Origin of the sequence: Arthrobacter zhaoxinii (genome assembly GCF_024385505.1) — a bacterium.
Taxonomy (GTDB): Bacteria; Actinomycetota; Actinomycetes; order Actinomycetales; family Micrococcaceae; genus Arthrobacter_B; species Arthrobacter_B zhaoxinii.
The window spans coordinates 683089-740228 of the sequence record NZ_JANFLT010000001.1 but is presented as its reverse complement, the minus strand read 5'-3'; the positions used below and the strand labels follow the sequence as shown (position 1 = coordinate 740228).

Here is a 57140-nt window from a genome sequence, read left to right as displayed (position 1 = left end):
TTCGGTGTGCAGGGACAGACCCACGACCTGCGGATCAAGGTGATTGTGCCCTGCATCGACGCCGACGGCACCTCCCTGCCGCTCCCGGACCTGTCCACGCTCGACGCCGGCTGGTACCAGGACTGGCTGAAACTGGACCCGGCCACGCGCGGCTGCATGCGCACCTATACCGTCCGCGGTGCCCGCTGCTCCGGACCGGAACCCGAAATCGACGTCGACTTCGTCCTCCACTTCGACGAGGACGGCAAGGGCGGGCCGGCCTCCAGCTGGGCCGCCGCAGCGGTGCCGGGGGACCGGGTCTGCGTCATCGGCCCCAACGTTGCCCAGTGCGTCACCGCCGAATCCTACGGCGGCATCGAATGGCGTCCCGGCATGGCCCGGCACGTGCTGCTCGCCGGGGATGAAACGGCTGTTCCGGCGATCACCGCGATCCTGGAATCACTGCCGGAAGACGTGACCGGCCACGCCCTGATGGAGATCCCCTCCAGCGGGGACCGCCAGGAGGTCCGCACCGACTCCGACGTGCAGATGATCTGGCTCGCCCGCGGCGCCCGGCCGCACGGTGAACTGCTCGACGCCGCGGTGCGCCAAGTGGTCGCGCTGCCCGGCTGGGCATCAGTCGAGACCACCGACGGCGCCCCGTTCCGTCCCAGCCCGACCCTGCGGGAACCCGAGGAAGTCAACGTGGACGAAGCGATCCTCTGGGAAACCCCGCAGCGGCTGGACCCGGCCGTGGTGGAAGCCTCACGGAACCCGCATGCGCCGTCGGGAGCCCTTCCCTTCTACGCATGGATTGCCGGTGAAGCCGCCGTGGTGCGCGGCCTGCGCCGCTACCTGGTGCGTGACGTCGGGATTGACCGCAAGCAGGTGGCCTTTATGGGCTACTGGCGCAAGGGCCGTGCCGAGCTGTCCTAACCGCTCCGGCCCCAAGTTTTTGTTATGACCGGCCCGCCGTACGGCGGGCCGGTCCCTCTGAAAGGAAAACCATGAAAAGAGCTCCGCTCGCTGCCCTGCTGGCAGTCCCGGCAGTCCTGCTGGCCCTAAGCGGCTGCGGCGCCGATGCCGCAGAGAGTCCGGCATCCGATTCGACCGGGGAAGCTTCGGAGCAGTTCCCGGTAACCATCGAGTCGGCACTGGGAGAGGCCACCATTGAGCAGAAGCCCCAGCGCGTGGTCACCCTCGGGTGGGGTTCGGCCGACACCGCCGTCGCGCTGGGCACCACGCCGGTGGGCGTCGAAGAGGTCACCTGGGGCAATGACGAGCACGGCAACTACCCGTGGGTGAGCGAAGCCATCGAGGAGCGCGGAGACGATTTCCCCGCCACGTTCACCGGCGGACAGGACATCGACATCGACGCCATTGTGGCACTGGAACCGGACCTGATCCTGGCCCCGAACTCCGGCATCACCCAGGAGGACTTCGACATCCTCAACGACCTGGCCCCCACCGTTGCCTACCCGGAAAAGGCCTGGAACATCGACTGGGATGACCACATTTCGGTGATCGGCAAGGCGCTGGGCGAGCCGGAGGCAGCAGAGGAAGCAGTTGCCGGCGTCGAGCAGGCACTGGCCGACAGCGCAGCCGAACACCCTGAGTTCGAGGGCAAGACCTTCGCCTACGTCTGGGGCGGCGGCGCCCCGGGTTCCCTTGTGCTGTACAACGAGGGTGACGCGCGGGTGGATATCCTCACCGCGCTGGGGATGACCGTGGATCCGGCCGTCAAGGACATTCCCTCGAGTGAAGGCAGCTTCACCTCGGAACTGGGGCTCGAAAACGCAGCCAAGCTGACGGACGTCGACGTCCTGTTCACCTGGTACAACGACGAAGCAGAGCAGCAGCGTACGGAAGAGCAGCGCCTGTTCGCGCAGATCCCCGCCGTGGAACGCGGCTCCGTGGTGCGTAACCTTGACCGCCAGGTAGGCATGGCTTCCAGCTTCCTGACCCCGCTGAGCGTCCCGTGGGTCCTGGACCGGTTTGAGCCGATGATCGAAGAAGCAGTTGCCAAGGTCGACTAGTTCGGCGCCTGCTGAGGTTCCGGCACGAGCCGGACACCCGGGAGCGGCCGGTGCGGATGCACCGGCCGCTCTTCGGCGTTCACTGCTGAGCGCCGGACGGGGGACCGCCCTGCTGGCCGCGGGCCTGGGAGTGCTGCTCCTCGCCGTCGTGACCAGCCTGGCCGTCGGTGCCCATCAGCTGAGCCCCGCGGAAGTTGCAGCGTCACTGTGGACGGAAATCACCGGCACGGGCAGCACCTACGCCGACGACGTGGTCGCCAGCCGCGTGCCGCGGACCGTCCTTGGCCTCATCGCCGGTGCGGCCCTTGCCGTGGCCGGAGTCATCATGCAGGGCCTGACCCGGAACCCGCTGGCCGATCCCGGCATCCTCGGCGTGAACGCCGGTGCCGCCGCGGCCCTGGTCACCGGGATGGCCTTTTTCGGTCTTGGCACCACAAGCGCGAATGTCTGGGTTGCCCTCCCCGGCGCCCTTCTCACCGTGCTGGTGGTGTATGGACTTGCCTCGGGCCGACGCGGTTCCACGCCCGTGCGTCTGGTTCTGGCCGGCACGGTGATTTCCGCGGTGCTGATGTCCTTCATCCAGGCCATTGCCCTGACCCGGCCCGAGGTGTTCACCATGTACCGGTTCTGGGCCGTCGGTTCCCTGAGCGGACGGACCATGGAGCAGGCCTACGATGTCCTGCCGTTCTTCCTGGTGGGACTGGCTGCGGCGCTCGCCACCGGACGCTCCCTGAACGCCCTGGCGCTGGGGGAGGAGGCTGCAGCTTCGCTGGGCCTGCGGCCGCAGACGGCCAAGATCACCGGCGCCCTCGCCGCTGCAGTGCTCTGCGCTTCGGCGACCGCCGCCGTCGGACCCATCGGCTTCGTGGGCCTCGCCGTGCCGCACATTGTGCGCAGCTTCACCGGACCGGATCACCGCTGGCTGCTGGTCCTGAGTGCCGTCGTCGGCCCGGCCCTGCTGCTTTTTGCCGACGTCGCAGGCCGCCTGGTGGCCCAGCCCGGTGAAGTGCTCACCGGCGTTATCACCGCCCTCCTGGGCGCACCGCTGCTGATCCTGGCCGTCCGCCGGATGCGGGCCGTGGCATGAGCGGCGCCCGCACCGATTCCGGGTCCCGTCCCGCATCGCAGACCCGCACCGCCCGAATCGGGAAGAACATCAGTTTCCGTTACCGCAGGCGCAGCGTTGCAACCACCCTCCTTCTTACCGCCGCACTGATCCTGGTGGGGGCATTCACCCTGACCGCCGGTGACCTGGGACTGAGCTGGGGCGAGTTGTTCGGACTCGCCGTCTCGCCGCCGGAGGGAAGCGCCTCCTTTGTGCTCGAACGGCTGCGCGGCCCCCGGTTCCTGACCGCCGTGGGCGCAGGTATCGCGTTCGGCGTGGCCGGCTCCCTGTTCCAGACCGTGACCCGCAACCCGCTCGGAAGCCCGGAGGTGGTGGGGCTGACCAGCGGAGCGGCTGCCGGAGCCGCCGCGACCACGCTGTGGCCGGGCTATCTCCCGGTGCCGGTTGCCGCCGTCCTGGGCGGGGGCATAGCAGTGGGACTGGTCTGGCTCAGCACCGGCCGCGGTTTCGCGCGGCCCGGGAAGCTGATTGTGGCGGGCATCGGCATTTCCGCCGTAGCGACCGCCCTGACCTCACTGGCCATGACAACCGTGGGGGAGCAGCAGGCGCAGACCCTCGCCTTCTACCTCAACGGCTCCCTGGCCTCCCGGTCCTGGTCCCACGTGGTGACCATCGCCGTCGCGCTGGTCCTGGTGCTGCCCGCCGCCGCGGCGCTGCAGCGGCAGCTGAACCTGGTGTCCCTCGGGGACGATATGGCCCAGGCTCTCGGCGTCCGGGTGGTCCGTACCCGGACGATCGCGATCCTCCTGGCCGTGGTGCTGGCTGCCATGGCCGTCAGCGTCTGCGGCCCCGTTGCTTTCGTTGCCCTCGTTGCCCCGCAGATCGCCCTGCGCCTGCTCGGTGTCTCCTCTCCGGGCGTGGTTGCCCCGGCGCTGGTGGGGGCTCTGGTGCTGACCCTGTCCGATTTCACGGTGCAGCAGATCGACATTGGCGCGGCCCTGCCCGTGGGGATCTTCACGGCGGCCCTGGGCAGCGTCTATCTGGGCTACCTGTTGCTCGGGGAGGCGCGGAAAGGAGTGCTCTAGCAGGGACGCGCCGCGCCCCCGGGGCAGTGCGACGGCGGCCACAGGTGGGCCGGACACCGGTCACCGGGGGCGTTGGCATTGGTCACAAAAGGCGGACGGCGGGCCTGCCGGTTCCTTAACATTGAAAGCGGGCCGGATTGGTGTCCGGCGGACCGGAATGGTCCGGCCGGCACAATCGCATTGATCCGGCTTTCCAATCCCGGTGACCCGGTGAAGCTGCCCGGGACCGGTGTACACGGACGTCAAAAGTCCTGCAATCGCAAAGAGTCCTTGACCAACGCACACTGAGGTGACTGTTGACCGAGCACTTCTTAGAACGACTTCCCCTTGATCTGCGTGCTTCCGCCGAAAACCTGCGGGCCCACGCGAAGACCCTGCGTACCTCCGCCGCAACACTGCGCTCCCGGGCTGCGGACCTGGGCAGCCGGGCAGGAACGGAGATGGGAACCTCCGCCAGGAAACTGGGGGCCCGCACCGTAGAGCTGGGTGGCTCCGCCAGGAACTGGATCGAAGAACATGACACCCCTCACCGCCGGACAGGCGCGCTGTCCATCGCAGCCGCCGTCGCTCTCGGCGGGCTCGTTACCGGTACGGCCGGATCAGTTGAATCGGACCTGCGGATTGAACGCCAGTCAGTGGTCAGCGAACTGTCCACCGCCTCCACCGGGGAAGGTCCGGACGGCGGCACACCGGACGGCGGGGCACCGGCAGCAGACCCCGCAGCACCCGAACCGGCTCCCGCAGCGGAACCGGCCCCCGAACCCGCTCCTGAACCTGTCGCCGAACCCGTCCAGGGACCGGTGCCGCCCGTGGATGACATGGTGGTCACCTCCCCGTTCGGCTACCGGAACAACCCGCTGGCTCCGGGCGCCCTGGAATTCCACACCGGGACTGACTTCGGCGCCGTGACCGGGACACCCGTGAAGGCCATGCTCGGCGGGACCGTGACCGAAGCCGGCTGGCATACGACCGGCGGCGGAGGGCTGCGTGTGGTCGTTGACCACGGCGACGGCGTGCAGACCACCTACAACCACCTGAACAGCATTGACGTGAGCGTGGGGCAGGCGGTGGATGCCGGCGCGGTGGTCGGTGGAATCGGCAGCACCGGAAACTCCACCGGACCGCACCTGCACTTCGAGGTGCTGCGGCACGGGGACTACGAAGACCCGATGGGCTGGTTGTAACCGCCCACCGGGGACCCGGTGAGGCCTACGGGACCGGGTTGGTGAGGACCGCGGGGTCTTTCTTGCCGTGGGGCATCCGGATCCGAAGGGCGTTCTCGTCCATCTCGAACAGGATGTGCGTGGCGTTGCCCAGGTGGTCGCCGTCCATTTCGAAGTCCAGCGGGGACTCGGTCCACACTTCAGCACGCTTGCACTGGTAGTACTCAACGGCTGTGCTGCTTCCCTTGCCGCGGCGCAGCAGGCCGGTCACCACGCCCACCCAGCCGAGCTTGCCCTTGGGCGCCAGGGTCAGGATGTCCAGCAAGCCGTCGTCGAGGCGGGCGCCGGGGAAGATTTCCAGGCCGCCGGTGATCTTGCCGCAGTTTCCGCCCATGACGCTGCGCAGCCGGCGGTGGATCGGCTTGCCGCCGTCAATCGAGATGGTGGTCTTCACGGGTTTGCCGGGCAGGTTCCGGATGCCGGCGTCGACGTAGGCCAGCCAGCCGATCTTGTCCTTGAGCGCATCCTTGGTGTCCGCCATCATGCCGGCGTCGTACCCCAGCCCGGCCATCACCAGGAAGGTGTCGCTGTCCACTGCCTCGTCAACGGTCACGTGGACGACGTCGATGCGCCGCTCGGTGCCGTTCAGGGCGGCGCGGACCGCCTGTTCCGGGTCGTCGACGCCGATGTCCAGGTTGCGTGCCAGCAGGTTACCGGTGCCCAGCGGCAGCAGGCCCATGGGGAACGTGGTGCCGGCCAGCTCAGCGGCCACGCAGCGGACGGTACCGTCGCCGCCGGCGGCGATCACCAGGTCGACGCCGGCCTCCATGGCCTTGCGCGCCATGGAATGCCCCGGGTCCGCTTCCTCGGTGTCGAAGAACAGCGGCTCATCCCAGCCTTCGTCGGCGCAGATTTCCGCCACCCGGACGCGGACGTCGAAGTCCGTCTTCTTGATGGGGTTCACAATGACAGCGGCACGTTGGCGTGACGGGGTGGCTGGGCTGGTCATGGTGTCCTTATCGTAAGCATGCGTACTTTAGTTCCGGCTCCGAGTCTAGCCCGGTCGGCGGCCCGGCGGCGGCTCCCGCCCGCGGTCCGGTTTGAACGCGGGTCTTTGCCGATGCTTGTAATCTGTGGGGGTGACTTTTACGCAGCGATACGTGGCCCTGGGAGATTCGTTTACGGAAGGCGTGGGGGATGAGGACGAGACCCGCCCGAACGGTGTGCGCGGCTGGGCGGACCGCGTGGCCGAGCAGTTGGTGCTGGCGGACAGCTCCTGGGGGTATGCGAACCTCGCCATCCGGGGCAAGAAGCTGCACCAGGTCCTGAATGAGCAGGTGGATGCGGCCATTGCTCTGTCGCCCACTCTGGTGACCATCTATGCCGGCGGCAATGACATCCTGCGTCCCAAGGTGGACATTGACGCCATTGTGGCCGCCTACGACGCCGGGATTGCCAAGCTGTGCTCCAGCGGTGCCGCGGTGCTTGTCTTCACGGGGTTCGATTCCGGCAACTCCCCGGTCTTCGGCCGCACCCGCGGACGCACGGCGATCTACAACGAACTGGTGCGCGAGGCGGTGGAGAAGAACGACGCCGTGCTGGTGGACTACTGGCGCATGAAGAACCTCCAGGACGAGCGGTACTGGGCCGTTGACCGCCTGCACATGTCCCCTGCCGGGCACATGCTCACCGCAAAGAAGGTGCTGGAAGTGCTCCGCGGCACGGATGCCATCGATATTCCGGAACTGGAGGAGCAGCCCGCGCGCAACCGGGCGGAGCAGCTGCGCCGGGACGCCCAGTGGGCCCGCGAATACCTCGGCCCGTGGGTCAGCCGCCGGCTGCGCGGAGTGTCCTCCGGAGATAACCTCAGCCCGCGCTATCCCGAGCTGACGCACCCGCCGCTGCCCGCTTCATAGCCGGTCGTGCGGGAAATCACATATGCCTTGGTAAGTACGTTGTTTGTATACCGAAACCGGCCCCGGTCCCGGTCCTGACGCGGAAAACCCGGTTCCCCGATTCGGTGGATGCGCCGTGCCTTTCCTAAACTTGTATGTCGCCCGGCACCGTGTGGTGCCCGGGCGGTTTGCTGCTCTTAGCAGCCATCGATCAAGGGAAGGCCCACATGTCGAAAGATGCACCGCCCCACGCTTCCGGAACCCCGGCGTCACCGTCCTCACAGGCGGCCCGTAAAATCCGCAGGCCCAGCCTGCGGATCCGCCGCCTCGAGGTGGACGATGTCAATGTCGTCGACAAATCCATGATGAAGAAGGCCGTCGGCGGAACCGTCGTCGGCAACACCATGGAATGGTTCGACGTCGGTGTTTACGGCTACCTCGCCGTCACCATGGGCGCCGTGTTCCTGTCCGACGCCGACAAGGATGCACAGCTGCTCTTCAGCCTGGGCGTCTTCGCAGCCACCTTCATCGCCCGTCCGCTGGGCGGCGTCGTCTTCGGCCGCCTCGGCGACCGCATTGGCCGGCAGAAAACCCTCGCCATCACCCTGATCATGATGGCGGCTTCCACGTGCGCCATCGGCTTGCTGCCCAGCTACAACACCATCGGCATCTGGGCTCCCATCCTGCTGGTCCTGATGAAGCTGCTGCAGGGCTTCTCCACCGGCGGCGAGTACGCCGGTGCCACCACCTTCGTCTCGGAATACGCCTCCGACAAGCGGCGCGGTTTCCTGGCCAGCATCCTGGACCTGGGCAGCTACATGGGCTTTGCCCTGGGCGCCGCCGTTGTCTCGGTGATGCAGCTGACACTGTCCGAGCAGACCATGCTGGACTGGGGCTGGCGGATCCCGTTCCTCGTCGCCGGGCCGCTGGGCATCATCGCCATTTACTTCCGGCTCAAAATCGAGGAGTCCCCGGCCTTCCAGGCCACCATGGACGCCCAGGAAGCCAGCGCCAAGGCCGGTGACGAAACCGATTCCCTCGGCACCGTGGGAATCTTCCGTGCCTACTGGCGCCCGATCGTGCTGGCCATGGTCCTCGTGGCTGCCGTCAACTCGGTGGGCTACGCCCTGACGTCCTACATGCCGTCCTACCTGACCGATTCCAAGGGCTACGACCCGGTCCACGGCACCCTGCTGACCATCCCCGTCCTGGTGCTGATGGCCCTGTGCATTCCGCTCGCCGGCAAGCTGTCGGACCGGATCGGCCGCCGCCCCGTGCTGTGGATCGGTGCAGGATCCACCATCGTGCTGGCCGTTCCTGCCTTCATCCTGATTGACCAGGGACCGGTTGCCACTACGCTGCTGGGCCTGCTGCTGCTCGCCATCCCGGTGACCTTCTATGTGGGCAACCTGGCCGCCACGCTGCCCTCCCTGTTCCAGACCTCCAGCCGCTACGGCGCCATGGGGATCTCCTACAACTTGGCCGTGGCTATCTTCGGCGGCACTGCTCCGCTGATCATGCAGGGCCTGATCACCCTCACGGACGATGACATGGCGCCGGCGTACTGGCTGATGTTCACCTCCGTGGCCGGTGCCATCGCGGTCATCTTCATGAAGGAATCCGCCAACCGGCCGATGCCCGGTTCCATGCCTAGCGTGGACACCCACGCCGAGGCGCGGGAGCTGGTGGCCGGCCAGGACGAGAACCCGCTGCTCGACGTCGACTCGCTGCCGTTCGACACGCTGGGCAGCCAGCAGCCTCCGGCCGGCGAGCCCAGCGGCGTTGAGCCGGCTGACAACCGCGTTGAGCCCGGCGCCGGCCGGTAAGCATCAACCGCACTAGCAACACCGCCTGCCGGAAGCCGGCCGGACACGCGTCCGGCCGGCTTCTGCCGTCGAGGCACCGGTTGGTGCGGCGGCGTAAGCCTGCAATCATTGAACCGTAAAGCTTAATGAGAGGACTGCCGGCATGACTGACAACGCCCCGCGCTGGCTAAGCCCGCGAGAGCGGCAGGCCTGGCTGGCGCTGTATGCGGTCTCGGGCCTCCTGCCCGCCACCCTCGACGCCGATCTGTTCCGCCGAGCCCGGATCACCCTCTTCGACTACCACGTCCTGGCCATGGTTTCCGAGGCGGAGGGCAGATCCCTGCCCATGAGCGAGCTGGCGGCGCGGTCCAATGCCTCCCTGTCCAGGCTGTCCCACGTGGTCAAGAAACTTGAACAGCGCGGCTGGATGTCCCGGACCCCCTCGCCGTCTGACGCGCGGGTAACGACGGCGGCCCTGACGGACGAGGGTATGGCTGCTCTTGAGGGGCTGGCGCCGGATCACGTGAAAACCGTTCGGCAGGCAGTCTTTGACGGGCTTTCCGACGAGGACGTCGCCGATCTGGAGCGCGTGGGGAAGAAGATCCTCGCCCGTCTCGACCCGTGCAACGGCATCCTCGGCCCGGATCAGGCGCCGTAGCCCGTTAGTCAACTTGCTGCCCGGGGGCCTGCCCTTGTTAGCGTGGGTGTGTATCGAACTAATGAACCGTATCCACGGCACGATGAGAGGCACCACAGTATGCGCGTACCCCGAATCCTGACCGTAATTCTCGCCGGAGGTGCCGGCGGTAGGTTGGGCAGCTTGACGGATCACCGGGCAAAACCGGCCATCCCGGTCGCCGGGTCCTACAACCTGATTGACATTTCCCTCTCCAACCTCCACAACAGCGGCTTCGGCGATGTGTGGATTGTGGAGCAGTACAAGCCCCAGTCCCTCAATGACCAGCTGGTCAGCGGCCGGCCCTGGGACCTGGACCGCACCCAGGGCGGACTGCGGGTGCTTCCGCCCTATCAGGGCGGTGACGGCGAAGGGTTCGCGCAGGGCAACGCCGACGCCCTGTACCGCCAGGTGGACTACATCCGTGAGTTCGATCCGGACCTAGTCCTGGTCCTCAGTGCCGACCACCTTTACCGCCTGGATTACCGCGACGTCGTCCAGGCGCACCAGGAAAACGGGGCAGCCCTGACCCTGGTTACCACCAGGATCAACAACAACCCGGGCGACCACGGAGTGGTTGAGGTAACCGATGGACTGGTGACCGGATTCGAGTACAAGCCCTCGAATCCGAAGACGGACCTCGTGGCAGCGGAGATCTTCCTCTACGACACCGACGTCCTGCTCAACGCACTGGATGCCCTGGTGAAGCGGGATGGCCAGCTCGAAGACTACGGCGACCAGCTCATTCCCTACCTGGTGGAGCAGGAAAAGGTCGTGGACTACCGGCTGCCCGGTTACTGGCGGGACATGGGGACCCCGCGCAGCTATCACCAGGCCCATCAGGACCTGATTGACGGACGCGGCTTGGACTTCGATGATCCCCGCTGGCCGATCCTCTCCGCCAGCCCTCGCCGGCTCCCCGCTTATGTGGGGCCGGACGGCATCGCAGCCGGCAGCCTGCTCTCTCCGGGGGCGAGGGTGGAAGGCACCGTCCGCCGCAGCGTCCTTAGTGCAGGAGCCGTGGTGGAAGCCGGCGCCGAAGTGGACTCCTGCGTCCTGCTGGACGGTGTGGTGGTCCGGTCCGGTGCACGCATTGCAAACCTGATTGTGGACTCCTTGGCGGTGATAGGCGGCGGCCGGGCACTGGACGGCGCGGAGCTGGATCCGGAAAACGGCGTGGCAGTGGTGGGGCGCGATTCGAAGGTGGACCCGCCGTCGTCGTGATGCCCGGCACTCAGGTACCCCCGAGTTTGAACGAAACGCCCGTTGGCCCTAGGATAGAGAGGCGTTAAGTCGTGCGTGTGTTAACCTGTTCCGCTTCGCGCGGGCAGGAGGATATTTGCACGGCCACCCGTATAAACCTAGAATTGAGGGCTGTCGAGCCGGGTTTCCCCGTTCGGCTGCCTGAACTTCACCGTCTTCCCCGCGGCGAGGCACTTCGGCTGGATCTCACCCCGCCAGGTTAACCTCCGGAAAGTCGCAGTAATAACGGTGTCAAAACTGGTGGCGGGACGCTCTTTATGGCAGGTGCTTAGGCGCTTTGGCCTTGTGTCTGTTTTTTGAGGACCGTCATATTTACTACAACTGGAGGAGAGATCATGGCAGCTTACTGCCAGGTAACCGGAGCCATTCCCGGCTTTGGTCACAGCATTTCGCACTCGCACCGCCGCAACAAGCGTCGGTTCGACCCGAATATTCAGAAGAAGCGCTACTGGGTTCCGTCCCTGCGCCGCAACGTGACGCTGCAGGTTTCTGCACGTGGCATCAAGACGATTGACGTCCGCGGTATCGACGCTGTTGTTACCGATCTGATCGCGAAGGGTGTGAAGCTCTAGTGGCTAAGGACAAGGACGTACGTCCGATCATCAAGCTGAAGTCCACTGCGGGCACCGGCTACACCTACGTAACTCGCAAGAACCGTCGTAACGATCCGGATCGTATGGTTCTGAAGAAGTACGATCCCAAGATCCGCCAGCACGTCGATTTCCGTGAGGAGCGCTAAGAATGGCAAAGAAGTCCAAGATTGCCCGCAACGAGCAGCGCAAGGTAATTGTTGAGCGTTACGCTGCCAAGCGCCTCGAACTGAAGAAGACCCTGGTCGACGCAAACGCTACCGACGAAGCCCGCGAAGCTGCACGCCTCGGCCTGCAGAAGCTCCCGCGCAACGCTTCCCCGGTCCGCCTTCGCAACCGTGACCAGATTGACGGCCGCCCCCGCGGTACCCTCCAGAAGTTCGGTATCTCGCGTGTGCGTTTCCGCAACATGGCCCACGCAGGCGAACTGCCGGGTATCAAGAAGTCCAGCTGGTAAGCACTGCCTACCGCTTTGAAAAGGACGGTCCCTTCGGGGGCCGTCCTTTTTCGCTGTCCTGGGATGGCTGGTGGCCTGGGGTGGCTGGGTCCCGGAGTGGCTCAGGTGCTGGGGGTGCGGCCTGCCGGACAGCATTTACTGCACCATGAACGATTTACTGCACGATGAACGCCGTAATCCGGAACTGAAAGACCGCCCCGGGCAGGAATTCCCACCCACGGGTGCTGCCGTTATCGGGGGGTCACTTCAAGCACCGCCCCATCGGCCGGAATTTCCGCGCAGGCATGCCGGTTATCCCGCGGATGATAGTGCCGGGATCCTGCGCATCCACGCCGATGCGCAGGCTGATCGGGGGCATCTGTGTAGCACGTCGCCAGCCTTCAGGCGAGTTGGCCGGTTCCCGGGTGCAAAATGCCACTTTTCGGCCCGAAAAACGGGAAAAATCCGCTAAATACAGGGGATTTTGCCGGAGTTGGGGGTCCAAGCTGGTAAGTTTTCGAACAGAGGTGGTTTCGCATCCGCGATCCGCTCGAGTTACCCACAGTCCAGGAGGACATAAATTGGCTATGAACCGCAGTGAACTTGTTGCCGCAGTTGCAGAAAAGTCCGGCAACAGCCAGACCGCAGTCAACGGCGTGCTGGATGCCGTCTTCGACATCTTCGTAGAATCCGTTGCCAAGGGCGAGAAGATCACCATCCCGGGCTGGCTGGCAGTTGAGCGCACCGACCGCGCTGCACGTACGGGCCGCAACCCGCAGACCGGCGAAACCATTCAGATCCCGGCAGGCCACAGCGTCAAGCTGACCGCCGGCTCCAAGCTGAAGGCTGCTGTCTCCACCAAGAAGTAGCATCACGCAGCGGCCACTGCCGCAGCTTTGAGAAGGCCGGCATCTGAGGATGCCGGCCTTCCCGCGTTTCGGGGCCCACCAGATTTGCCTGCACAGACCGTGCTTTTCCATCCCCACGGTGCAGGCAGCACTCCGTAGTCCTGGCAGTGCACCCGGCCCCCGCGCACCGCGCAACCCCGCCGCACCCGCCGCCCCGCGCAAGCCCGCCGCAGCACAGCGTCCCATCGGGTGGGGTTTCTGCTGCCGCCCGGGACCTCACCTGTAACAGCAGCACCATTTCGTGGGATGCCGTACCGCGGGACCCCGCGCCCGGCCCCCGCACTCCGTCCTGCCAAGGGCAGCCATGGTAACCACCGCGGCCCCACCCCCCCCCAAAAAAAAGCCCCGAAGCCCCGAGGCGGATTACGAGCCGGCACCCATGATTGGCCCTATTTTTACAGCGGGTAGAGAATAGATACTGTGCCCAAATCCGTAAAAACCCAGTCCGCCCGCTCCGCCGGGACTGACCTGCTTCCGCAGCCCGGCAAGGGGGGCGCCCCGCGCGCAGCAGACGAGGACGGCAAAGCCGTTCCGGCTGTGCGCAACGGCTGGCTCGCAGCCTCCTTCGTGCTCGTGTTCATCAGCCTCTCCGCGGCCCTGCTGTTTTCCGGTGCGGCCGGCGTCACCCAGCTGGGGGGAGCGGGAACACTGACCCGCTGGGGGCTTCCGGTTGCCAAGGCGCTGCAGAATGTCTCCATGGCCGCCGTGATCGGCTCCCTCGTGTTTGCCGTGGCGATCCTCCCCAAGAATCTGAACTTTCGACGCGTCCGTAAATCCGCTTCCGGCCGGTCCGCGTCCATGGAGCCGGAGCATCCCGCCTTTACCCGTGCCCTGGCCCTGGCCTCCGCGGCGGCCGTCACCTGGACGCTCTCCGCCCTGGCAGTGATGGTCTTCACCTATTCGGATGTCTCCGGTCTGCCGCTGGGCTTTGACTCCGCGTACACCGCCGGGCTGGGTTCCTTCCTGACGGACTTCGCCACGGGCCGGGCCTGGCTCGCCGTGAGCATCATTGCCGCCGTGGTGACCGCCCTGACCTTCGGCGTGCGGTCCGTGGGCATGCTGGCCTTTACCCTGGTCCTTTCCATCGGCGCCCTGCTGCCCATGGCGCTCACGGGCCATTCCGCCGGCGGGGACGACCACGCCGCCGCCGTAAACTCCATCGGACTCCACCTGCTGGGTGTGTGCCTGTGGATCGGCGGAATCCTTGTCCTGGCCGTGATCTCCCGACAGCTCGGGTCCATTACCGGGGTGGTACTTACCCGGTTCTCCGCCCTCGCGGGCTTCGCCTTCGCTCTCGTGTTCCTCTCCGGCGTCGTGAACGCCTCCCTGCGGATCAGCTCGCTGGACCAGCTCGGCACGCCATGGGGAACCCTCGTGCTCTTCAAAGCCGGTCTGACGCTCCTGCTGGGTGTCCTGGGGCTCATGCACCGCCGCTGGGTCATTCCCCGCCTTGCCGGCGCCAATCCGTCCCGGACCCCGGCTCCGGAAGGCAACCGCGGTGTTCCGCAGGGCGGTCTGTCCGCGCAGCGCGTGCTCTGGCAGCTCGTCACCGTGGAACTGGCCATCATGGGAGCCGTGTCCGGTGTGGCTGCGGCCCTGGGCCGCACCGCACCGCCGCGTTCGGAGGAACCTCCCGCGGATGCCTCGCCTGCACGCATCCTGACCGGGTACGACCTTCCGCCGGAGCTGACCGGCGAACGCTACCTCACCGAATGGCGGCCCGACTGGTTGTGGGTGGCCGTCATCCTGACCCTGGCCACCGCTTACCTCATCGGCCTGGTGAAGGTCCGACGCCGCGGGGACAAGTGGCCGGTCCTGCGTGCGGTCTGCTGGCTGGTCGGCCTGCTCGCGCTGGGATACATCACCTCCGGTGCCCCGGCGATCTACGGCATGGTCCTGTTCAGCACCCACATGCTGGGGCACATGGCCCTGACCATGGTGGTTCCGCTGTTCCTGGTGCTCGGCGCGCCTGTCACCCTGGCCCTCAAGGCCCTGACCCCGCGCACCGACGGCACCCGGGGTATCCGTGAATGGATCCTCATCGGGGTGCATTCGCGCTTCTCGAAGATCATCACGAATCCGATTTTCGCGGCGGTCAACTTCGCCGGCTCCATTGTGGTCTTCTACTATTCAGACCTCTTCGGCTTCGCTTTGCGCGAGCACGTGGGGCACGAACTGATGGTGGTGCACTTCCTGCTCACCGGCTACATCTTCATCCTGACAATGATCGGCATCGATCCGGTGCCCGGCCGCGCCCCGTACCCGCTGCGGCTGGTGATCCTGCTGGCCACCATGGCCTTCCACGCGTTCTTCGGTGTGGCGGTGATGGGGGGAACGGCCCTCATCCAGGCTTCCTACTTCGGCAACATGGGCCGGGAATGGGGCCTGTCGGCGCTGGCGGACCAGCAGCTGGGCGGATCCCTGATGTGGGGAATCGGTGAAATCCCGACCCTCTTCGTTGCGATCGGCGTGGCTTACCAGTGGTCCAAGAGCGATGCACGGGAGACCCGCCGCTCGGACCGTGCAGCCGAGCGGAATAATGACGCCGATCTAACCGCTTACAACAACATGTTTGCAAACCTGGCGCAGCGTGACGCCGGGACCCCGGATCAAGGAGATCGTTAATGACTGAAACCGTGCGCGCCGGATACCGGGTGCGGGCCTCGGAGCTTGAGGGCCGCAACTGGCTGAACACCGGCGGCCGGCAGCTGAACCTGGAGGATCTCCGCGGCAAGATCGTGTTGCTCGATTTCTGGACCTTCTGCTGCATCAACTGCCTGCACGTGCTGGACGAGCTCCGGCCCCTGGAAGAGAAATACTCGGACGTGCTGGTCACTGTGGGAGTCCATTCCCCCAAGTTCGAGCACGAAGCGGACCCGGTGGCCCTCGCCGCCGCCGTCGAACGCTACGAAATCCACCATCCCGTCCTGGACGACCCGGAGCTGCTGACCTGGCAGGCCTACACCGCCCGGGCCTGGCCCACCCTGGTGGTCCTGGACCCCGAGGGGTACATCGTGGCGCACCTGTCCGGCGAAGGGCACGCAGCAGGCCTGGAATCGCTTGTGGCCGAGCTGGTGGAGGAACACGAGGCCAAGGGGACACTGCACCGCGGCGACGGCCCCTATGTGCCCGCAGAACCCAGTGCCGGGGACCTCCGCTTCCCGGGCAAGGTGACGGCCCTGCCGGGCGGCACCTTCCTGGTGGCCGATACCGGCCACCACCGCCTCGTGGAGCTCGACGCGGACCTGGCCGGCGTGCGCCGGACCATCGGTGACGGCGTCAAGGGCTGGCAGGACGGGAATGCCGACACCGCCCGCTTCAACGAGCCCCAGGGCGTGGCACTGCTGCCGGCCGACGTGGCTGAAAAAGCCGGGTACGACGTCGTCGTGGCGGACACGGTCAACCACCGTCTGCGCTCCGTGAACCTTGCCACGGGTGCCGTGCGGACCATCGCCGGCAACGGCGTGCAGCGGCTGCTGGATGCCGGGAACCAGACCAAGGCAGGCGCGGCATCCGCCGGTTCCGGTGAAAGCGCGGGGGATGGCGTCCCCTCCGATTCCTCGGACCTGCCCGGTGCCGATCCGCTGAACGTTTCGCTGTCCTCCCCGTGGGACCTGGTCTGGTCCTCGAAGCTGCAGCGGCTGGTCATTGCCATGGCCGGCACGCATCAGATCTTCGGCTTCGATCCGGTCACCGGCTCCGTGTCGGTCCTCGCCGGCACGGGCCTGGAAGGGCTGCTCGACGGCGAAGCCTCCGCCGCATGGTTCGCCCAGTCCTCCGGGCTGGCCGAAGACGGCGACGGCAACCTCTGGGTCGCCGATTCCGAAACATCCGCCCTGCGCCGGCTGGTCCTGGACGGCACCGGAAGCGTCCAGGTGGACACCGCCGTCGGCACCGGCCTCTTTGACTTCGGTTTCCGCGACGGCGACGCGTCGGAAGCCCGGCTGCAGCACCCGCTGGGCGTCGCAGTGCTGCCGGACGGCTCCGTGGCCATTGCGGACACCTACAACGGCGCCGTGCGGCGCTACGATCCGGTCACCGGCACCGTCTCCACCCTGGCCCGCGGGCTTTCCGAGCCCTCGGATGTCCTGGTGGACACGGGCGCTGCCGAACCGCTGCTGATTGTGGTCGAGTCCAACCGCCACCAGCTGGTCCGGCTGCCGATTCCGAAGGAAGCCCAGTCCGTGGACGAAGGTGCCCGGCAGACGCAGCGGCCGCGGACCGCCGTCGCATCCGGCCCCATGTCCCTCACCGTGCGCTTTGCCGCGCCCAAGGGCCAGAAGCTCGATGACCGTTGGGGCGATCCCACCCAGCTGAAGATCTCCGCTTCGCCGGAGGAACTGCTGGTCTCCGGCGGAGGCACGGCCACCGGGCTCACCCGCGAGCTCGTCCTTTCCGACACGGTGACGGACGGCGTCCTCCACATCACCGCCCGTGCGGCGGCCTGCGACGGGGAGCCGGGCGGCGAAATCCCGGACCACGCGGCGTGCCACATGTACCAGCAGGACTGGGGCATTCCGGTGGTGTTGCAGGCCGGCGGCGAGTCCGAGCTGGTCCTGGACCTGCGCGGACTGGACTAAGCAAAACGGGCAGTTCCGGGAGGGCCGGAAAGCGCTGACGAAACCGCCTTAACGCACTTCGGCGGCGGCACGGGAAAAACCCCGTGCCGCCGCCGAACCCGTCTCAAAGGGACGGTTACTGCACGTGCGGGCTCAGCGTGACGTCGTCGCCGTCCACCCGCAGCGAGGCGTTGAAGGTAAACGACTCCTCGGCCACGAGCGGGCTCTTGTCGCCGCTGAAGAGATCAACCTGGGTTGCGGTGACCCGGGCGGTCGCGCTCAGCGGGCTGAGCACCCAGCGTCCCTCTGCCTGCGTCAGCTCGACCTCGGGGTAGTCCGTGATGCTCCACCGGATGGGCTGTTCCACGCGGTTGTTGGTGAGGTGGTAGAACGGGCAGCCCGGCGGAGCCAGGCGGTCGGCAGCCGTGCAGCCGTCGAGGAATTCGCGGATACCGGTATCGATCTTGGTGACGAGTTCCTTGGTTGCCTCCGGCACGAGGGCGAGCTGGGGATCCTCTTCGGCCGTCACCAGCGTGGTCTGCTCCGGCGCGGCCAGGTATTGGCTTTTGTAGGAGGCCGCCACCCGCGAGACGGGGAAGGCCGCGAAGGTATTGGCACCCTCCGGAAGGGTCACCCGGACGCCGTTGAGGGTCGCTTCCCGCAGCGACGGAGCACTCACCTGCACGGTGGGCAGCGCTGCCGGCACAAAGTCCCAGGTGTCGAAGAACAGCCAGCGTTTTCCGGTGTTTTCCAGCACGAAGCGGGTGGTTCCCTCGGACTGTCCGTAGGCGTAGTCCAGGGCCACTTCGACCCGGTCCCCGCCGATATCCTCAGCCTCGCCGACATTGCGCACCTGCAGCCCCTTGACCGAGGCACGGAGTGCGTCGCCGTCGAGCAGTGCCGCATTGGCCTCCGGGACCTGCGCGTTGAGCATACCGAGCGCCTGCCCGCCCTCGCCGTCGGCCAGTGTCTGCAGATAGCTTTCCACGTGCTTCTCGGGGCCGTACGTCTTCGCGTTCACAAAATAGATCACGACGACGGCGGCCGCGATCGTGAGCATGAGGGCAAGCAGCCAGGAGGCTACTGCCTTGATTACCGGTGATGTTCCCTGCACCGGTCTTACGTTACCTGCACGGAAGAACGAAGGCCGGATCGGTTCCCCGCTCCGGCCTTCGTGTCAGGCGCCCGGGCCGGGCGCCTGTGTCGCTGACAGGGCGGCTAGGAAGCGGCCGCCGGGACCGACTCGTGGGCAGCGGCGATCTCCTCGGCACGGTGGGCGTTGGCTTCCTCCGTCAGCTCCGCACCGGCAGCCGCATCGCGGGTCAGGTTCTCGCCGGTCTCCGGGTCGAAGAGGTGCACCTTGCGGGTGTCCAGCCACAGTTCGGCGTCGCGGCCCCCGCGGATACGGCTGGCGGCGTCGAGCGTCACCACCACCTGCGGGCGCAGTTCGTCGGCATCCATGTCCCGCGCGAGGTTGTTCAGCAGCTCACGCACCTCGGGGGTGGGATCGAAGTGGATGTAGCCGTACTGTTCGTTGCCCAGCCACTCCGTGTGCGTGATCGGTGCCGTGAACGTGGAGCCGTGCTGCAGCTTGTGTTCCTCCACCAAGGAAGCATCCTCGAAGAACTCGGGACGGATGCCCACCAGGACAACCTGCTTGCCGGCGGCCTTCGCTGCCTTTTCCTCGGGAATGCGGAGGTCGCCGACGGCGGTCTTCAGCACTCCGTTCTCCAGCGTGGCGGGCAGGAAGTTCATGGACGGGGAACCGATGAAGCCGGCCACGAAAAGGTTGATGGGCTGCTCGTAGAGCTCGCGCGGGGAAGCGACCTGCTGCAGGATGCCCTTCTTCAGCACTGCCACCCGGTCTCCCAGCGTCATGGCCTCGGTCTGGTCGTGGGTGACGTAAACGCTGGTGGTGCCCAGACGGCGCTGCATCTGCGCAATCTCGGCACGCATCTGGCCGCGCAGTTTGGCGTCCAGGTTGGAGAGCGGCTCATCAAAGAGGAAGGCATCGGCCTGCCGGACGATGGCCCGGCCCATGGCCACCCGCTGCCGCTGGCCGCCGGAGAGGTTGGCCGGTTTCCGGTCCAGGTGGTCCGTCAGTTCCAGCGTGGTTGCTGCGTCGGTCACGAGCTTGCGGACCTGCTCGTCGTTGTACTTGCCCTTGTTCAGGCGCAGGGGGAAGGCGATGTTTTCGTACACGGTCAGGTGCGGGTAGAGCGCGTAGTTCTGGAACACCATGGCCAGGTTGCGGTCGCGGGGTGCCTTGTCATTGACGCGCTCGCCATTGATCAGCAGATCACCGGAGGTAATGTCCTCGAGGCCCACGATCATACGCAGCAGCGTCGACTTGCCGCAGCCGGAGGGGCCCACCAGAATGATGAACTCTCCGTCGGCAATGTCCAGGCTGACATCGTTGACGGCCGGGAAACCGTCGCCGTATTTCTTGACGAGGTGGTTAAGGGTAATAGATGCCATGGTTAGGGATCCTTTTCTTCAATCCGGGTGCGTCAGGGACTAGCCCTTGACGGCGCCCTGGGTTAGGCCGGAGACGATTTGGCGCTGGAACGCCAGCACCAGGACAACTACGGGAATGGTGACGATGATCGCCGCGGCGGAGATGGCTCCGGTGGGCTCCTCGAACTGCGATGCGCCGGTGAAGAACGCCAGGGCCGCCGGTACCGGACGGGCTGCCTCGGTGGAGGTCAGCGAAATGCCGTACACGAAGTCATTCCAGGCGATGAAGAACGCGATGATCGCCGTGGTGAAGACACCGGGTGCCGCCAGGGGAACGATGGCCTTGCGGAACGCCTGCCACGTGGTGGCTCCGTCCACCTGGGCTGCCTGCTCCAGCTCCCACGGGATCTGCCGGAAGAATGCCGCCAGGGTCCAGATCGAGATCGGCAGCGTCAGGGACAGGTAGGGGATGATCAGGCCCGGCCAGGTGTCATAGAGACCGATGTTGCGCCACAGGTTGAACAGCGGGGTCACGATGGAGATCACCGGGAAGATCGAGACGCCCAGCGCCGTGGTCAGCACCAGTTTCTTGCCCGGGAAGTCCAAGCGGGCAATGGCATAGGCGCACAGGGTGGCCAGGATGACTGCGATGAAGGTCGCGATCAGGCAGATGCCGATGGAGTTGCGCAGGCTGCTCAGGAACAGTCCCTGCGCATCGCCGACCAGGATCTGCTCGTAGTTGCTCCATGACCAGTTGGTCGGGAGGAAGGTCCCGGACGTCAGGTCGCTGGGCAGCTTGAACGAGGTCGCGAGAATCGACGCCACCGGGAACAGTGCATACAGGACGACCAAAACCGAAATAATGGTCCAAATCGTCCGCCGTTTGGCAGGTGAGGACTTCACTTATTTACCCCCTCGTGCGCCGGAAAGGTCCACTTTGAACAGTTTGATGGCGATGAAACAGATGATGATGACGCAGATGAACAGCAGGACCGAGACGGCCGAGCCCATGCCGATTTCCAGGCGGGTAATCGAGGTCCGGTAGGCCAGCAGCGAAAGCACCTCGGTGCCGTACGCGCCGTTGGTCATGATGTACACGTTGTCGAAGATGCGGAAGGCGTCCAGGGCCCGGAACAGCACCGCCACCATGATGGCGGCCTTCATGTTCGGGATGATCACCTTGGACATCCGCTGCCACCAGGATGCGCCGTCAACCTCTGCCGCTTCCGTCAACTCACCCGGAACCTGGGCCAGTCCCGCGAGCAGCAGCAGGGAGATGAACGGGGTGGTCTTCCAGATTTCCGAGGCCATGATGACGGACAGTGCCGTCCAGGTGTCGGCGAACCAGTTCAGGTCCGCATCGATGCCCGGCAACCAGCTGAACCAGCTGTTGATGTACCCGGAGTTGATGTCGAAGGCATAGAACCAGGCGAAGGCGGAAACCACGGTAATGATGCCGTACGGCACGAGGATCGCGGTGCGCAGCCAGCCGCGGACGGCCTTCAGCGCGCTGTTCATCACCAGGGCCAGGGCAAAGCCGAGAATCAGCTCAATCACGACCGTGATGACCGTAATCAGTACCGTGACACCCAGATCCCGCCAGAACAGGCCGTCCGAAAGGATGGTGGCGTAGTTGCCCAGCCCCACGAACTCCCGGTCCGCCGGGGCGGTCAGGCGGTATTTGAACAGCGATTCCCAGAGCGCCAGGAGGATCGGGTACGCGGTAACCGCCAGCATGATGATGAAGGCGGGTCCGGCGAGCCAGAAACCGAGCCGCCGCTCCGCTTTGGCGCGGTCGCTGAGGGGCTGTTTGGATGTAGCTGCCTTGGCCGGGGCTTCCCGGACCGCTTCAACGGAAGTGCTCACAGCAGTTTCTCCCCTCTAAGGACTTCGAGGATGAATTCCTGGCTCTCGGCCGGGGTGGTGTCGGGGTTGACCTCGCTCGGCGGAGTCCAGGTCTGCTGGATGCCGGTGGAGATTTCGTTGTAGTACGGGGTCTGCGGCCGGGGAACGGCCAGCTCGAGCGAGTCCCGGATAGTGGGTGCCATCGGGAAGGTCTCCTCGATTCCAGGGGAGTTGTAGGCCTCTTCGTTCGACGGCGGGTTGCCGTTGGTTGTGAAGTACTGGGCCTGGTTCTCAGGCGAAACGATGCATTCAATGGCCTCGAACGCCAGGTCGGGGTGCTGGCTGTTGGATCCCACGCCCAGGTTGATGCCGCCCAGCGGGGGAGCAGTGTCCTCGCCCTCGTTCATGGCCGGGTAGAGGGCCCAGCCGATGTCGTCGATGAGGGACTCCGGCAGCGCACCTTCCTCGACCGAGGCATTGGTTGCCGGCCAGACGAAGGGGTAGTTGACCATGAATGAACCCTGGTCGCCCTGGAATTGGATCATGGACGTGTTTTCCGTCTGCGTAGGCAGTCCGGGACCGCCCAGGCCTTCCTTGCCGATCGTGGAGACCACCTCGGCGGCCTGCTTCCCGGCCTCGGAGTCCAGTCCCAGCTGGATTTCATCCGCGGAAGCGTCCGGGTTCTCGACGATCCGGCCGCCGGCCGACGCCACCAGGGCGTTGACCCACACGGTCATGGACTCGGCGCGTGCGCCCTGCACGCCGATGTACTTGTCCTGGCTCTCGGCGGCTTCGATTATCTGGTCCCAGGTCACGGGCTTGGTCATATCCAGCTGGGCCGCTTCAGCCACGGACTTGCGGTACCAAAGGATCTGGGTGTTGGCCCAGAACGGGACAGCCACCACTTTGTCTTTCCACTTGGCGCCTTCGAGAGCGCCTTCCAGGACACCTTCGGTAGTGCGCTGGGCAACGTCGTCGGGGACCGGTGCAAGATACCCGGGTTCCGCGTACTCCGGCACGTTGGGCGGGTCGAGACTCATGATGTCCATGCTCTTGTCCCCCGCAGCCAGTCGCCGGGCCAGCTGTTCGCGCTGGGAAGCGGCATCATTGGGCAGCAGGGACGTCTCGATGGTGTACGCACCCCCGGATGCCTCGGTGCACTGCTCGGCCAGTGCTGCCTGGCCGCCGGCATCCGGGTTGATGTACCAGGTCAATGTGGGTGCTGCACCCTCGTCGGTTCCGCAGCCGGATAGGAGAGTTGCGCCCAGAGCCAGCGTAAGGCCGGCAGCAGCCCGTGTCCTTTTCCGGGTACGCCCCCAGTATCTTGCGTCCTTTGGCATCGGTACTGTGCCTCCACCTCGTCGTAAGCGTCCCCTGCGGCGTTGCAGAAGACGGACTGCACGCTGAGCAGTCTTCGTTTGACCATATGCCTTGAACGTAATTTACGCCACATTAAAAGGGATCGAGCCGGGTAGACCCTCAGGCGAGCAGAGCTGCCGCCAGGACCAGGACCGGAAGCGAGGCAATGGTGGTGAGCAGCACGGTGTCCTTTGCCACCAGCAGGCCTTCATCGTAGCGGGCAGCGGCAACGAACACATTCTGCGCGGTGGGCAGGGCAGCGGTCACGACGACGGCGAAGAGCAGATGTCCATCCATGCCCAGGAGGAAGCGGGCCAGTAGGAAAGCCAGCAGCGGCTGGACAACGAGCTTGAACGCGGAGGCGAGGACGACGTCGGCCCGCCGGCCGCCGTCGGCAGTCAGCGGCCGTGAACCCACCAGTGAGAGTCCGAAGGCCAGCAGCATGGCGGGAACTGCCGCTCCGCCGATCAGGGATACCGGTTCATGGATGATTTCGGGCAGCTGCGTGCCGGTGGCGGCCAGCAGCAGACCGAGCAGGGAACCGACGATGATGGGGTTGCGCACCACCTGGCCGGCAAAGACCCGAAGTGAGGTCCGCCGGCCGCTGGTGGCTGAATCCATCATCATCAAAAAGAACGGCGTGAAAAAGGCGAGCTGGAAAATCAGCACGGGTGCGATATAGGCGGCGTCCCCCAGGACGTACACGCAAATGGGCAGGCCGAGATTGGCGGCATTCACCAGGGACGAGGACATGGCCGAGATGAGCATCTCGGGCAGCGGGCGGCGCAGCCACCAGCGGGTTGCCAGCACATACAGGACCGCCGTGGCTCCGGCGCTGGCGGCCGCGACCAGCAGCGGAAGCGAAAAAACAGTGCCCAGGTCCGCATCGCTCAGGGTAATGAGGAGGAGGGCGGGGGACGCGACAAAAAACGCCAGCCGGCTGAGCACGGTCTGGGCGTTGTCCCCCAGCACCCCAAGCCTGCCGATGCAGTACCCGGTGAGGATGATGATCCAGACAACTGCGAACCCGGTGAGTACCCCCAGCACCGGATGCTGCTATCTGGCTTCGGCAGGTACGTCCAGGTTGCTGCCCATGACCTGGGTATTGTCCAGGGCCAGCGGAGGACGCTCGGTGCCTTCGGTCACGGCTTCAGCCGGGTCCGTTCCCAGTTCAAGAATCCGGTTGGCGGAATCAACGTGGACAACCGTGGGCACAAAGCTGCGGGCCTCTTCGGTGGTCATGTCTGCGTAGGTGATGAGGATGACCGTGTCGCCCACGTGCACCAGATGCGCCGCGGCGCCGTTGATGCCCAACACCCCCGAGCCGCGCTCGCCGGCGATGGTGTACGTCTCCAGCCGGGCGCCGTTGTCGACGTCGACGATAGAGACGAGCTCTCCGGGCAGGATGTCCGCGGCCTCAAGGAGGTCGAGGTCAACCGTCACGGACCCCACGTAGTGGAGGTCGGCATGGGTGACCGTGGCGCGGTGGATTTTGGACTTAAACATTTTCCGGTTCATCGCGGACAAGTCTACGCCGGTTACACCGGACTTCGAGCAGGGGGTTGACACGCTGACAGCGAAAGCGCAGAGGGAGGGGGAGGGACGTTGCTCCAAAATGGAGCGGGCGACGGGAATCGAACCCGCGTATCAAGCTTGGGAAGCTAGCGCTCTACCATTGAGCTACGCCCGCAGCGGCCGGAGCAGATCCGGCACAATCTCTTACTTTACATGGAACCGACGGGTTGCCTAATCCGGGTGCGGTGCTGCCGGAGGGTTCGAGGACCGCGCGGCAAGGGCCCGGATGATTATCCGCCCGGCGCCTCGCCGGCGTCCGAATCGGCGCCGGCCCGCGCACGCTCCACAAGTTCGCGCCACCTCCCCTTCACCTGCCGTTCGGGGATGGTGACGGCCGCAGGGCCCACCGAAATTTCGTAGGTGAACCGGTCCGGTTCGCTGTCCGGGGCTTCGGGCGGGTCGCTGAGGAGCGGCAGCCACCGCTCCTGTGCCTCTTCGGAGCTGACCTGCGTGCTCCAGGTGCGCTGCATGCCCGCAAAGCCGCCGCTGCGCACTACCACCAGTCTCATACCAAGACGTTAACCTCTTTCCATGCGGCCTGAACAGCGGTACTTTCCTCAGTCCCCGCCCCGTAGCGTTTTTCGGCCGCGGTGATTGTGGCGGCGGCAAAGACGGCGAAGGTGGCGTCGGCAGGGAAGTTGCGTTCGGTAATGGTGTCGTACCAGATCTGCCCGGCCCGCTCCCAGGCATACCCGCCGAGGGTTTCGGCCACCAGGTAGAACGCGCGGTTGGGAATCCCGGAGTTGATGTGGACGCCGCCGTTGTCGGCTGAGGTCTTCACGAAGTCCTCCATGGACGACGGCTGAGGGTCCTTGCCAAGCACGTCGTCGTCGTAGGCAGTCCCCGGCGCCTTCAGGGACCGCAGCGCCCGCCCCTGCACCTGGGCAGTGAACAGGCCTGCGCCCACCAGCCAGTCCGCCTGGCCGGCGGTCCGGCCCAGCAGTTTCTGCTCCACGAGGACGCCGAAGACGTCCGCCACCGATTCGTTGAGCGCCCCGGCCTGGTCACGGTAATCCAGCTGCGCCGTGTACTGGATGATGCCGTGGGTCAGCTCGTGGGCGATTACCGTGACGGATTTGCTGAAGCGTTCGAAGACCTCGCCGTCGCCGTCACCGAGCACCATGCGCGTGCCGTCCCAGAAAGCGTTGTCGTACGCGTGGCCGTAGTGGACTGTGGCCTCCAGCGCCCGGCCCGCGCCGTCGAGCGAGGAACGTCCGTAGGCGTCGCTGAAGAGGTGGTAGGTGGCCCCGAGGCCGTCATAGGTTTCGTCCACGGCGGGGTCGCCCGTGGCCGGTCCGCCCTCGGAGCGCACCACCGTGCCCGGCAGTTCCTCCAGTCCCAGGGCATCCGAGATGGTGCGGCGCAGCGACGGAGTGAGTGCGGTACCGGACCCGCGGGACGGTGCCGAATGCCGCACTGAACGTGCCGATTCCACCCCCTCAATCCCGGTGAGCGCCCGGCGGGCCGCCTTCGCCGCCGTTGCCTTGGCGGGGTCTTCGGCGGCGGCCAGCCGGGCAAGCAGATACGGCGGAACAATGGAACAGATCGACGAAGTCACGCTCGAATTGGTCACGGTACAGCCCTCCCTCTGTGGTGAGGCTCCCCAGCGTAGGCTCCGGCACCGACACTTCAAGGGTCAGGCGGGTAAAAACGGCATCAAACGGCCATAACGCAACCTAACCGGCTGTTTTAGGCCCTTCCGCGGTCGGATCGTCGGGCCGGGCAGAGTCCCGCGCCTGCTCGGCGGTCTTTTCGTACGCGGCCACGAGTGACGCCACCACGTCCGGGCCGATCTCCAGCCCTACTTCGTGTCCCGGATTCACGGACATGCCGTATCCCGGGGCAATGCTGCGGATGGTGGCTTCGCCGGTGGCCTTGACGACCACCGGTGCTGCTTCGCGCAGCTGTGCGGGGATGCGGTCCGCGGAGGTGAAGGTGGCGGCCACGGAGTAGTCGGCATCCGGGGCCTTCAGGACCACGGCCTGGAACGTGGAGGGATCATCGTCCTTCGTAAGGCGGCCAACGCTGAGCAGCTCCGAGGTCCAGATGACGGACATGACCTCGCGGTTGGTGATCCGGCCCTCGCGGCCGGCGGTGATGGCTTCTTCAAGAGCCGCGCCGGGTGCTTCGACGTCGTCATGGGCCAGCGGCATAGTCGGGATCTCAGGGGTGTTGTCCGGTTCCATGGGGGACTCCTTCGGAGGGATCGGTGCCAAAACTCCAAGTCTGGCATACCGAGCGGATACCGTGGTGGGCATGAGTCCGAACGAGAACACCCGCAGCCTCGAAGCAGGCATTGAACGGGATTTCAGCGACAAGATGAGCTACGGGTCCTACCTTGCCCTGGATGATCTGCTCGCTGCCCAGCATCCGGTAAGCCGCCCGGAGCACCACGACGAGATGCTGTTCATCATCCAGCACCAGACCTCGGAACTGTGGCTCAAGCTCGTGCTGCACGAGCTGCTCGCCGTGCGCGCCAGGCTGGCGGCGGATGACCTGCGGTCGGCCATGAAGGGCATCGCCCGGATCAAGCACATCCAGCGCTCGCTGACCGAACAGTGGTCCGTGCTGGCGACCCTGACCCCCTCCGAATACTCGGAATTCCGTGACGACCTTGGTGCCTCCAGCGGGTTCCAGTCCTACCAGTACCGTGCCGTCGAGTTCCTGCTGGGCAACAAGAACGAAGCAATGATTGCCGTGTTTGCGGCGGACCCGGAGGCGCAGGCCCTGCTGTCCGGACTGCTTTCCGAGACCAGCATCTACGACGAATTCATCCGCTACCTCGCCCGGCGGGGATACGCGGTGGAGCCGGAGCTGCTGGCCCGCGACGTGACGCAGGCCCATGTGTATAACGAGTCGCTGCTGGCGGTCTACAAATACGTCTACGAGAACCCGGCCTCGAACTGGGACGTGTACGAGGCCTGTGAGGAGCTGGTGGACCTCGAGGACAATTTCCAGTTGTGGCGTTTCCGACACGTGAAGACCGTGGAACGCACCATCGGGATGAAGCGCGGAACCGGCGGTTCCAGCGGCGCCGGCTTCCTGCGGCGTGCCCTCGAACTCACGTTTTTCCCGGAGCTCTATGCGGTGCGGACGGAAATCGGCCGCTAGGGGCATGTGCGCTATTTTTGAAGAGTGCTGATTTCTGACCGCGACATCCGAGCCGAGATTGCCGACAACCGGATTGCCCTGGACCCTTACGACCCCGCTATGGTCCAGCCTTCCAGCGTCGATGTGCGCATCGACCGCTTCTTCCGGCTCTTCGACAACCATAAGTACGCCCACATTGATCCCTCCCAGGACCAACCGGAACTGACCCGGCTGGTGGATGTGGCTCCGGACGAGCCTTTCATCCTCCACCCCGGCGAATTTGTCCTGGGCTCCACCTACGAGCAGGTCACCCTGCCGGATGACATTGCCGCCCGCCTGGAAGGCAAGTCCTCCCTGGGGCGCCTCGGGCTGCTTACGCACTCCACCGCCGGCTTCATTGATCCGGGCTTCTCCGGGCACGTCACGCTGGAGCTTTCCAACATGGCAACGCTGCCCATCAAGCTGTGGCCCGGTTCCAAGATCGGCCAGTTGTGCTTCTTCCGGCTCAGCTCGCCGGCTGAGCATGCGTACGGCTCCGGCCGCTACGGCAACCGTTACCAGGGCCAGCGGGGCCCGACGGCGTCGCGCAGCCACCTGAATTTCCACCGCACCGACATCGGCGCCGCCGCTAATGACGAGGATGCCGTCAGCGCCTCCTAAGGGGACCGTCCGGCTGGAGGGCCTGGCGGAGGCGGCGTGACCGTCCGGCCGGAGGGCCTGGCGGAGGCGGCTTTAATATTCCAAGCGAGCTCTGCGAGCGAAGGAATTTCGTTGCCGCCGGAGCCAGGCCCATAGGCCGGACCCGGAGCCAGGCCCATAGGCCGGACCCGGAGCCAGGCCCATAGGCCGGACCCGGAGCCAGGCCCATAGGCCGGACCCGGAGTCAGGTCCATAGGCCGGACCCGCGCGCCGGACTTACTCCTTATCGGCTGCCGCGGCCTTCCGTGCCCCGGGGGAGCGGACCGGGAGCAGGACCAGCAAGCCAACCAGCAGCACGGCCATGATGCCGATGATGCCGTAGCGCTGCGAACCGAAAATCAAAATGCAGGCCGAGAACAGGGTGGGGGCCAGGAAGCTGACCGCCCGCCCTGTGGTGGCGTAGAGGCCGAACAGCTCGCCTTCCTTGCCTTCCGTGGCGAGCCGGGCCAGGAACGCCCGGGAGGCGGACTGGGCCGGGCCAACGAACAGGCACAGCATCAGGCCGAAGATCCAGAAGGTGGTGTCGCCGGTCCACTGCAGCCCCAGCAGGTCCTGGTCCTTGGGACCGAGCACCACCACGGCAGTGCCGGCGAGGATCAGCCCGATCAGCGAACCGACGATCACGGCCTTGGGTCCTGACCGGTCATCGAGGAACCCGCCGATCACGGACCCGACGGCGGCGACCACGTTGCCGAAGATGGCGAACATAATCACTTCCGACAGTTCCCACCCGAAGGTGCCGGCCGCGATAACGCCGCCGAAGGTGAACACCGCCGCGAGTCCGTCCCGGAAGACGGCGCTGGCAAGCAGGAAGTAAATGGTGTGCGGGTCGGTCCGGAAGAGGACCTTGATGCGGTGGAACAAAAGCTTGTACGAGGCGAGGATTCCCAGCCGGGCCACTGCATCCTGGCGGGGGACTTCGGGCACGGCAAACATGAGCGGCAGCGCGAAGAGCAGGAACCAGACTGCCGAGAACAGCGCCACGGCACGGATGTTCAGTCCGTCTTCGGAAGTGACTCCGAACCAGCCGACGTCGGGCTGCACGAACCCTACGAGCACCAGCGCGAGGGCGGCGATTCCGCCTACGTAGCCCATGGCCCAGCCCAGGCCGCTGATTTTTCCCACCGTGGCCCGGGTGGAGATCTGGCTGAGCATGGCGTTGTAGTTGACGCCCGCAAACTCGAAGAACAGGTTCGCTGCGGCAATCAGGGCCACACCGAGGATCAGGTAGTCGGGGGAGGGGAAGACAAACCAGCACGCTGCGACCAGGGCGCAGGTCAGCAGGGTGTTGACGGTCAGCCATTTGCGGCGGCGTCCGCCGGCGTCCGACCGCTGTCCGGTCACCGGTGCGAGGACGGCCACGGCCACGCCGGCAATGGCGAGGCCCGCGCCGAGGACGGCGGAATTGTGGTCCTTGTCGCCGAATTGCTCGGACGTCAGGTAGACCGTGAACACGAAGGTGGTCATCACGGCGTTGAAGGAAGCGGAGCCCCAGTCCCAGGCAGCCCATGCCGCCACCTGTTTCCAGCGTGCAGGGGCCGGGGCGCTTGTCGCCGGGCGGCCCGGAGACGTGTTTTCTGTGCTGAGACTCATGCCGCCGAGCCTAGCGGCTCCCGCGGCCCGGAACGGTATTCCACGCCTAAACCGCCGATTCCTGCATCTGCCGCTGACCGGCCCGAATAGGAGGGCACGTGTATGCCATGGGTAGAATGGATAGACCGACCTTGACCGCCCCCTTGATAACTACAGCTGTCTGACGCTGCAACATCGATAAAATCCCGGGAGATCATAGTGCTGTTTGTGCTCACCGTTTTGTTTGCGGTGGCATTGGTTGCGCCCTTGTTGTTCCGGAAGCTTGGGCGGTCGGCGTTTTACATTCTGGCGGCCTTCCCCGCTGCGGCATTCATCTGGCTGATGGCCACGTTCTCCCGGTACACGGGTGCAGACCAAACACTGGCCTCGGGAGCCCCGAACGCGCCGCCGTCGGTCACCATCCCGTGGATTCCCGAGCTCCGGGTGGAGCTGGCCTTCCGGATGGACACGCTCTCCGCGGTCCTGTCCATCCTGATCCTCGGTGTAGGCGCGCTGGTCCTCTTCTACTGCGCCCGGTACTTCCGGCCCAATGATCCGAAGATGGGAAGCTTCGGCGCACAGCTGCTGGCGTTTGCCGCCGCAATGTTCGGCCTGGTTACCTCAGATGACCTGATTCTGCTGTTCATCTTCTGGGAACTGACCACCATCCTGTCCTACCTGCTGATCGGGTACTCCGCGCACCGGCTCTCCGCCCGCCGCGCAGCTCTGCAGGCATTGATCGTCACCACCTTCGGCGGCCTGGCGATGCTGGTCGGCATGATCGTGCTCGGCACCGTCGCCGGAACCTACCGGATCTCCGAGATTCTGGTGCTGGCACCCGAACTGGTGGCTTCCGGGACGCTGGTCAATGTTGCCATTGCGCTTCTGCTGGTCGGCGCCGTTTCCAAATCCGCCCTGGTGCCCTTCCACTTCTGGCTGCCCGCAGCCATGGCTGCTCCCACCCCGGTCAGTGCCTACCTGCACGCCGCGGCGATGGTGAAGGCGGGCATCTACCTGATCGCCAGGCTCGCACCCGGGTTCTCCGAGACGCTGCTGTGGCACCCCATCGTGCTGGTCCTGGGACTGACAACCATGCTGCTGGGCGGCTGGCGTGCCCTGCGCCAGTTCGATATCAAACTCATCCTCGCCTACGGCACCGTCAGCCAGCTCGGTTTCCTCACGCTGGTGGTCGGGCTGGGCAGCCGGGAAGCCGCCGTCGCCGGCATGGGCCTGCTCCTGGCCCACGGGTTCTTCAAGGCCACGCTGTTCCTGGTGGTTGGAATCATTGACCACCAGGCCGGCACCCGTGACATCCGCAAACTGTCCGGAATCTTCCGCGCAGCACCGAAACTCGCCGTCGTTGCCGTGATCGGTGCAGCGTCCATGGCCGGGGTGCCGCCGCTGCTGGGCTTTGTGGCGAAGGAATCCGTCTACGAGACCTTTGTGCATTACGGCGAGCAGCAGGGCACCTTCGCAGCCTGGGTACTGCTGGCCGGCGTAGTGACCGGGTCCATCCTCACCTTTGCGTACAGTGCCCGCTTCGTCTGGGGTGCCTTCGCTGCCAAGGAAGGCTGCAAAGCGACTCCCTTCAAGTCTGTTTCCTGGTCCTTCCTGGCAGCTCCGGCCATCCTTGCCGCGGCCACCGTCGCCTTCGGGCTCTGGCCTGCGCCGCTGGATTCGGTCATCGCTTCCTATGCAGACCTTTTCCCGGCGGAGGGTAAGCCCACACACCTGGCTCTGTGGCACGGCCTGACGCCGGCTCTCGGCCTGACCGTGCTTACCCTCGCCGCCGGTGCCGCCCTGTTCCTGCTGCGCCGCCGGGTGGAGTCCTTCCAGCAGACCGTCGCCCTCCCGCTCGACGCTGAACGGTCCTACCGCGGCAGCATCGGCGTGCTCGACGACGTCGCCGTGTGGATTACCGGCCGGACGCAGCGCGGCTCGCTGACGTTCTACCTGTTCGTCATCCTGGCCATGGCGATAGTGACCCCGTTGACGGCACTGTTCCTCCGGTCCGCTCCGTTGCCGGAAAACTTCCGCTGGTTCGACACCCCGCTGCAGGCCGTGATCGGTGCGGCAGTAGTCCTGGGTGCCGTGGCCGCCGCCCGGGCCACCAAGCGCTTCCTCGCCGTGCTGATGGTTTCGGTCAGCGGCTACGGCATCGCCCTGATCTTCGCCCTGCAGGGTGCCCCGGACCTCGCCCTGACGCAGATGCTCGTCGAGACCATTGTGCTGGTGGCGTTCGTGCTGGCACTGCGGTCCCTGCCGGCCCGGCTGTGGAAGCGCGAACCCAAGCGCCACCGGCTGCTGAGGGCCCTGCTCGGCATCGCCTTCGGCGCCAGCATGGTTGTGTTTGCCATGACCGCCATGGCCTCCCGCGTGGCCGCGCCCGTCTCCCTCGATTTCCCGCAGCTGGCCTACGAGGGCGGCGGCGGCTCCAACATTGTCAACGTCACCCTGGTGGACATCCGCGCCTGGGACACGTTCGGTGAAATCACCGTGCTCGCCATCGCGGCCACGGGTCTTGCCTCCCTGATCTTCGTCCGCGGACGCGGTGACAAGCGGCGCCGGGCCGAAGGAGTGGCCACCGGTTCCGTGGATCGGGGACAGGAGCGGTTTGCCCCCACCGGCCGCCGCCAGGCCACCCTCGCCCTGGCCCGGAAATTCTCCAGCGCCGGCCGTGACGCCTGGCTGGTGGCCGGTCGGACGCTGGCACCCGAGCGCCGGTCCATCATCTTCGAGGTGATCACCCGGCTGCTGTTCCACTCCGTGATCCTCTTCTCGGTCTACCTGCTGATTGCCGGTCACAACCTGCCGGGCGGCGGCTTCGCCGGCGGGCTGATGGCGGGACTCGCACTGACCATCCGCTATCTGGCCGGCGGCCGTTTCGAGCTGGCAGAGGCCAGCCCGGTCAGCGCAGGCACGCTCCTGGGCGGCGGTTTGGGCGTCATCGCCCTGTCGGCCGCGGCACCGCTGTTCTTCGGCGGGCAGATCCTGCAGAGCGCCATCCTGAAGTTCACCTGGCCGGTCTTCGGGGAAATCAAATTCGTCACCTCCACGATCTTCGACATCGGCGTCTACCTGGTGGTCGTGGGACTGGTGCTGGATGTCCTGCGCAGCCTGGGTTCCGAGATCGATGAGCGCAGCGAGGCCGACGCCGATGACGACGCCGACGACGACAGCATTGTGGAGGAACCCCAGATCCTGGATATTGCGACCAGCCCCGAGGCCGGCTCCCGTCCCGAAGAGGAAGAGGTGGCCCGGTGACTGTGAACCTCACCCTCCTCCTGGTGATGGGGTGCCTGTACGCGGCCGGCATCTATCTGCTGCTTGAGCGAAGCCTGACCCGGGTGGTGCTTGGCCTGGCCATGCTGACCAACGCCACGAACATCCTGCTCCTGGCCACGGGGGGACCTGCCGGGCTGGCGCCGATCTTCAACAAGGACATCGCCGCCGATGCCTACAACGACCCGCTCCCGCAGGCGTTCATCCTGACCTCGATCGTGATTTCCTTCTCGGTCACCGCCTTTATGCTCGGCATCATCTACCGGTCCTGGATCCTGGGCCGGCAGGACGAGGTCCAGGACGACCTCGAGGACCGCCGGGTAGCAAGCCAGAGCAGCTTCGATGCCGAAGATGACGCAGACGTTCCGGAGGACACCACGGAATTCACACCGCCGGAGGAAGCCGAAGAGGCTCCCGGCTCCCAGCGCGGCAACACACCAAACGAACCGGAGGTGACCCGATGAACACAGCCAGCCTTGCACCGCTGGCAGTGGTGCTCCCGGTCTTCGGTGCCGCCCTCGCGTTCATCCTGATCCGCCACCAGCGCTCCCAGCGGGTAGTGAGCATCAGCATCCTCAGCGTCACCCTGATGCTGGAAGTCCTCCTGCTGGGGTCCGTCTGGGAATCCGGTGCGCAGGCCGTGAACCTGGGCGCCTGGCTTCCGCCGTTCGGCATCACCATGGTGGTGGACCAGTTCTCCGCGCTGATGCTGGTGGTCTCGTCGGCGATCAGCCTCTCCGTCTTGATTTACGCCGCCGGCCAGGGTATGGCCGACGGCGACGAAGACGGACCGATTTCCATCTTCCACCCCACCTACCTGATCCTGGTGGCCGGGGTGTCCAACGCCTTCCTCGCCGGGGACCTGTTCAATCTGTATGTCGGCTTCGAGATCCTGCTGACCGCCAGTTACGTGCTGATGACCCTGGGCGGCACCACGCCGCGGATCCGGGCCGGCGTGACCTACGTGGTGGTCAGCGTGGTGTCCTCGCTGCTGTTCCTGATTTCCATCGCGATGATCTACGCAGCCACCGGCACGGTGAACATGGCGGACCTGGCGCTGAAACTCGGTGACTTGGACCCGGCGACACAGTTGATGCTGCACCTGATGCTGCTGGTGGCATTCGGCATCAAGGCTGCGATCTTCCCGCTGTCATTCTGGCTGCCCGACTCCTACCCCACCGCGCCGGCCCCGGTCACTGCAGTGTTCGCCGGCCTGCTGACCAAGGTGGGCGTCTACGCCATGGTCCGCACCGAAACCCTGCTCTTCCCCGGAGACCGGATCAATACCCTGCTCATGGTGGTGGCGGGACTGACCATGCTGGTGGGCATTCTGGGTGCCCTGGCCCAGACAGATATCAAACGAATGCTCTCCTTCACCCTGGTCAGCCACATCGGCTACATGGTGTTCGGCCTCGCAGTGGCATCCGTGGCGGGCATCGGTTCCACCGTGTTCTACGTGGTGCACCACATTACGGTGCAGACCTCGTTGTTCCTGGTCACGGGTCTGATCGAACGCCGCGGGGGCACCGCGAACATGGACCGGCTCGGCGGGCTGGCCCGGTTGTCACCCCTGCTGGCCGTGCTGTACTTCATTCCGGCCATCAACCTGGCCGGCATCCCGCCGTTCTCCGGCTTCCTGGGCAAGCTCGGCCTCATGCAGGCCGGGGTGGGGCTCGGCACCCCGCTGGCCTACGTTCTGGTGGGCGCCGGTGCAGCCACCAGCCTGCTGACCCTGCTGGTCATGGCACGGGTCTGGAACCGGGCGTTCTGGCGGACCCCCGAGGATGCGGTGCACCCGGATCCGATCCTGCTGGCAACGAGTGCGGACGGCTCCAGCCTGCGCAGCTCGGAGAATGTCACCGAGCATTCCACCGGCCGGTTCTCCGGACGGGACTCCGTGGATCTGCTGCCGCGGACCATGGTGTACCCGACGGTGGGTCTGGTGGCCCTCGGCGTTGCCCTGACCGTGGCCGCCGGGCCGCTGTTCGCGCTCAGCGATGGAACCGCACAGGACCTGCTGGACCGCACCCCGTACATTGAGGCCGTCCTGGGCGAGGGGGCAGCCCAGTGACCAAGGAAGCACGCATGCGTAACCGCTCCCGCATTCCCCTGCTGCAGGAGTTGCCCCTGCTGATCTGGCTGGTGTTCCTGTGGGGAGCGCTGTGGCAGGACTTCAGCGCCGGCAACCTGGTCTTCGGGGCAGTGATCGCGTTCTTCGTAGCGAACATCTTCTACCTCCCGCCCGTGGAACTCAGCGGCAGGTTCAACCCGTTCTACGGGATGATCTTCGCCGGACGCTTCCTCTGGCAGCTGGTGCAGGCCAGCTTCCACGTGTTCTGGCTGGCGGTCTTCCGCGGTCCGCGGATCCGCAACGGAGTGATCGGGGTGAAGCTGCGCAGCAGGTCGGACCTGCTGGTCACTGCCACCGGCCACGTGCTGTCGCTGATTCCCGGCTCGCTGATTGTCGACGTCGACCGTTCCACCTCGACCCTGTATCTGCACGCACTGAACGTGTCGACGGCGGAGCAGGCGGAGAAGGTGCGGGCCGATGCGCTGGATGCGGAGGCCTGGCTGATCCGGACGCTGGGAACCAAAGAGGAGCTGGCCGCACTGCGTGCCGAAACCGTGCAGACACGGGAACGAAAGATTGGAGGCCGGGCATGATGGGCGCAGTAGTGGTGGCGGTGTCCGTCATGCTGGCCGTGGCCGGTGCCGGTGCCATTTACCGGATTGCCCGCGGCCCCTCGATCCTTGACCGGGTGCTGGCCTCGGACGTACTGCTGGCGATTGTGGGTGCCGCCCTGATGACGGACATGATCGTTTACCGCAACCTGGATTATCTGGCCCTGCTGGTTGCCATTTCCCTCATCGGCTTCATCGGATCCGTGACGGTTGCCCGCTTCGTAACGGACAGGCGGTAGGACCGTGGAAGAGACCGTTTATGACGTGATCACGGCCGTGCTGATGCTCGGCGGTGCCCTGATGTCCCTGGCCGCGGCCATCGGCCTGATCCGGTTCCCGGACCTGCTCAGCCGTATGCACGCAGCCACCAAGCCCCAGGTTCTCGGGCTGCTGCTGTTCCTGCTGGCGATGGCCGTGGAATTCCGGAGCTGGAAGCTGCTGCCGGTCCTGGCCGTGGTGTGGATCTTCATGCTCCTGACGGCCCCCGTCTCCGCCCACATGGTCGGCCGGGCCGGCTACCGGACCAAGCACCTCCGGCCCGAGCTGCTGGTCATCGACGAGCTCGACGATGTCGTCGAACGTGCCCAGCGCCTGCTCCGGGAAGCCGAAGAGGATGCCCTGGAAGACGAAGACGATGATCCGCGCGTGGACGATGATCCGGGGCACGGCTACACCGGGGAGCTCGACGACGACGAGCTGCTGCGTGCCCGCGGAACCGCCGGGGACGCGTTAAACAGCGACGCCCAGCGCCGGGGGAAAAACCCCGAGGGCTGAGCGCAGCTCCTCCGCCCGGGGGCGGAGGCAGGAGGATCGAAGGCTTAGACGATTTCCGGCGTCTTCTGGTAGCGCTGGATGGCGCGCTGCGTGCCGCGGTTGGTCAGCACGCGGATGACCTGGCTGACGGCACCGGAAACCACGGCGAAGGCCACGGCGGAACGGAGGCTGTTCTCCAGGCTGCCTTCGGCATCCTTGGGCGGCTCGTTGCCGGTGGCCTTGGTCCAGGCGAAGTCCAGCACCTTGGCGGCGACGATACCGGAGAGGATGCTCGCTCCGGTTCCAAGCAGTTTGAGGATCAGGTTCATGAATACTCCTAGCTTCGGGCGTTTTTCCTAACCCTACGGTACCGGTTTGCCCGTCGCCGGATCCGGGGTGCGTGTGTAGAGTGGAATCGCAAACATACGACAGGGGAGCGCCGTCCCGCAGCAGGTCTTCGGACCGCTAAGGATAAGGCGCTGAGAGTGCGGATATCCGCAGACCCTCGAACCTGATCCGGTTAGTACCGGCGAAGGGAGTCGAGAGCTCAGGGACATTCCCCGTTGACCGGCAACGGTCCACGGGGAAGTGCGCCGGTTTACCGGTGCAGCATCACCCTCCCCTCCTGATAACAGGAGGACATTCATGAAAGACCAATCCGCGGCACTCCGCCGCACCCGGCCTGCAGCTTCACGGCGTTCCTGGCGGGTGGTGGACATTGTTGTCGCTTCCGTCCTTGCCGTGGCCGTGGGCGTCATCTTCTGGGCCTGGTCCCTGGGTTATGCCGGGATCAGCGCACTCACCGCGGCGTTTCCGCCGCTCGCCGGGCTCTACACCGGCGGCTGGCTGATTGCCGGGGTGCTGGGCGGGCTCATCATCCGCAAACCCGGTGCAGCGATCTACTGCGAAATGCTGGCCTCGGCCGTGTCGGGTGTGCTGGGCACGCAGTTCGGCCTCTCCGTGCTGCTTTCGGGCTTCCTGCAGGGCCTGGGCGCCGAACTGGTGTTCCTGTTGTTCCTGTACCGGCGGTTCTCCCTTACCGTGGCACTGCTGGCCGGGCTGGGCTCCGGCTTGTTCCTCGGCCTCAGCGAAAACGTCCTGTACAACGTGGAGTGGGCAGCGCAGTGGCAGCTGCTGTACGTCCTGCTCACCTGCGTCTCGGGCGCGGTTATTGCCGGCGGGCTGTCCTGGCTGGCGGTCCGTGCCCTGGCCCGGACGGGTGCCCTCGCACCGTTCGCGTCGGGCCGGACAGGTACGGCGTGACGGTGCTTTTCGGCCGAAAGGGCGGCCGGAGCCGCCCGCTCGCTTCAGCGCCCGCTGGCCCGCTTCCGGACGGGGTCCCGGGATCCCGGCGGCGTTCCGGCCCGGCTGCGGTCGCGGCGCAGGGGTGGGGTTGGCGGCACGGGGGACGGACAGGTCCGGCGGTGTCCGGACTTGACCTGGCTATTTCCCCCGGCGAGCGCGTCCTGCTACTGGGTGCGTCAGGCGCCGGAAAGTCCACGTTCCTGCACGCCCTGGCCGGTGTGCTCGGCCCGGACACCGGCGGGGAGGAACACGGGACGCTAACGCTCGACGGCGTCCACCCGGCGGATCCGGCTGCCCGCGGTAGGACCGGGCTGGTCCTGCAGGATCCGGATTCCCAGACCGTCCTGTCCCGGGTAGGGGACGAAGTGGCGTTCGGTGCGGAGAACCTCGCGGTCCCGGCCGGGGAGATCTGGCCGCGGGTGCGTTCGGCACTGGCCGACGTCGGACTGGAGGTCCCGCTGGACCGCTCCACGGCCGCGCTCTCGGGCGGGCAGAAGCAGCGCCTGGCCCTGGCCTCCGTCATGGCCATGGAGCCGGGCCTGCTGCTGCTCGACGAGCCCACAGCCAACCTGGACCCGGACGGTGTGGACGAAATCCGCGACGCCGTGACCCGGGTGCTCAACCGCACAGGCGCCACGCTGATTGTGGTTGAGCACCGGGTGGACGTCTGGGCCGGCGTTGTGGACCGGGTAGTGGTCCTTGCCGCCGGAGGAGGGGTCCTCGCGGACGGCCGGCCGGACCAGGTGCTGGGGGATCCGGGGCACCGGAGCACCCTGGCCGAGTCCGGCGTCTGGCTCCCGGGCACCGCCCCGGAAATCCCGGGCGTCCCCTGGACCCCTCCCGCAGCCGGACCTCTGCTGCTGGAGGCCCGGGGACTGGCCGTCGCCCGTTCCGGCCGCGGCCCCGCCGTGCTGTCCGGAGCGGACCTGACCCTGGCCGCTGGAACCGCCCTCGGCATCACGGGACCCAACGGAGCCGGCAAGTCCACGCTTGCCCTGACCCTGGGCGGACTGCTCCGGCCGCGCGAAGGCACCTTGGCCGCAGCCCCGGCGCTGGCCGGAACCGCCCGCCCGGAACCGGGCCGCTGGACCTCGGCACAGCTCGTGGGCCGCATCGGCACCGTCTTCCAGGAACCCGAACACCAGTTCCTGACCAACACCGTGCGGGATGAGCTCGCGTTCGGGCCCCGGCGGCTGAAGCAGGACACGGACGGGCAGGTGCTGGCCAAGGTGCAGCTGCTGGCCGAACGGCTCCGGCTGGACGGGCTGCTCGAAGCCAACCCGTTCACGCTCTCAGGCGGGGAGAAGCGGCGGCTGTCCGTAGCCACCATGCTGGCCACGGAACCGTCCATCCTGCTGCTGGATGAACCGACCTTCGGGCAGGATGCCCGGACCTGGGCGGAACTCGTGGCACTGCTGCGCGGGCAGCTAACCGAGGGGTGCTGCGTGGTTTCCGTCACGCACGACGCCGAGTTCATCGAGGCCCTCGCCTCCCGGAACCTGCGGGCGGCGGACGGGGTGCTGGCAGCCGCTGCAGACACTCGTGCGATGCCCGAGGGGCCTGCCGCCGGCGCGGGTACGGCACCGGATGCGCAGGTGCGGCAGTGAGCGCCGCGGTGGCCGGGGCACCGGCCCGTCCCGCAGGGACTTTCCTTGCCCGCGCCAACCCGCTGTCCAAGCTCGCCTCGGCGATACTCCTGACACTGGCGGTGCTGATCACGGTGGACTGGGTGAGCGCCGCCGTCGTCCTCACCGCCGAGCTGGCCCTGCTGCCGCTGCTGCACATCCGGGTGTCTACGTTGCTGCGGCGGATCTGGCCGCTGCTGGCCGCGGCACTGATTGGTGCGTGGGGCACCGCGCTGCTGGCGGAAAAGAGCGGAACGGTGCTGTTGGACGCAGGCCCGCTGCTGTTCACCTCCGGGTCGGTGGGCGCGGGCATCGCCATCGGGCTGCGCGGACTGGCGATTGCCCTGCCGGGAATCTACCTGCTGACCACCACCGACCCCACCGATCTGGCCGATGCCCTGGCCCAGAAGCTGCGGCTGCCGCACCGGTTCGTCCTGGGGGCGTTGGCTGCCATGCGCCTGGTCGGACTGCTCGTGGAGGAATGGCGCACCATCGGCCTGGCCCGGCACGCCCGCGGTGCCGGGCACGACGCCGGGGGAGCAGCCCGTCTCCGGGGTTTCGCCGGGCAGTCCCTGGCGCTGCTGGTCCAGGCGATCCGCCGGGCCACCCGGCTCGCGACGGCGATGGAAGCGCGCGGCTTCGGAGCAGCGGAGCGGACCTGGGCACGGACCTCGACCTTCAGCAGCATCGACGGCATCGTTTTCGCGGCAGGGGTGGTTGTCTCGGCCGCGGCCGTGGCAGCCGCGGCGGCGGCCGGGACTTTCAACTTCATCCTGACCTGAGGCCTTCCCGGGACAAGTCTCCTGCCGGCTAGAGGGCCGCGTCCGCCAGCCGGGCCAGTTCGCTGTTCAGATCCGCGGAGAACGGCAGCTCCCGGCCGTCGATGGAGCGCACCGGCACCAGCAGCCGGATGCTGGAGACCAGCCAGACGCCGTCGGCGGCGAACAGGTCCTCGGGCACCAGCGGCCCGTACCCCAGGTCCCAGCCGGCTGCCTCGGCGGCCTTGAACAGGGCATCCTGCGTGGTTCCGGCCAGGATGCCGCTCCTGCGTTCGGGGGTCAGCAGGGTGCGGACGCCGTTTCGCTCGCGGGCGAGCACCACCGTGGACGTGGGTCCCTCGAGCACCTTGCCGTCGGAGGAGGTGAAGATGGCGTCGTCGGCACCGTGCTGCCGTGCGTAGCGAAGGGCCGCCATGTTCACGGCGTAGGACAGCGTCTTGGCGCCGAGCAGCAGCCACGGCGCGCGGACAGCGGACAGGCTGTCGTAACCGCGGTCCAGGAGCAGGACCTTGATGCCCGCCTCGCGCTGCGCCGCGGCATCGGGGGCAACGGTCACCTGCACCCACGCGGTGGGTGCGGCGGCACCCTCGACGCCGCGGGTCACCACAAGTTTCACCGCTGCCCGGCCGGCGTGGCCGGCGTCGTCGGCCTCAGCTTCTGCATGCAGTGCCAGCGCAGTGGCGATGGCACGTTCCCAGGCCTCCCGCGGGGGAATGTCCAGTTCCAGCAGCTGCGCGGAGGACGCCAGCCGGTCCAGATGGGCGTCAGGCTTCCGGGGCACCGAGTCCACCGCCAGCAGCGATTCGAAGATGCCGTCTCCGCGCGTCACCCCCAGGTCATTGATCATCAGCTGAGGCACGCCGGCATCGGCCGGACGCCCGTCGGGAAAGGCGGAATCCAGGAAAACCAGAACAGTCATGGGCCCAGCGTAGCCGCGCAGGCACGGCACCTGCCGCAGGACCGATAGGCTGTCTTGAAGGCGGCATCGGGAGGAGCAAGGGTGTGTGGTGGTCTCTGACCGGTTTTGATCTTTCCGGGTGGACGGCCGTGGTGCTGACCACGGTGGATTACGCGATCCGGATCATCGCCCTGGGCGTGGTCCCCGGCAACCGCCGTCCCACGACGGCCATGGCCTGGCTGTTGTGCATTTTCTTCCTGCCGATCCCGGGCATCATCCTCTTTTCGTTCTTCGGTAACAGCCGGCTTTCCGAGCACCGGGTGAAGCGGCAGGCCGAAATCAGCCGCCTGGTCCGCGAGAACACCAACGAGCTGGAAGCCGAGGGCACCAACTACGACGGCCCCGAGTGGGTCTTGAATGCCGCGCAGCTTAACCGCCGGCTGGGCTCGTTTCCCACCATGGACGGCAACAAGGTTGATCTGCAGCGGGACTACACCGAGTCCATTTCAGAGATGACCGAGGCGGTGAAGAGCGCCAAACGGTACGTCCATGTGGAGTTCTACATCATGGGCTACGACGCCGTCACCCGGGACTTCTTCCGTGCCCTGAGTGACGCAGCCGCACGCGGCGTCACTGTCCGGCTCCTGTTTGACCACATCGGCACGATCCGCATCCCCGGCTACCGGAAGCTGCTGGCCGAACTGCGCGGCAGCGATATCCAGTGGCGCCGGATGCTGCCGGTCAATCCCTTCCGCGGGCGCTGGCGCCGGCCGGACCTGCGCAACCACCGCAAGATCCTGGTGGTGGACGGGGCAGTCGGCTTTACCGGTTCGCAGAACCTGGTGGAGCCGGGCTACAACAAACGCCGGAACCGCCGGTCGGGCCGGAAATGGGTGGAGCTGATGGCCCGGATGGAAGGAGCGGTGGTGGATGAACTCAACGTTGTTTTCGCCACCGACTGGAACGCCGAGACGGACGAAAACCTGGAACGCGAACTGAACCTGTACGACTGGTCCTTCGATCCGGGCAACGTTACCTGTCAGGTGGTGCCCAGCGGTCCCGGATTCAGCACCGAAAACAACCTGCGCCTCTTCGCCTCCCTGATCTACTCGGCCAGTGACCGTATCTCCATCACCAGCCCGTACTTCGTTCCGGATGACACCCTCCTGTATGCCGTCACGACGGCGGCGCAGCGCGGGGTGGAAGTGGAGCTGTTTGTGTCCGAGAAGGGCGACCAGTTCCTGGTGGACCACGCGCAGCGCTCATACTACGAGGCGCTGCTGCGGGCAGGGGTCCGGATTTACCAGTACCCCAAGCCGCTGGTGCTGCACGCGAAGCACTTCACCATCGACAACGAGGTGGCCGTCCTCGGGTCCAGCAACATGGACATGCGTTCCTTCTCGCTGAACCTGGAAGTGTCGGTCATGATGTTTGACGGCACCATTGTCGAGCAGATGCGCCGCATCGAAGACACCTACCGGGCGCTGTCCAGGGAACTCATCCTGGAGAACTGGGTGGGCCGGCCGGTGTGGCAGCGGTACATCGACAACGTGGCCCGGCTGACCGCGACCCTGCAGTAGGTTCCCTTACTCAGCCCGCACATCCGTCGGCGGCCGTTCGGGCTGCAGCCGGGCCAGGACGGTCTTCAGTGCGGCCGCGGCGTCTGTCCCCGGTCCCACCAGGCGGACGGTGAGATGCGCGGCGGAGGCGGCGTCGTCGTCGGCAGCCCAGCGGCGTTCCTGCGCGGCCCAGCGTTCCCAGTGCGGTGCGTAGGTTCCCCCGTCACGGTCCAGCGCGCAGCGGCGGCGGACGTTTTCCTCACCTTCCACCCAGACCGTGGTGTCCAGCAGGGTGCGGGCCTCGCGGTGCGCGGCACCCACGCCTTCGAAGACCACGACGTCGGCAGGTTCCGTGGTGTGCCAGCGGCCGCAGCGGCCGGCGTTCCAGTCCCAGGCCTGCCACCGGGCGGAGCGTCCTTCGGCGAGCGGCCGCAGGATCTCCTCGCGGTAGTAGGTCATTCCCGATTCCAGTCCGTCCCAGCCGGGATAGACGTCCTCCAGATGGAACAGCCGCACGGAGCCGCCGTGGGCCAGAGCAGCGGCAATCCCGGTGGCCAGGGTCGTTTTGCCGGCGCCGGAGAAGCCGTCCACCGCAATGAGCAGGGGCGTGCCGGGTTTAGCGGGCATCGGGGATGCCGCCCGTACACGCGGTCAGGAATCGGAACATTCCTTAACCCTAGCCAGAAAGGGTCAGGCCCGAAGAAGCAGCTCCCCGCAGGGAATCAGGAACCAGCCGTCCGGGGCTGCGGCCCACTCCTTCCAGCCCGCGGCAAGCCGTTCCAGCAGCTGCCGGTCCGCCAGCCCGCGCTCCTGCGCCTGTTCGGCGAAGGCGGAGTGCAGTACGCGTTCGGACCAGGAGTCCGCGTGCCGGCGCCGCTCTTCCGGCGCTGCGTAGAGCCAGTTGGACGAGGATGGGGCGATGTCGGTGAAGCCGGCCTCGAGTGCCCATCCGAGCAGGTGCCTGCCGGCATCGGGCTCGGCGGAATTCCCGCGGGCTATCTCCTGGTAGACCGCCATCCATTGAGCCAGCTCCGGCGTGGGCGGATGCCAGATCATGCCGGAGAAATCGGCGTCGCGCACCGCCACCAGCCCGCCCGGCCTGGCAACCCGGCGCATTTCCCGCAGCGCGGCCACCGGATCCATCAGGTGCTGGAGCACCTGATGGGCGTGGACAATGTCGAAGGTTTCGTCCGGGAAGTCGAGGTCGTACACATTGCCGGCGGTAAAGGAGGCATTGGCCAGACCCCGTCCGGCCGCCCGGGACCGGGCGGAGACAAGGACGTCTTCCGAGGAATCCAGGCCCACCACCGGCCCCGGAGCCACGAGCGCCGCAAAGTCGGCGGTGATGCTGCCCGGTCCGCAGCCGACGTCGAGCACGCTCATCCCGGACGTCAGCTCCGGCAGTAGATACGCAGCGCAGTCCTGCGCGGTGCGGGCGGCATGGGCATCCACCACGCTGCGGTGATGGCCGTGGGAATAGGTTTCGGAAGCCATGGCAGGACCCTACCGCCCGCCGGGCCGGAGAGCGGGAAACGGCGGCGGCCGTGTTCCTCAGCGGCCGGGCCAAAGTTGAGCGTTGGTGGCTCAAGTTTGTTGACAAAGAAATACTGCTGAGTAAAGTTGAGTGTAGAACGCTCAATCGCTCTCCATGGCAGTCCGCGGAGCCGGCCTACGGGTCAGGCAAGGCGGCGAAGCCACGGGATGCGGGTTTTCCAAGGAAAGAGGAAGCAAATATGTCACGTGCAGTAGGTATTGACCTCGGTACTACCAACTCGGTTGTTTCGGTTCTGGAAGGCGGCGAGCCCACGGTTATCGCCAACGCCGAAGGCGGCCGCACCACTCCGTCCGTCGTAGCCTTCGCCAAGTCCGGCGAAGTCCTGGTCGGCGAGATCGCCAAGCGCCAGGCAGTCAACAACATTGACCGCACCATCGCTTCCGTCAAGCGCCACATGGGCACCGACTGGAACGTAGACGTGGACGGCAAGAAGTACACCGCCCAGGAAATCTCCGCCCGCATCCTGATGAAGCTGAAGAACGACGCCGAGGCCTACCTCGGTGAGAAGGTCACGGACGCCGTGGTCACCGTTCCCGCCTACTTCAACGATGCCGAGCGCCAGGCCACGAAGGAAGCCGGCGAGATTGCCGGCCTGAACGTACTGCGCATCGTCAACGAACCCACCGCAGCTGCCCTGGCCTACGGCCTGGACAAGGGCAAGGAAGACGAGCTCATCCTCGTCTTCGACCTCGGCGGCGGCACCTTCGACGTCTCCCTGCTGGAAGTCGGCAAGGACGAAGACGAATTCTCCACCATCCAGGTCCGCTCCACGGCCGGTGACAACCGCCTCGGCGGCGACGACTGGGACCAGCGGATTGTTGATTACCTGCTGAGCCAGGCCAAGGCCAAGGGTGCGGATCTGTCCAAGGACAAGATCGCCCTGCAGCGCCTGAAGGAAGCAGCGGAGCAGGCCAAGAAGGAACTCTCCTCGGCCACCTCCACCAACATCTCCCTGCAGTACCTCTCGGTCACGCCCGAAGGTCCGGTCCACCTGGACGAGCACCTGTCGCGCGCCAAATTCCAGGACCTGACCAAGGACCTGCTGGACCGCACCAAGAAGCCGTTCCAGGACGTCATCAGCGAAGCCGGCATCAAGGTTTCCGACATCGACCACATCATCCTCGTGGGCGGTTCCACCCGTATGCCTGCCGTCTCCGAACTCGTCAAGGAACTGGCCGGCGGCCAGGAGCCGAACAAGGGCGTGAACCCGGACGAGGTTGTAGCCGTTGGCGCCGCCCTGCAGGCCGGTGTGCTGAAGGGTGAGCGCAAGGACGTCCTGCTCATCGACGTAACCCCGCTGTCCCTCGGCATTGAAACCAAGGGCGGTGTGATGACCAAGCTGATCGAGCGCAACACGGCCATCCCGACCAAGCGCAGCGAGACCTTCACCACCGCGGATGACAACCAGCCGTCCGTGGCCATCCAGGTCTTCCAGGGCGAACGCGAGTTCACCCGCGACAACAAGCCGCTGGGCACGTTCGAGCTGACCGGTATTGCACCGGCTCCGCGCGGCGTTCCGCAGATCGAGGTCACGTTCGACATCGACGCCAACGGCATTGTGCACGTGTCCGCTAAGGACAAGGGCACGGGCGCCGAGCAGTCCATGACCATCACCGGCGGTTCTTCCCTGAACAAGGAAGACATCGACCGCATGGTCCGTGAAGCCGAAGAGCACGCCGCCGAGGACAAGAAGCGCCGCGAGGCAGCAGACATCCGCAACTCGGCCGAGCAGCTCGCCTACTCGGTGGACAAGCTCCTCACCGACAATGACGACAAGCTGCCGGACAACGTCAAGACCGAGGTCAAGTCCGACGTCGACGCGCTGAAGAAGGCGCTCGAGGGCACGGACAACGACGACGAGGTCAAGACTGCGTTTGAGAAGCTGCAGGCTTCCCAGACCAAGCTGGGCGAAGCCATCTACGCCTCCGCCTCCGCCTCCGCCGCCGGCGCCGAAGGCGCCCCCGGTGCTGCTGACGGTGCTCCGGCTGACGGTGCTGCTGCAGGCAGCGCCGCCGGTGACGAAGACATCGTTGACGCCGAAGTTGTCGACGACGAAGAAAAGAAGTAATCGTGGCGGCGGAAAACGAGCACGGGAACACTCCCGAAGGTGAAGAGCCCGTAAACGGCCAGGACACGCCCGGCTCGGGCGAGACCGCGGATTCCGCCAACGGTGCCGCGGCAGGGGAGGAAGCTTCGGCTTCCGCCCCGGCCGCCGGGGCCGACGGAGATGCACTCTCCCAGGCGGAGCAGATCCTGAACAACGCCGACGTGCCGGCCCAGCCTGCCGCGTCCGGTTCACCGGAGGCAGCTGAACTGCGCAACGACCTGCTGCGCCTGCAGGCCGAGTACGTGAACTACCGCAAGCGGGTGGAACGCGACCGCGACGTCGCACGGGACATGGCAGTCATCGGTGTACTGAACTCACTGATGCCTGTTCTGGACGACATCGACGCGGCACGCCAGCACGGCGACCTGGCGGAGGGACCCTTCGCTGCGATCGCTGCCAAGCTGGAGAACTCGCTGAAGACGTACGGGCTCAGCCGCATCGATGAGACCGGTGTGGAGTTCGATCCGAACATCCACGAGGCACTCATCCAGCAGCAGAGTGCGGATGTCACGTTCGATACAGTCACGCAGATCCTGCGGGCCGGCTACAAGTCCGGTGAGCGGGTCCTGCGTGCGGCGCAGGTGATTGTTTCGGTTCCGGAACAGTAGCTATACCGTGTCCGGGGCCGCACAGCGGCCCCGGACATTTTTCCATCGGCAGGTCCCGCAGCAGGGGCAAGCAAGGCCCGGCAGCCGTGTTCCACGGCAATGCAGCGGGATCGGCACATGAGGAAGGGACACCAATGGCTAGTCAGGATTGGGTCGATAAGGACTTTTACAAGATTCTGGGTGTTCCCAAGGACGCGTCCGACGCGGACATCAAGAAGGCGTACCGCAAACTGGCGCGGAAGTACCATCCCGACCAGAACCAGGGCGACGCCAACTCCGAGCGGATGTTCAAGGACCTCTCCGAGGCCTACTCGGTCCTCTCCGATGCGGAGGAACGCCAGCAGTATGACGCCATCCGCGCCATGGGAAGCGGTGCACGGTTCACAGCCGGCGGCGCGCCTGGCGGCGGCGGGGCCGGAGGAGCGGGCTTCGAGGATATCTTCGGGGACCTGTTCGGCCAGACCGCCCGCGGGGGCAGCCGGCGGACTACCTTCAACGCCGGCGGCAGCAACATCCCGCCCGAATTCGCCGACCTCTTCGGCGGCGGCGGGGGATTCGGCGGCGGCGGCTTCGGCGCCCCGCCGCCCACCAAGGGTGCGGACCGTACCGCCAGCACCACCATTTCCTTTGCCGGTTCCATTAACGGAACCGTGATCGGCCTGCGCGAACCCAACGGCGAAGTGGTTGAGGTCCGTGTGCCTGCCGGGGTCAAGGACGGGCAGAAGATCCGGGTGCGCGGCAAGGGCCAGCCCGGTGCCGCGGGTGCGGGCGACCTGATGGTCACCGTCCACGTCACGCCGCACGACTTCTTCGCCCGTGAGGGTAACAACATCCGGATCCATGTCCCGGTCTCGTTCCCGGAGGCCGCCCTGGGCGCCACTATCGAGGTGCCTACGCTGACCTCGGACACCGTCCGGCTCAAGGTCCCCGCGGGAACGCCGTCCGGCCGCACCCTGCGGGTCAAGGGTCGGGGCGTGCACACCTCCAAGGGCAACGGAGACCTGCTGGTGACCATCGACGTCGCCGTACCTTCGCACCTGAGCAAGGATGCCCGGGAAGCCGTGGAAGCGTTTGCCGACGCCACCAAGGGCGAGGATCCCCGGATCGCGTTGGCAGCCAAGGCACGGCTCTAGCCGACCGGTTCCACCGGCCGGAGGGTTATGACAGGGTTACCATTTCAACAGCAGTAAAGGAGGAACAATGGGCATAGACGTTAATGCGCCTATTTTCGTGATCTCCGTTGCCGCTGAGCTCGCGGAAATGCATCCGCAGACCCTCCGGCAGTACGACCGGCTCGGGATTGTCCGACCCAGCCGGGCACCGGGGCGCTCCCGCCGTTACTCCCAGCGCGACATAGAACTGCTGCGCGAGGTCCAGAAGCTCTCCCAGGAGGGCGTTTCCCTCGAGGGCATCAAGCGGATCATGGAGCTGCAGAACCAGGTCACCGGCCTGCGCCAGCGGGTAGCGGAGCTTTCCACGCAACTCGACGAAGCGCAGCGGCGCTCCTCTGACCGCAGCCGGGTCTTCGCCGCAGGACTGGCCGGCGACGTCGTCACCCTCAGTCGCGGGCAGCGCCCGCCCGCGGCCGCCACCGCAGTGCAGCAGCTGGGCCTGGTCTCACTGATGGAACGCCGGAGCCGTCTGCGCGCGCTTCCCGCCGGCAAGTCCGCAGAACGGGACTACGCCGACGACGGCTACATCCAGTCCCTTTAGGGCACCCGCCCACAGGGGTTCCGGGCATAGCAGTTCCCCCTGTGGCACAATGCCGGAATGCAGGAAACGCCGGTAGGTAATGTTCGAGCGCTGTACCGCTATCCGGTCAAGACGACCGCCGGTCAGGCGCTGCGCACCTCCGCTGTGACCGACAGGGGGCTGCTGCATGACCGCCGGTGGGCCGTCTACACCGACGACGGCGGCATCGCCAGCGGCAAGCGGACCCGCCGCTTCCGCCCTGTGCCCGGCCTCATGCAGTGGTCCTCGGTTGTTGAGGACAACGGGATGGACACCGACGCTGCACCGCTGCTGCTGAGCCCCGACGGTCTCAGCTACCGCGCGGATGATCCGGCCGCCTCCCGGGCGCTGAGCGCAGCTTTCGGCCGGGAACTGACACTGCGGCCCGAAAGCGCTGTCGGACACCACGACGAGACGCCACTGCACCTGGTGACAACATCCTCACTGGCTGCCCTCGAGGGCATGGTCGGTGGAGCGGTGGATGACCGCCGCTTCCGCGCCAACATCGTCATCGACACCGGTTCCCAGCCGGCGTTCTGCGAGGATGACTGGGTCGGTGCCGAACTGGTCCTCGGAGGCGGGGTTCTTCTGCGCCTGGGGGAGGGGATGCCGCGTTGCGTGATGATCGACCAGGCGCAGGCCGGTATCCCGGCCGGGACCAAGGCCCTGACGCTTCTCGGCACGCACCACTCCACGGAATTCGGTCTGCAGGCTCATGTCCTGCGGACAGGGATGCTACGGATCGGCGACCCGGTCACCCTGCGCCGCAGCGGGAAAGCATAACGACCGAGCCTACTGCAGGCGTCGCGCGCGCAGCACCACGTCCTCCTTGTGGTGCGCCCCGGCGCCGGCGGAAACGTGCCGCGGACGGGTCTCGTCCACCTCTATCCGCCAATCGTCATCGAGCAGTGCGGCCACATCGGCAAGGCCCACGTAGTCCCGGAGATCAATTCCACGGGCCTCTGCTTCCTCCGCCGTGGGCGGCGGGTGGTGTACCCATAGGAGAATCCCGCCGGGCGCGACGGCTCGGAGCAGCGCACGTTCCGCTTCGTTCCCGTCGGTCCGCAGGAGAACGGGGTACTGCGCCGAAACCAAGGCAAAGGACGCCGGCGAAAGAGCAGCCTCGACCAAGCCGGCATGGACCCAGTTCACCTGCACCGAACGCAGTTTGGCCTGGCGGGCGGCCCGGGCGAGGGCGACTCCGGAGACGTCCAGTGCAGTGACGTCCCAGCCCTGTTGGGTCAGCCACAGGGCATCGGCGCCTTCACCGCAGCCGACGTCCAAGGCGCGTCCGGGCTGTAACCCGCGGGTCTCGCTGACCAGGACGGCATTGGGGTGGCCGCTCCATAGCTCACCGCTGCCGGCGTAACGCTGGTCCCACAGCTCTTCGACGGCTGCGGGATCCTGCGGCAGGGACTCGGGGGATTCCGCGCTCAACGCCGGGCGTCGGCTTCCGGGCGGAGGCGGATGAGCCGCTGCGGACCGTCGTCGTCAAGCTCCACGAGATCGCCGTGGGAGGAGAGGAAATCGGTGAAGGACCGGAAGCCCAGCGGCTTCTCGTTGAAAGCCGGATCCATCCGGCGCATCTGGTTCTTCACCGTGCCCGTGTTGAGCCACTCGTCGGCGTCGCCCTTGGCATGGCCGATCTGCAGTGCCCGTACGAGGAGTTCGGTCGCGACGACCCCCGGGTCGACGTCCTCGGCCGGTTCGGGCTCGTCGAACGCAGCCTGGCCGGTGTGCGAGAACATGGGAACGGTGGTGAGCCTGCGCGCGGGGGCCGGATCCGGCTGCGAATCCGTCGGTGCCGGGCGCTTCTCGGCCGACGAATCGGCCGCAGCCGGGGCAGCAGCGGCAGCCACGATGCCGGGCAGGGAGTCGTAGTCCTCGAATTCGTCGCAGGCGGCGGCGAGGGAGGTGCTGGTCGAGCCGGCAACGCCGATGCCGACCACAAAGCGGCCGAGGCGCTTGGACTTCTGTGCGAGGGCAATGTAGTCGCTGTCGCCGGCCACGATGATGACGTGGGTCAGGTCCGGCAGCCGGAAGAGGTCTTCGACTACGTCCACGGCGAGCCGGATGTCAGCGCCGTTCTTGGTGCCGCGCGTGGTGGTGGTGAACAGCTGGGTCAGGTCCACCGCACGGGACATCAGCTGGCGCTGGTAGCTCGCATTGACGGGCACGGACCAGTCCGCGTAGGCGCGGTTGACCACCAGGGTGCCGAAGGACGCGGCAAAATCGATGATGGCGTTGAAGTCCACCGTGGCTGCCGTGAGCTTGGCGGCAACCTCCGGGTCGGCCTCCCGGTTCGTCTTGTCGAAATCGCGGATGCCGTCGCGCTGGAACGCATTGCGGCCGTGCAGCTGCTGGTAGCGCGAGATGACGATGTTGTCGAAGTCGATGTAGAGGCCGACACGGGCGTCGTTCGGTTCAGTCATTTTGTTCAGTTCCTCCGGTAAGCAAGGTCGAAAATCAGCCGGCCGGCCTCGTGGGCCTTGTTTTCGAAGCTGGTCAGTGTCCGGCCTTCAAACCTGGGCGCCCAGCCCCCGCGGGCATCGACGTCGTCGTCCGGGGCCTTGTTTTCGAGGCCCTCCCGGTGCACGCGGGTGAGCGGGCTGTCCTCACCGGCACGCTCGCCGTCGTGCAGGTTCCGGAACCGTGCGGACGCGTCCAGGACTTCGCGCATCTGCACGGCGTAGTCGGACCAGTCGGTGGCCAGGCGCCAGATGCCGCCGGGCACCAGCACCCGGGCCACCAGTTCGGCGAAGGAATCCTTGACCAGGCGGCGTTTGTGGTGGCGGGTCTTGTGCCAGGGGTCGGGGAAGAACACCCAGACCTCGTCCACGGAACCGGCGGGGAGCATGGTGCTCAGCACCTCCGGCGCGTTGGCCTGCACCACGCGGATATTCGTCAGGCCCTTCTGGCCGATCCGCTGCAGGGTCTGCGCCAGGCCGGGGAGATAGACCTCCACGGCCAGGAAGTCCTTGTCCGGGTTCTGCTCCGCGGCGTGCGCGACGGCTTCGCCGAGGCCCGAGCCGATTTCGACGACGAGGGGAGCGGTGCGGCCGAACTCGGCGGCGGCGTCGAACACGTAGTCGGGGGATACCGAGGTGTCGGCCTCATCACGGGGCACGTCGATCACGAAGCGGTCCGAAAGCTCGTCCCATGCCTGCTGGCGGCGCCCCTGCAGACGTGAACCGCGGCGGACGAAGGACACCGGTGAGCGGAAATTCGGCTCTGAGCCGGTGTCTGTGCCGACGTCGGCGGACCGGCTCTCGGCGGCATCGGGCAGGGCTGGTTCAGTAGTCATTATTGTTAATGCTATCGGCTGCCGCGGGTCCGGATTTCACCGCAGCCCCCGCCCCCGATTAGGAAAGTTTCCGCATTACGGTAAACTGGAGGCAGATGTTGGTCCTGCCATTGTCCGTCCCGGCTAATAACCGCGGGTGGAACAGTGTGTGTAAGCAGTCCAGCCTGCGTCGATGAACGCTTTCTTTTGTCCCGCTTCAGTGCGGTAGACACTGTCTGACTTTTCTTCGGCGAACCCTCGGCCCAAACGGCGTCGGGGGCCTCTTACCGAAAGTTGCCTGTCTTTAATGACCACTTTTGCTGCCCTTGGTGTGCCCAAGGCACTTGTTTCCTCCCTCGCCGCTGCCGGAATTGACGAGGCCTTCCCCATCCAGGTGGAAACCCTCCCGGACACCCTTAAGGGCCGCGACGTCCTGGGCCGCGGCCGCACCGGTTCCGGCAAGACGCTGGCGTTCTCCCTTCCCCTCGTTGCCCGTCTGGCCGAGAATGAAGCCGCTTACCGCCGCCGCCCGAACCGCCCGCTGGGCCTGGTCCTGGCGCCGACCCGCGAGCTGGCCACACAGATCAACAACGTCATTGAGCCCCTGGCCAAGGAGCTTGGCCTGAACACCACCGTGATCTACGGCGGCGTGTCCCAGCAGCGTCAGGAAAAGGCACTCAAGGCCGGCGTCGACATCGTCATCGCCTGCCCCGGCCGCCTCGAAGACCTGATGAAGCAGAAGGTCATCAGCCTCGAGTCCGTCGAGATCACCGTGCTGGACGAGGCCGACCACATGGCAGACCTCGGCTTCCTGCCGGTTGTCCAGCGCCTGCTGGACCGCACTCCGGAAAAGGGTCAGCGGATGCTGTTCTCCGCCACCCTGGACAACGGCGTGGACAAGCTGGTCCGCCGTTACCTGTCGAACCCGCTGACGCACTCCGTGGATGAGCCGCAGGCAGCGGTGTCCACCATGGAGCACCATGTGCTGCTGGTTCAGGACCAGACGGCCAAGAAGCTGCTGGTCAAGGAACTGGCCGGTGGCCAGGGCCGCCGCATCATGTTTATGCGCACCAAGCACCACGCCCGCAAGATGGCCCAGTTCCTCACGGACAACGGCATCCCCACGGTGGACCTGCACGGCAACCTGTCCCAGAATGCCCGTGACCGCAACCTGGCGGAGTTCGCTTCCGGCGACGTCCGCGTCCTGGTAGCCACCGACGTCGCCGCCCGCGGCGTCCACGTGGATGACGTTGAACTCGTGGTCCACATTGATCCGCCCACGGAGCACAAGGCCTACCTGCACCGTTCAGGCCGTACGGCCCGCGCCGGATCCAGCGGAACCGTGGTGACGCTGACCCTCCCGGAGCAGAAGAGCGAGGTGTCGAAGCTGATGAAGGCTGCCGGCGTCGACGTTTCCATCGAGAAGGTCAGCCACAATTCGCCGTCCATCGCCAAGCTTGTCGGCGAACGCGCGGCCGTTGTGGAACCGCACGTCCGCGCCGCGCAGCTTGCAGCCAAGTCCCCGCAGCAGGGCGGCGGCCGCTCCACCGGCGCCAATGCCCAGCGCAAGCGTGCAGCCCGCTCGACCGGTGCACCCCGCGCCGGCGGACGCGGCGGTACAGGCGGACGCGGCCGCGTGTCAGCGGAACGTCCCGACCGCATGGAACGCAGCGAACGCAACGAACGCAATGACCGCGCCGTCGACGACGTGCGTACGCAGCGTCCGGCACGGTCCGCCGACGGCCGCCGCAACAGCGCCTCGGCTGCCACCGCATCCGGACGCAACCGCCGCCCGGCCACCGGCCAGCGTGCCGAGGGCGCCGGTGCAGGCCAGCGTTCAGGCGGTGCAGCCTCCGGCCGCCCGGCACGTGCAGCCGGCCCCCGCCGCGCCACCGCGCCGGCATCGAACGAACGCCGTTCCCGCTAAGCCTTAGCTCAGCGAAAAGAGGCACCGCATCCACTGTTGATGCGGTGCCTCTTTTTTGTGCTGTCGGTGGTGGCCTATTCGGTGTAAAGACCCATGCCGCGCAGCACATTCCGCCGTGCTGCGTTGGAGATGAGGAACCGGCGGCCGGCCGTCACCTCAGGTTCGATGCGGACAAACGCGTTCTTGGCGCCGGTCTGCCAGGGGAACAACGGGAGATCCTCCGAGTCCATGATCTCCGCGTAGTCCTCCAGCAGGGTGGCGCCGCCCTTCAGCACCACGCTCCAGGCGGATGAAAGGCTGTCGTCGTAACCGTCGATTTCGAAGGCAACCGGGTTGCCGGAGAGGGCGCCGGCCAGCTTGGTACCCGCCGCGGTCCGGAACACCACCGTGCCGTGATCCACGGCAAAATTGACCGGAAATATCTCGGGGTGCCCGTCGACCACCACGGCCAGCCGGGCGAACCGGGCCTGCCGGACGTATGCCCAGCACTGGCTGGAGGTCAGGTGGTCTGCTGTGGTCTCATCGCTGATCGGCATGGCGCCAGTCTAGGGCAGGAGCAGCCGGGCGGGTATGCAGGCATCGAAGCCGTGGCTTATCAGTGCCCGGTGGAGAACAATGGAGCCATGAAAGCGATCCTGAACGTCATCTGGCTTCTGTTCGGCGGCATCTGGCTAGCCCTTGGGTACGCGCTGGCAGGGGTTCTCTGCTGCCTGCTGATCGTCACGATCCCGTTCGGCATCGCGTCCTTCCGCATCGCCAACTATGCGCTCTGGCCGTTCGGGCGGACGGTGGTGGACCGGGGCGGCTTCACCGGACCCCTCAGCCTGCTGGGAAACATCATCTGGCTGCTGCTGGCCGGCATCTGGATCGCGGTCGGCCATATCCTCACGGCCATTCCCATGTTTGTGAGCATCGTCGGAATCCCGCTGGGCATTGCCAATCTGAAGATGCTGCCCATATCGCTGATGCCGCTGGGCAAGGTCATTGTCCCGACGGACACCTGGCAGGTCACCCCGTACGCCGGCAATGCCTACCGGCAGCCCGGTTACCAGGGGCGGGTGGCTCCGCAGCAGCAGTGGCCCTCCTGACCCGGGCCTGCACCGGCTAGCCCTGGGCACCCTCGAGGAAGGCCTTCATCAGCGGACCACCCGAGGTGGAACCCCGCTCGCCCTGCTCCACGAACACGGCAACTGCCAGGTCACCCTGGATCGCCAGAACCCACGCGTGGGTTTCCGGCGGAGTCTGGCTGCCGAATTCAGCGGTCCCGGTCTTCGCCAGCACGGGTTCCCCCGGCACATCGAGCAGCATCTGCACTCCGCCCTCGGCGACGACGGCGCGCATCATCTCCTGCAGGGCGGCCGCTTCCTCCTTGGTGAGGTTGCCGGGGGAGGGCGTCTTCGAATCCGGGCCGGGCGTCGTCGTCGGCGCGGCTTCCGGAGCTTCAGCGGCCTCCCGGACCAGTGTGGGTGAGATGCGTTCGCCCTTGCTGATCGAGGCGCCGGCAACAGCCATGGCCAGCGGAGACACCAGAACCTCGCCCTGTCCGATCAGCGAGGCCGCGTGAGCGGTGCCTTCGGCCTCGGCCGGGACGGAGCCCAGGAAGGCATCCGTGCCGATGGCAGCCTCGACTCCGATGCCCAGGTCAGCGGCGGCTTCCGACAGGCTTTGCTGCGAGACGGTGTCCCGGGCATTCAGGAAGGCCGTATTGCAAGAGTTCGCGAAGGCGGTGCGCAGCGGGATGCTGCCGGTGGCCGCGGCCGGGTAACCCGGCACGTTGGTGAACTTCCGGCCGTCAACGTTGAGTTCCGAAGGGCACTCGACCGTATTGCCCGGTGCGCTGCCGCTGCGGAACATGGCCAGGGCGGTGGCTGTCTTGAAGGTGGAGCCGGGCGGGTACTGGCCGAGGAGCGCGGTCTGCTGGCCCTCGCTGCCCGGGCCGTTGGCCACGGTCAGGATCTCGCCGGTGGAGGGTTGGATGGCCACGATGGCGGAGGCGGAGGGCTCCTGTTCCAGGACGCCCTCCGCCAGTAGCTGCAGTTTCGGGTCCAGTGTTGTCTGCAGGGATGTGCCGCTCTGCGGGTCGATGCTCGTCAGCACAATGCCGTTGGTTCCGGCATCGTTTTCGACGGTGACGGTGACTCCGGGTGCGCCCTGCAACTGTGGATCGTACTGTTTCTGGAGTCCGGCGAGTCCGGTCTGGTCGCCGGGGGACAGCCGGCCTTCGGATTCCTCGATGAGCTCGGCCGTGGCCTCGCCCACGGTGCCGAGGAGGGCGCGGGCGAACCCGCGGGTGGGAGCCAGGATTCGCTGGGCGGGGAGGGCCAGTCCTCCGGGGATGGCTTCGACTGCGGTGACGGTTGCCGGGCCCTCCGCCTCCTCGCGCTGGACAATCGCCTCGACAAAGGCTTCGGGTCCGGCTGCCTGGACCCGGGCAGTGTATTCGGCGGGATCCAGCCCGGTCAGGCTGGCCATTGCCGCTGCCGAAGAGGCCAGCTGCTCCTCGGCGAGGTCCGGCTTGTTGATGCCGATGCGCAGCACCGGCTTCGAACTCATCAACGGCATTCCGTTGCGGTCCAGGATATCCGCGCGTACGCCGGAGGTTGTTGTGCGGACCAGCCGGTCGCCGTCGACCAGGGAGCTGACCAGAACGGACGGAGCCCACTCGACGAGCCACTGATCGTCCTCGCCGCGGCGCATCTGGGCAGTGCTCTCGTAGGACCAGTCCGGCTGGGAATCACTGTTCACATCCCAGTCGTAGGCCAGGCGGGCAGTGGCGGCGTCCTCGTCCTCGGAGTCCTCATCGATGCCGGCCACTGTGACGGAAGGACGGAGCGGCCCCATGTCTGCGAGCAGCTCCGCCAACTCGGTGTTCACCTGATCGGGTGAGCCCGCGGTGAAGGCCGATGCCGAAACGTCCAGCTGGCTCAGGCCCTTCGCGAGGGCGGCGGCAGCATCATCCGGAGAAGGTTTATCCGCCGAGCAGGACAC

53 protein-coding genes, 1 tRNA gene, 2 pseudogenes and 1 riboswitch (2 of these 57 only partly in view) are annotated in these 57140 nt (G+C 66.4%); of the genes and pseudogenes, 34 read left to right on the top strand and 22 right to left on the bottom strand.

Translation table 11 applies throughout. The features are described 5' to 3' along the window. The 5 genes from NNX37_RS03480 to NNX37_RS03460 form a co-directional block, all read left to right on the top strand. Window positions 1-915 carry the 3' portion of a siderophore-interacting protein gene (locus NNX37_RS03480; protein WP_255790919.1) on the top strand. 87 nt of this gene lie to the left of the window's left edge, so the window shows 915 of its 1002 coding nt (coding positions 88-1002); its start codon lies beyond the left edge, outside the window; it ends in the stop codon at window positions 913-915. 71 nt (window positions 916-986) lie between these two features. Next, window positions 987-2015, top strand: a complete 1029-nt coding sequence (locus tag NNX37_RS03475) for an ABC transporter substrate-binding protein (RefSeq protein ID WP_255790865.1) — start codon at window positions 987-989, stop codon at window positions 2013-2015. Continuing rightward, on the top strand, window positions 1999-3102 hold the full coding sequence (locus tag NNX37_RS03470; protein ID WP_255790864.1) for a FecCD family ABC transporter permease: 1104 nt from the start codon (window positions 1999-2001) through the stop codon (window positions 3100-3102). Before NNX37_RS03475 ends, NNX37_RS03470 begins: the two co-directional genes overlap by 17 nt. Beyond that, a complete protein-coding gene (locus NNX37_RS03465; protein ID WP_255790863.1) occupies window positions 3099-4166 on the top strand; it encodes a FecCD family ABC transporter permease in 1068 nt (355 codons plus the stop codon). The genes NNX37_RS03470 and NNX37_RS03465 overlap by 4 nt, the downstream gene beginning before the upstream one ends. Window positions 4167-4462: 296 nt before the next feature. Beyond that, window positions 4463-5350: a M23 family metallopeptidase gene (locus tag NNX37_RS03460; protein WP_255790862.1), complete on the top strand. Its 888-nt coding sequence runs from the start codon at window positions 4463-4465 to the stop codon at window positions 5348-5350. 25 nt (window positions 5351-5375) lie between these two features. Here the strand turns inward: NNX37_RS03460 and NNX37_RS03455 are convergent, their stop codons facing one another. Continuing rightward, entirely contained in the window at window positions 5376-6338 is a 963-nt protein-coding gene (locus NNX37_RS03455; protein ID WP_255790861.1) for a diacylglycerol/lipid kinase family protein, read from the bottom strand. Window positions 6339-6468: 130 nt separating this feature from the next. Between NNX37_RS03455 and NNX37_RS03450 the strand changes: the two genes are divergently transcribed. From NNX37_RS03450 to NNX37_RS03405, 10 genes are all read left to right on the top strand, one after another. Continuing rightward, window positions 6469-7245, top strand: coding sequence for an SGNH/GDSL hydrolase family protein (locus NNX37_RS03450; RefSeq protein ID WP_255790860.1), 777 nt, complete (start codon window positions 6469-6471; stop codon window positions 7243-7245). 206 nt (window positions 7246-7451) lie between these two features. Continuing rightward, entirely contained in the window at window positions 7452-9050 is a 1599-nt protein-coding gene (locus tag NNX37_RS03445) for an MFS transporter (RefSeq protein ID WP_255790859.1), read from the top strand. 142 nt (window positions 9051-9192) lie between these two features. Then, entirely contained in the window at window positions 9193-9687 is a 495-nt protein-coding gene (locus NNX37_RS03440; RefSeq protein ID WP_255790858.1) for a MarR family winged helix-turn-helix transcriptional regulator, read from the top strand. A gap of 99 nt (window positions 9688-9786) precedes the next feature. Then, window positions 9787-10929, top strand: a complete 1143-nt coding sequence (locus NNX37_RS03435; RefSeq protein WP_255790857.1) for a glucose-1-phosphate adenylyltransferase family protein — start codon at window positions 9787-9789, stop codon at window positions 10927-10929. A gap of 374 nt (window positions 10930-11303) precedes the next feature. After that, the gene (gene rpmB / locus NNX37_RS03430; protein WP_229946774.1) at window positions 11304-11540 is read left to right on the top strand and encodes a 50S ribosomal protein L28; all 237 of its coding nucleotides are present in this window, start codon (window positions 11304-11306) and stop codon (window positions 11538-11540) included. Continuing rightward, on the top strand, window positions 11540-11707 hold the full coding sequence (gene rpmG / locus NNX37_RS03425) for a 50S ribosomal protein L33 (RefSeq protein ID WP_227919278.1): 168 nt from the start codon (window positions 11540-11542) through the stop codon (window positions 11705-11707). The genes rpmB and rpmG overlap by 1 nt, the downstream gene beginning before the upstream one ends. Window positions 11708-11709: 2 nt before the next feature. Continuing rightward, window positions 11710-12015, top strand: coding sequence for a 30S ribosomal protein S14 (gene rpsN, locus NNX37_RS03420; RefSeq protein WP_227919276.1), 306 nt, complete (start codon window positions 11710-11712; stop codon window positions 12013-12015). 560 nt (window positions 12016-12575) lie between these two features. Beyond that, window positions 12576-12863 carry an HU family DNA-binding protein gene (locus NNX37_RS03415; protein ID WP_304659010.1) on the top strand — a complete coding sequence of 96 codons (288 nt, stop codon included), beginning with the start codon at window positions 12576-12578 and terminating at the stop codon, window positions 12861-12863. Between the two features lie 459 nt (window positions 12864-13322). Continuing rightward, a complete protein-coding gene (locus tag NNX37_RS03410) occupies window positions 13323-15527 on the top strand; it encodes a cytochrome c oxidase assembly protein (RefSeq protein ID WP_407079912.1) in 2205 nt (734 codons plus the stop codon). Then, window positions 15527-17482 (top strand): NHL domain-containing thioredoxin family protein, encoded by a 1956-nt coding sequence (locus tag NNX37_RS03405; RefSeq protein ID WP_255790855.1) that lies wholly within the window; start codon window positions 15527-15529, stop codon window positions 17480-17482. The genes NNX37_RS03410 and NNX37_RS03405 overlap by 1 nt, the downstream gene beginning before the upstream one ends. A gap of 115 nt (window positions 17483-17597) precedes the next feature. Here NNX37_RS03405 and NNX37_RS03400 read toward each other — a convergent pair whose 3' ends face one another. From NNX37_RS03400 to NNX37_RS03350, 11 genes are all read right to left on the bottom strand, one after another. Further along, window positions 17598-18575 (bottom strand): zinc ribbon domain-containing protein, encoded by a 978-nt coding sequence (locus tag NNX37_RS03400; protein WP_255790854.1) that lies wholly within the window; start codon window positions 18573-18575, stop codon window positions 17598-17600. A gap of 104 nt (window positions 18576-18679) precedes the next feature. Beyond that, window positions 18680-19939, bottom strand: a complete 1260-nt coding sequence (locus NNX37_RS03395; protein WP_255790853.1) for an ABC transporter ATP-binding protein — start codon at window positions 19937-19939, stop codon at window positions 18680-18682. Between the two features lie 39 nt (window positions 19940-19978). Beyond that, a complete protein-coding gene (locus NNX37_RS03390) occupies window positions 19979-20821 on the bottom strand; it encodes a carbohydrate ABC transporter permease (RefSeq protein ID WP_255765114.1) in 843 nt (280 codons plus the stop codon). Further along, window positions 20822-21784, bottom strand: coding sequence for a carbohydrate ABC transporter permease (locus NNX37_RS03385; RefSeq protein ID WP_255790852.1), 963 nt, complete (start codon window positions 21782-21784; stop codon window positions 20822-20824). Further along, window positions 21781-23103, bottom strand: a complete 1323-nt coding sequence (locus NNX37_RS03380; RefSeq protein ID WP_255790851.1) for an extracellular solute-binding protein — start codon at window positions 23101-23103, stop codon at window positions 21781-21783. Before NNX37_RS03380 ends, NNX37_RS03385 begins: the two co-directional genes overlap by 4 nt. A gap of 139 nt (window positions 23104-23242) precedes the next feature. Further along, on the bottom strand, window positions 23243-24169 hold the full coding sequence (locus tag NNX37_RS03375; RefSeq protein WP_255790850.1) for an AEC family transporter: 927 nt from the start codon (window positions 24167-24169) through the stop codon (window positions 23243-23245). Between the two features lie 9 nt (window positions 24170-24178). Beyond that, a complete protein-coding gene (gene panD, locus NNX37_RS03370; protein ID WP_255790849.1) occupies window positions 24179-24640 on the bottom strand; it encodes an aspartate 1-decarboxylase in 462 nt (153 codons plus the stop codon). A gap of 98 nt (window positions 24641-24738) precedes the next feature. Beyond that, window positions 24739-24812 (bottom strand) — tRNA-Gly (locus tag NNX37_RS03365). Between the two features lie 115 nt (window positions 24813-24927). After that, window positions 24928-25206, bottom strand: coding sequence for a protealysin inhibitor emfourin (locus NNX37_RS03360; RefSeq protein ID WP_255790848.1), 279 nt, complete (start codon window positions 25204-25206; stop codon window positions 24928-24930). Further along, window positions 25203-26270, bottom strand: coding sequence for a M4 family metallopeptidase (locus NNX37_RS03355; RefSeq protein WP_255790847.1), 1068 nt, complete (start codon window positions 26268-26270; stop codon window positions 25203-25205). The genes NNX37_RS03360 and NNX37_RS03355 overlap by 4 nt, the downstream gene beginning before the upstream one ends. 103 nt (window positions 26271-26373) lie before the next feature. Beyond that, on the bottom strand, window positions 26374-26883 hold the full coding sequence (locus NNX37_RS03350; RefSeq protein ID WP_255790846.1) for an SseB family protein: 510 nt from the start codon (window positions 26881-26883) through the stop codon (window positions 26374-26376). A gap of 70 nt (window positions 26884-26953) precedes the next feature. Here NNX37_RS03350 and kynA point away from each other — a divergent pair, with 70 nt between their 5' ends. Together kynA and dcd are read left to right on the top strand one after the other, a co-directional pair. After that, a complete protein-coding gene (kynA, locus tag NNX37_RS03345; RefSeq protein WP_255790845.1) occupies window positions 26954-27808 on the top strand; it encodes a tryptophan 2,3-dioxygenase in 855 nt (284 codons plus the stop codon). 24 nt (window positions 27809-27832) lie between these two features. Then, window positions 27833-28447: a dCTP deaminase gene (gene dcd, locus NNX37_RS03340; RefSeq protein ID WP_255790843.1), complete on the top strand. Its 615-nt coding sequence runs from the start codon at window positions 27833-27835 to the stop codon at window positions 28445-28447. Between the two features lie 255 nt (window positions 28448-28702). Here dcd and NNX37_RS03335 read toward each other — a convergent pair whose 3' ends face one another. Further along, window positions 28703-30079 carry an MFS transporter gene (locus NNX37_RS03335; RefSeq protein WP_255790842.1) on the bottom strand — a complete coding sequence of 459 codons (1377 nt, stop codon included), beginning with the start codon at window positions 30077-30079 and terminating at the stop codon, window positions 28703-28705. 198 nt (window positions 30080-30277) lie between these two features. Between NNX37_RS03335 and NNX37_RS03330 the strand changes: the two genes are divergently transcribed. From NNX37_RS03330 to mnhG, 6 genes and pseudogenes are all read left to right on the top strand, one after another. Continuing rightward, window positions 30278-33322 (top strand): Na+/H+ antiporter subunit A, encoded by a 3045-nt coding sequence (locus NNX37_RS03330; protein ID WP_255790841.1) that lies wholly within the window; start codon window positions 30278-30280, stop codon window positions 33320-33322. Continuing rightward, on the top strand, window positions 33319-33804 hold the full coding sequence (locus NNX37_RS03325) for a Na(+)/H(+) antiporter subunit C (RefSeq protein WP_255790840.1): 486 nt from the start codon (window positions 33319-33321) through the stop codon (window positions 33802-33804). The genes NNX37_RS03330 and NNX37_RS03325 overlap by 4 nt, the downstream gene beginning before the upstream one ends. Then, window positions 33801-35411 carry a Na+/H+ antiporter subunit D gene (locus tag NNX37_RS03320; RefSeq protein ID WP_255790839.1) on the top strand — a complete coding sequence of 537 codons (1611 nt, stop codon included), beginning with the start codon at window positions 33801-33803 and terminating at the stop codon, window positions 35409-35411. The genes NNX37_RS03325 and NNX37_RS03320 overlap by 4 nt, the downstream gene beginning before the upstream one ends. A 14-nt stretch (window positions 35412-35425) precedes the next feature. After that, entirely contained in the window at window positions 35426-36004 is a 579-nt protein-coding gene (locus NNX37_RS03315; protein WP_255790838.1) for a Na+/H+ antiporter subunit E, read from the top strand. Further along, a complete protein-coding gene (locus NNX37_RS03310) occupies window positions 36001-36261 on the top strand; it encodes a monovalent cation/H+ antiporter complex subunit F (protein WP_255790837.1) in 261 nt (86 codons plus the stop codon). The genes NNX37_RS03315 and NNX37_RS03310 overlap by 4 nt, the downstream gene beginning before the upstream one ends. Window positions 36262-36265: 4 nt before the next feature. Further along, window positions 36266-36649 (top strand): annotated as a pseudogene (gene mnhG / locus NNX37_RS03305) (monovalent cation/H(+) antiporter subunit G); the annotation flags it as partial. A 191-nt stretch (window positions 36650-36840) separates the two neighbouring features. Here the strand turns inward: mnhG and NNX37_RS03300 are convergent. Further along, entirely contained in the window at window positions 36841-37104 is a 264-nt protein-coding gene (locus NNX37_RS03300) for a DUF4235 domain-containing protein (protein WP_227919224.1), read from the bottom strand. A 91-nt stretch (window positions 37105-37195) separates the two neighbouring features. Then, window positions 37196-37330: riboswitch (TPP riboswitch) on the top strand. 90 nt (window positions 37331-37420) lie between these two features. Between NNX37_RS03300 and NNX37_RS03295 the strand changes: the two genes are divergently transcribed. The 3 genes from NNX37_RS03295 (at window position 37421) to NNX37_RS03285 (ending at window position 40487) form a co-directional block, all read left to right on the top strand. Then, window positions 37421-38038, top strand: a complete 618-nt coding sequence (locus NNX37_RS03295) for an ECF transporter S component (RefSeq protein WP_255790836.1) — start codon at window positions 37421-37423, stop codon at window positions 38036-38038. Window positions 38039-38199: 161 nt separating this feature from the next. Continuing rightward, the gene (locus tag NNX37_RS03290) at window positions 38200-39687 is read left to right on the top strand and encodes an ABC transporter ATP-binding protein (RefSeq protein ID WP_255790835.1); all 1488 of its coding nucleotides are present in this window, start codon (window positions 38200-38202) and stop codon (window positions 39685-39687) included. Next, window positions 39684-40487 (top strand): energy-coupling factor transporter transmembrane component T family protein, encoded by an 804-nt coding sequence (locus tag NNX37_RS03285; RefSeq protein WP_255790834.1) that lies wholly within the window; start codon window positions 39684-39686, stop codon window positions 40485-40487. Before NNX37_RS03290 ends, NNX37_RS03285 begins: the two co-directional genes overlap by 4 nt. A gap of 28 nt (window positions 40488-40515) precedes the next feature. Here the strand turns inward: NNX37_RS03285 and NNX37_RS03280 are convergent, their stop codons facing one another. Then, window positions 40516-41403 (bottom strand): aminodeoxychorismate lyase, encoded by an 888-nt coding sequence (locus NNX37_RS03280; protein ID WP_255790833.1) that lies wholly within the window; start codon window positions 41401-41403, stop codon window positions 40516-40518. A gap of 83 nt (window positions 41404-41486) precedes the next feature. Here NNX37_RS03280 and cls point away from each other — a divergent pair, with 83 nt between their 5' ends. Then, complete coding sequence (gene cls, locus NNX37_RS03275; RefSeq protein WP_407079911.1) at window positions 41487-42962, top strand: cardiolipin synthase; 1476 nt, start codon at window positions 41487-41489, stop codon at window positions 42960-42962. Between the two features lie 6 nt (window positions 42963-42968). Here cls and NNX37_RS03270 read toward each other — a convergent pair whose 3' ends face one another. Continuing rightward, window positions 42969-43568 carry a nucleoside/nucleotide kinase family protein gene (locus NNX37_RS03270; protein WP_255790832.1) on the bottom strand — a complete coding sequence of 200 codons (600 nt, stop codon included), beginning with the start codon at window positions 43566-43568 and terminating at the stop codon, window positions 42969-42971. 63 nt (window positions 43569-43631) lie between these two features. Beyond that, window positions 43632-44435: a methyltransferase domain-containing protein gene (locus NNX37_RS03265; RefSeq protein ID WP_255790831.1), complete on the bottom strand. Its 804-nt coding sequence runs from the start codon at window positions 44433-44435 to the stop codon at window positions 43632-43634. A gap of 239 nt (window positions 44436-44674) precedes the next feature. Here NNX37_RS03265 and dnaK point away from each other — a divergent pair, with 239 nt between their 5' ends. From dnaK to NNX37_RS03240, 5 genes and pseudogenes are all read left to right on the top strand, one after another. Beyond that, window positions 44675-46564: a molecular chaperone DnaK gene (dnaK, locus tag NNX37_RS03260; RefSeq protein ID WP_255790830.1), complete on the top strand. Its 1890-nt coding sequence runs from the start codon at window positions 44675-44677 to the stop codon at window positions 46562-46564. A gap of 2 nt (window positions 46565-46566) precedes the next feature. Then, complete coding sequence (locus tag NNX37_RS03255) at window positions 46567-47211, top strand: nucleotide exchange factor GrpE (protein ID WP_255790829.1); 645 nt, start codon at window positions 46567-46569, stop codon at window positions 47209-47211. Between the two features lie 134 nt (window positions 47212-47345). Then, window positions 47346-48344, top strand: a complete 999-nt coding sequence (locus NNX37_RS03250; protein WP_255790828.1) for a DnaJ C-terminal domain-containing protein — start codon at window positions 47346-47348, stop codon at window positions 48342-48344. 67 nt (window positions 48345-48411) lie between these two features. Continuing rightward, window positions 48412-48810: pseudogene (locus tag NNX37_RS03245) on the top strand (heat shock protein transcriptional repressor HspR); the annotation flags it as partial. 171 nt (window positions 48811-48981) lie between these two features. Then, the gene (locus NNX37_RS03240) at window positions 48982-49725 is read left to right on the top strand and encodes an MOSC domain-containing protein (RefSeq protein WP_255790827.1); all 744 of its coding nucleotides are present in this window, start codon (window positions 48982-48984) and stop codon (window positions 49723-49725) included. 9 nt (window positions 49726-49734) lie between these two features. Here NNX37_RS03240 and NNX37_RS03235 read toward each other — a convergent pair whose 3' ends face one another. From NNX37_RS03235 to trmB, 3 genes are read right to left on the bottom strand one after another with little or no spacing between them, the layout of a single operon-like run. Then, window positions 49735-50379, bottom strand: coding sequence for a class I SAM-dependent methyltransferase (locus tag NNX37_RS03235; RefSeq protein ID WP_255790826.1), 645 nt, complete (start codon window positions 50377-50379; stop codon window positions 49735-49737). Beyond that, window positions 50376-51374 carry an NYN domain-containing protein gene (locus NNX37_RS03230; protein WP_255790825.1) on the bottom strand — a complete coding sequence of 333 codons (999 nt, stop codon included), beginning with the start codon at window positions 51372-51374 and terminating at the stop codon, window positions 50376-50378. Before NNX37_RS03230 ends, NNX37_RS03235 begins: the two co-directional genes overlap by 4 nt. A 5-nt stretch (window positions 51375-51379) precedes the next feature. Further along, window positions 51380-52246: a tRNA (guanosine(46)-N7)-methyltransferase TrmB gene (gene trmB, locus NNX37_RS03225; protein ID WP_255790824.1), complete on the bottom strand. Its 867-nt coding sequence runs from the start codon at window positions 52244-52246 to the stop codon at window positions 51380-51382. Window positions 52247-52532: 286 nt separating this feature from the next. On the opposite strand from trmB, the gene NNX37_RS03220 reads away from it, so the two are divergent. After that, window positions 52533-54152, top strand: a complete 1620-nt coding sequence (locus NNX37_RS03220; RefSeq protein ID WP_255790823.1) for a DEAD/DEAH box helicase — start codon at window positions 52533-52535, stop codon at window positions 54150-54152. 74 nt (window positions 54153-54226) lie between these two features. On the opposite strand, the gene NNX37_RS03215 is transcribed toward NNX37_RS03220, so the two are convergent. Continuing rightward, window positions 54227-54688, bottom strand: a complete 462-nt coding sequence (locus NNX37_RS03215) for a pyridoxamine 5'-phosphate oxidase family protein (RefSeq protein WP_255790822.1) — start codon at window positions 54686-54688, stop codon at window positions 54227-54229. A gap of 87 nt (window positions 54689-54775) precedes the next feature. Between NNX37_RS03215 and NNX37_RS03210 the strand changes: the two genes are divergently transcribed. Continuing rightward, window positions 54776-55240 (top strand): YccF domain-containing protein, encoded by a 465-nt coding sequence (locus NNX37_RS03210; RefSeq protein ID WP_255790821.1) that lies wholly within the window; start codon window positions 54776-54778, stop codon window positions 55238-55240. A gap of 16 nt (window positions 55241-55256) precedes the next feature. Here the strand turns inward: NNX37_RS03210 and NNX37_RS03205 are convergent, their stop codons facing one another. Beyond that, a protein-coding gene (locus tag NNX37_RS03205) for a penicillin-binding transpeptidase domain-containing protein (RefSeq protein WP_255790820.1) crosses the window boundary here: on the bottom strand, window positions 55257-57140 show its 3' portion. The gene runs 60 nt beyond the window's last position; the window shows 1884 of its 1944 coding nt (coding positions 61-1944); its start codon lies beyond the right edge, outside the window — the gene reads right to left on this strand; its stop codon occupies window positions 55257-55259.

Coding starts and splice junctions, on each gene's coding strand:
- NNX37_RS03295 (WP_255790836.1), top strand. CDS start 37,421: ATGAAAGACCAATCCGCGGCACTCCGCCGCACCCGGCCTGCAGCTTCA.
- NNX37_RS03240 (WP_255790827.1), top strand. CDS start 48,982: ATGCAGGAAACGCCGGTAGGTAATGTTCGAGCGCTGTACCGCTATCCG.
- NNX37_RS03465 (WP_255790863.1), top strand. CDS start 3,099: ATGAGCGGCGCCCGCACCGATTCCGGGTCCCGTCCCGCATCGCAGACC.
- rpsN (WP_227919276.1), top strand. CDS start 11,710: ATGGCAAAGAAGTCCAAGATTGCCCGCAACGAGCAGCGCAAGGTAATT.
- NNX37_RS03210 (WP_255790821.1), top strand. CDS start 54,776: ATGAAAGCGATCCTGAACGTCATCTGGCTTCTGTTCGGCGGCATCTGG.
- dnaK (WP_255790830.1), top strand. CDS start 44,675: ATGTCACGTGCAGTAGGTATTGACCTCGGTACTACCAACTCGGTTGTT.
- NNX37_RS03440 (WP_255790858.1), top strand. CDS start 9,193: ATGACTGACAACGCCCCGCGCTGGCTAAGCCCGCGAGAGCGGCAGGCC.
- NNX37_RS03265 (WP_255790831.1), bottom strand. CDS start 44,435: ATGGCTTCCGAAACCTATTCCCACGGCCATCACCGCAGCGTGGTGGAT.
- kynA (WP_255790845.1), top strand. CDS start 26,954: ATGAGTCCGAACGAGAACACCCGCAGCCTCGAAGCAGGCATTGAACGG.
- NNX37_RS03445 (WP_255790859.1), top strand. CDS start 7,452: ATGTCGAAAGATGCACCGCCCCACGCTTCCGGAACCCCGGCGTCACCG.
- NNX37_RS03320 (WP_255790839.1), top strand. CDS start 33,801: ATGAACACAGCCAGCCTTGCACCGCTGGCAGTGGTGCTCCCGGTCTTC.
- NNX37_RS03215 (WP_255790822.1), bottom strand. CDS start 54,688: ATGCCGATCAGCGATGAGACCACAGCAGACCACCTGACCTCCAGCCAG.
- NNX37_RS03360 (WP_255790848.1), bottom strand. CDS start 25,206: ATGAGACTGGTGGTAGTGCGCAGCGGCGGCTTTGCGGGCATGCAGCGC.
- NNX37_RS03335 (WP_255790842.1), bottom strand. CDS start 30,079: ATGAGTCTCAGCACAGAAAACACGTCTCCGGGCCGCCCGGCGACAAGC.
- NNX37_RS03455 (WP_255790861.1), bottom strand. CDS start 6,338: ATGACCAGCCCAGCCACCCCGTCACGCCAACGTGCCGCTGTCATTGTG.
- NNX37_RS03250 (WP_255790828.1), top strand. CDS start 47,346: ATGGCTAGTCAGGATTGGGTCGATAAGGACTTTTACAAGATTCTGGGT.
- NNX37_RS03405 (WP_255790855.1), top strand. CDS start 15,527: ATGACTGAAACCGTGCGCGCCGGATACCGGGTGCGGGCCTCGGAGCTT.
- NNX37_RS03380 (WP_255790851.1), bottom strand. CDS start 23,103: ATGCCAAAGGACGCAAGATACTGGGGGCGTACCCGGAAAAGGACACGG.
- panD (WP_255790849.1), bottom strand. CDS start 24,640: ATGAACCGGAAAATGTTTAAGTCCAAAATCCACCGCGCCACGGTCACC.
- NNX37_RS03435 (WP_255790857.1), top strand. CDS start 9,787: ATGCGCGTACCCCGAATCCTGACCGTAATTCTCGCCGGAGGTGCCGGC.
- NNX37_RS03300 (WP_227919224.1), bottom strand. CDS start 37,104: ATGAACCTGATCCTCAAACTGCTTGGAACCGGAGCGAGCATCCTCTCC.
- NNX37_RS03310 (WP_255790837.1), top strand. CDS start 36,001: ATGATGGGCGCAGTAGTGGTGGCGGTGTCCGTCATGCTGGCCGTGGCC.
- NNX37_RS03395 (WP_255790853.1), bottom strand. CDS start 19,939: ATGGCATCTATTACCCTTAACCACCTCGTCAAGAAATACGGCGACGGT.
- NNX37_RS03475 (WP_255790865.1), top strand. CDS start 987: ATGAAAAGAGCTCCGCTCGCTGCCCTGCTGGCAGTCCCGGCAGTCCTG.
- NNX37_RS03315 (WP_255790838.1), top strand. CDS start 35,426: ATGCGTAACCGCTCCCGCATTCCCCTGCTGCAGGAGTTGCCCCTGCTG.
- NNX37_RS03220 (WP_255790823.1), top strand. CDS start 52,533: ATGACCACTTTTGCTGCCCTTGGTGTGCCCAAGGCACTTGTTTCCTCC.
- rpmB (WP_229946774.1), top strand. CDS start 11,304: ATGGCAGCTTACTGCCAGGTAACCGGAGCCATTCCCGGCTTTGGTCAC.
- NNX37_RS03350 (WP_255790846.1), bottom strand. CDS start 26,883: ATGGAACCGGACAACACCCCTGAGATCCCGACTATGCCGCTGGCCCAT.
- NNX37_RS03230 (WP_255790825.1), bottom strand. CDS start 51,374: ATGACTGAACCGAACGACGCCCGTGTCGGCCTCTACATCGACTTCGAC.
- trmB (WP_255790824.1), bottom strand. CDS start 52,246: ATGACTACTGAACCAGCCCTGCCCGATGCCGCCGAGAGCCGGTCCGCC.
- NNX37_RS03280 (WP_255790833.1), bottom strand. CDS start 41,403: ATGACTGTTCTGGTTTTCCTGGATTCCGCCTTTCCCGACGGGCGTCCG.
- NNX37_RS03270 (WP_255790832.1), bottom strand. CDS start 43,568: ATGCCCGCTAAACCCGGCACGCCCCTGCTCATTGCGGTGGACGGCTTC.